The organism is Sinomicrobium weinanense, assembly GCF_018863395.1.
In the GTDB taxonomy this organism is placed as follows: domain Bacteria; phylum Bacteroidota; class Bacteroidia; order Flavobacteriales; family Flavobacteriaceae; genus Sinomicrobium; species Sinomicrobium weinanense.
On the sequence record NZ_JAHKRR010000003.1, the window covers coordinates 346030 to 403700 of the forward strand.

43 protein-coding genes (2 of these 43 only partly in view) are annotated in these 57671 nt (G+C 42.2%); 8 read left to right on the forward strand and 35 right to left on the reverse strand.

Going from position 1 to position 57671, the window contains the following annotated elements; all coding sequences use genetic code 11:
• From mads8 to KN811_RS11095, 9 genes are all read right to left on the reverse strand, one after another.
• Positions 1-1749: the beginning of a methylation-associated defense system ATP-binding protein MAD8 gene (mads8, locus tag KN811_RS11055; protein ID WP_247716469.1), read on the reverse strand. 3537 nt of this gene lie to the left of the window's left edge; 1749 of the gene's 5286 nt are visible here — the first part of the coding sequence; its start codon is at positions 1747-1749; the stop codon falls past the left edge of the window.
• Positions 1750-1852: 103 nt separating this feature from the next.
• Positions 1853-3415 carry a methylation-associated defense system protein MAD7 gene (mads7, locus tag KN811_RS11060; protein WP_187964571.1) on the reverse strand — a complete coding sequence of 521 codons (1563 nt, stop codon included), beginning with the start codon at positions 3413-3415 and terminating at the stop codon, positions 1853-1855.
• 2 nt (positions 3416-3417) lie between these two features.
• Entirely contained in the window at positions 3418-7563 is a 4146-nt protein-coding gene (gene mads6 / locus KN811_RS11065; protein WP_187964572.1) for a methylation-associated defense system protein kinase MAD6, read from the reverse strand.
• A complete protein-coding gene (gene mads5, locus KN811_RS11070; protein ID WP_187964573.1) occupies positions 7551-8903 on the reverse strand; it encodes a methylation-associated defense system restriction endonuclease subunit S MAD5 in 1353 nt (450 codons plus the stop codon). The genes mads6 and mads5 overlap by 13 nt, the downstream gene beginning before the upstream one ends.
• Positions 8900-10942, reverse strand: a complete 2043-nt coding sequence (mads2, locus tag KN811_RS11075; RefSeq protein WP_187964574.1) for a methylation-associated defense system DNA methyltransferase MAD2 — start codon at positions 10940-10942, stop codon at positions 8900-8902. The genes mads5 and mads2 overlap by 4 nt, the downstream gene beginning before the upstream one ends.
• Positions 10943-10946: 4 nt before the next feature.
• Complete coding sequence (locus KN811_RS11080) at positions 10947-11789, reverse strand: nucleotidyl transferase AbiEii/AbiGii toxin family protein (RefSeq protein WP_187964575.1); 843 nt, start codon at positions 11787-11789, stop codon at positions 10947-10949.
• Positions 11767-12786: a type IV toxin-antitoxin system AbiEi family antitoxin gene (locus KN811_RS11085; protein WP_247716470.1), complete on the reverse strand. Its 1020-nt coding sequence runs from the start codon at positions 12784-12786 to the stop codon at positions 11767-11769. The genes KN811_RS11080 and KN811_RS11085 overlap by 23 nt, the downstream gene beginning before the upstream one ends.
• Before the next feature lie 394 nt (positions 12787-13180).
• Complete coding sequence (locus KN811_RS11090) at positions 13181-13558, reverse strand: hypothetical protein (protein WP_187964576.1); 378 nt, start codon at positions 13556-13558, stop codon at positions 13181-13183.
• A 157-nt stretch (positions 13559-13715) separates the two neighbouring features.
• A complete protein-coding gene (locus tag KN811_RS11095; protein ID WP_187964577.1) occupies positions 13716-14030 on the reverse strand; it encodes a hypothetical protein in 315 nt (104 codons plus the stop codon).
• A 477-nt stretch (positions 14031-14507) separates the two neighbouring features.
• Here KN811_RS11095 and KN811_RS11100 point away from each other — a divergent pair, with 477 nt between their 5' ends.
• Positions 14508-14747, forward strand: coding sequence for a helix-turn-helix domain-containing protein (locus tag KN811_RS11100; RefSeq protein WP_187964578.1), 240 nt, complete (start codon positions 14508-14510; stop codon positions 14745-14747).
• 131 nt (positions 14748-14878) lie between these two features.
• Here the strand turns inward: KN811_RS11100 and KN811_RS11105 are convergent, their stop codons facing one another.
• The 8 genes from KN811_RS11105 to KN811_RS11140 all read right to left on the reverse strand — a co-directional run bounded on the left by KN811_RS11105 (position 14879) and on the right by KN811_RS11140 (position 22816).
• On the reverse strand, positions 14879-15313 hold the full coding sequence (locus KN811_RS11105) for a DUF6730 family protein (protein ID WP_187964579.1): 435 nt from the start codon (positions 15311-15313) through the stop codon (positions 14879-14881).
• Between the two features lie 11 nt (positions 15314-15324).
• The gene (locus tag KN811_RS11110; RefSeq protein WP_187964580.1) at positions 15325-16200 is read right to left on the reverse strand and encodes a relaxase/mobilization nuclease domain-containing protein; all 876 of its coding nucleotides are present in this window, start codon (positions 16198-16200) and stop codon (positions 15325-15327) included.
• On the reverse strand, positions 16197-16514 hold the full coding sequence (mbpA, locus tag KN811_RS11115) for a mobilization protein MbpA (protein WP_187964581.1): 318 nt from the start codon (positions 16512-16514) through the stop codon (positions 16197-16199). Before mbpA ends, KN811_RS11110 begins: the two co-directional genes overlap by 4 nt.
• 232 nt (positions 16515-16746) lie before the next feature.
• Entirely contained in the window at positions 16747-17052 is a 306-nt protein-coding gene (locus KN811_RS11120) for a helix-turn-helix domain-containing protein (RefSeq protein ID WP_247716592.1), read from the reverse strand.
• Positions 17053-17194: 142 nt separating this feature from the next.
• Positions 17195-17974 carry a hypothetical protein gene (locus KN811_RS11125; RefSeq protein WP_187964582.1) on the reverse strand — a complete coding sequence of 260 codons (780 nt, stop codon included), beginning with the start codon at positions 17972-17974 and terminating at the stop codon, positions 17195-17197.
• Positions 17975-18000: 26 nt separating this feature from the next.
• Positions 18001-19242: a site-specific integrase gene (locus tag KN811_RS11130; RefSeq protein WP_187964583.1), complete on the reverse strand. Its 1242-nt coding sequence runs from the start codon at positions 19240-19242 to the stop codon at positions 18001-18003.
• Between the two features lie 475 nt (positions 19243-19717).
• Positions 19718-22003, reverse strand: coding sequence for a S41 family peptidase (locus tag KN811_RS11135; RefSeq protein WP_187964584.1), 2286 nt, complete (start codon positions 22001-22003; stop codon positions 19718-19720).
• Between the two features lie 279 nt (positions 22004-22282).
• Positions 22283-22816 carry an RNA polymerase sigma-70 factor gene (locus KN811_RS11140; RefSeq protein WP_187964585.1) on the reverse strand — a complete coding sequence of 178 codons (534 nt, stop codon included), beginning with the start codon at positions 22814-22816 and terminating at the stop codon, positions 22283-22285.
• A gap of 121 nt (positions 22817-22937) precedes the next feature.
• Here KN811_RS11140 and KN811_RS11145 point away from each other — a divergent pair, with 121 nt between their 5' ends.
• The 5 genes from KN811_RS11145 (at position 22938) to KN811_RS11165 (ending at position 31786) form a co-directional block, all read left to right on the forward strand.
• On the forward strand, positions 22938-24041 hold the full coding sequence (locus tag KN811_RS11145) for a FecR family protein (RefSeq protein ID WP_187964586.1): 1104 nt from the start codon (positions 22938-22940) through the stop codon (positions 24039-24041).
• Positions 24042-24143: 102 nt separating this feature from the next.
• Positions 24144-27512 carry a TonB-dependent receptor gene (locus KN811_RS11150; protein WP_187964587.1) on the forward strand — a complete coding sequence of 1123 codons (3369 nt, stop codon included), beginning with the start codon at positions 24144-24146 and terminating at the stop codon, positions 27510-27512.
• 5 nt (positions 27513-27517) lie between these two features.
• Positions 27518-28903 (forward strand): RagB/SusD family nutrient uptake outer membrane protein, encoded by a 1386-nt coding sequence (locus KN811_RS11155; protein WP_187964588.1) that lies wholly within the window; start codon positions 27518-27520, stop codon positions 28901-28903.
• Positions 28904-28913: 10 nt separating this feature from the next.
• Positions 28914-30110 carry a thioredoxin family protein gene (locus tag KN811_RS11160; RefSeq protein ID WP_187964589.1) on the forward strand — a complete coding sequence of 399 codons (1197 nt, stop codon included), beginning with the start codon at positions 28914-28916 and terminating at the stop codon, positions 30108-30110.
• A 299-nt stretch (positions 30111-30409) separates the two neighbouring features.
• The gene (locus tag KN811_RS11165; RefSeq protein ID WP_187964590.1) at positions 30410-31786 is read left to right on the forward strand and encodes a TlpA family protein disulfide reductase; all 1377 of its coding nucleotides are present in this window, start codon (positions 30410-30412) and stop codon (positions 31784-31786) included.
• 155 nt (positions 31787-31941) lie between these two features.
• On the opposite strand, the gene KN811_RS11170 is transcribed toward KN811_RS11165, so the two are convergent.
• From KN811_RS11170 to KN811_RS11250, 17 genes are all read right to left on the reverse strand, one after another.
• Positions 31942-33351: an MBL fold metallo-hydrolase gene (locus tag KN811_RS11170; RefSeq protein WP_187964591.1), complete on the reverse strand. Its 1410-nt coding sequence runs from the start codon at positions 33349-33351 to the stop codon at positions 31942-31944.
• A gap of 119 nt (positions 33352-33470) precedes the next feature.
• Positions 33471-34271, reverse strand: a complete 801-nt coding sequence (locus KN811_RS11175; RefSeq protein ID WP_187964592.1) for a sulfite exporter TauE/SafE family protein — start codon at positions 34269-34271, stop codon at positions 33471-33473.
• A 182-nt stretch (positions 34272-34453) separates the two neighbouring features.
• Positions 34454-35086 carry a Crp/Fnr family transcriptional regulator gene (locus tag KN811_RS11180; protein ID WP_187964593.1) on the reverse strand — a complete coding sequence of 211 codons (633 nt, stop codon included), beginning with the start codon at positions 35084-35086 and terminating at the stop codon, positions 34454-34456.
• A gap of 374 nt (positions 35087-35460) precedes the next feature.
• A complete protein-coding gene (locus KN811_RS11185) occupies positions 35461-36639 on the reverse strand; it encodes an acyl-CoA dehydrogenase family protein (protein WP_187964594.1) in 1179 nt (392 codons plus the stop codon).
• 177 nt (positions 36640-36816) lie between these two features.
• Positions 36817-39210, reverse strand: coding sequence for a GH92 family glycosyl hydrolase (locus tag KN811_RS11190; RefSeq protein WP_187964595.1), 2394 nt, complete (start codon positions 39208-39210; stop codon positions 36817-36819).
• Positions 39211-39316: 106 nt separating this feature from the next.
• Positions 39317-39610 carry a type II toxin-antitoxin system RelE/ParE family toxin gene (locus KN811_RS11195; protein WP_187964596.1) on the reverse strand — a complete coding sequence of 98 codons (294 nt, stop codon included), beginning with the start codon at positions 39608-39610 and terminating at the stop codon, positions 39317-39319.
• Positions 39600-39824, reverse strand: coding sequence for a hypothetical protein (locus tag KN811_RS11200; protein WP_187964597.1), 225 nt, complete (start codon positions 39822-39824; stop codon positions 39600-39602). Before KN811_RS11200 ends, KN811_RS11195 begins: the two co-directional genes overlap by 11 nt.
• 46 nt (positions 39825-39870) lie before the next feature.
• Positions 39871-42174 carry a GH92 family glycosyl hydrolase gene (locus KN811_RS11205; protein WP_187964598.1) on the reverse strand — a complete coding sequence of 768 codons (2304 nt, stop codon included), beginning with the start codon at positions 42172-42174 and terminating at the stop codon, positions 39871-39873.
• 91 nt (positions 42175-42265) lie between these two features.
• Positions 42266-43897 carry a RagB/SusD family nutrient uptake outer membrane protein gene (locus tag KN811_RS11210; RefSeq protein ID WP_187964599.1) on the reverse strand — a complete coding sequence of 544 codons (1632 nt, stop codon included), beginning with the start codon at positions 43895-43897 and terminating at the stop codon, positions 42266-42268.
• A 12-nt stretch (positions 43898-43909) separates the two neighbouring features.
• Positions 43910-46888 (reverse strand): SusC/RagA family TonB-linked outer membrane protein, encoded by a 2979-nt coding sequence (locus KN811_RS11215; RefSeq protein ID WP_187964600.1) that lies wholly within the window; start codon positions 46886-46888, stop codon positions 43910-43912.
• Positions 46889-47611: 723 nt separating this feature from the next.
• On the reverse strand, positions 47612-48319 hold the full coding sequence (locus KN811_RS11220) for a gluconate 2-dehydrogenase subunit 3 family protein (protein ID WP_187964601.1): 708 nt from the start codon (positions 48317-48319) through the stop codon (positions 47612-47614).
• 104 nt (positions 48320-48423) lie between these two features.
• The gene (locus KN811_RS11225; RefSeq protein ID WP_187964602.1) at positions 48424-50166 is read right to left on the reverse strand and encodes a GMC family oxidoreductase; all 1743 of its coding nucleotides are present in this window, start codon (positions 50164-50166) and stop codon (positions 48424-48426) included.
• A 61-nt stretch (positions 50167-50227) separates the two neighbouring features.
• Positions 50228-51241, reverse strand: coding sequence for a family 43 glycosylhydrolase (locus tag KN811_RS11230; protein WP_187964603.1), 1014 nt, complete (start codon positions 51239-51241; stop codon positions 50228-50230).
• Positions 51242-51703: 462 nt separating this feature from the next.
• Positions 51704-52732: a LacI family DNA-binding transcriptional regulator gene (locus KN811_RS11235; protein WP_187964604.1), complete on the reverse strand. Its 1029-nt coding sequence runs from the start codon at positions 52730-52732 to the stop codon at positions 51704-51706.
• Positions 52733-52870: 138 nt separating this feature from the next.
• Positions 52871-53596, reverse strand: a complete 726-nt coding sequence (locus KN811_RS11240) for a tRNA1(Val) (adenine(37)-N6)-methyltransferase (RefSeq protein WP_187964605.1) — start codon at positions 53594-53596, stop codon at positions 52871-52873.
• An 84-nt stretch (positions 53597-53680) separates the two neighbouring features.
• On the reverse strand, positions 53681-54205 hold the full coding sequence (gene rimM, locus KN811_RS11245) for a ribosome maturation factor RimM (RefSeq protein ID WP_187964606.1): 525 nt from the start codon (positions 54203-54205) through the stop codon (positions 53681-53683).
• Positions 54206-54218: 13 nt separating this feature from the next.
• Entirely contained in the window at positions 54219-54851 is a 633-nt protein-coding gene (locus KN811_RS11250) for a 30S ribosomal protein S16 (protein WP_187964607.1), read from the reverse strand.
• 191 nt (positions 54852-55042) lie between these two features.
• Here KN811_RS11250 and KN811_RS11255 point away from each other — a divergent pair, with 191 nt between their 5' ends.
• Together KN811_RS11255 and KN811_RS11260 are read left to right on the forward strand one after the other, a co-directional pair.
• Positions 55043-55993, forward strand: a complete 951-nt coding sequence (locus tag KN811_RS11255) for a 2-hydroxyacid dehydrogenase (protein WP_187964608.1) — start codon at positions 55043-55045, stop codon at positions 55991-55993.
• Between the two features lie 93 nt (positions 55994-56086).
• Positions 56087-56458, forward strand: coding sequence for a TM2 domain-containing protein (locus KN811_RS11260; RefSeq protein ID WP_187964609.1), 372 nt, complete (start codon positions 56087-56089; stop codon positions 56456-56458).
• Positions 56459-56644: 186 nt separating this feature from the next.
• On the opposite strand, the gene KN811_RS11265 is transcribed toward KN811_RS11260, so the two are convergent.
• A protein-coding gene (locus KN811_RS11265) for a cytochrome-c peroxidase (protein WP_187964610.1) crosses the window boundary here: on the reverse strand, positions 56645-57671 show its 3' portion. The gene runs 779 nt beyond the window's last position; only the last 1027 of its 1806 coding nucleotides appear in the window; its start codon lies beyond the right edge, outside the window; the stop codon is at positions 56645-56647.

Consider the following 57671-nt stretch of genomic DNA (forward strand, 5'->3'; position numbering starts at 1 on the left):
ATTTAATTCATCGCTAGACACCTGGTTTTTCAAAGATGTTGTCCATTCTGTCAGTTTCTGAACATAGTCTTTGATTATTTGATAGTGATTAAATAAATCTGCCGTTTCAAAAACACCGTCTCCATTCTCATTGGATTTCTGAATTGCAGTAAAAATTTCCTTACGCAATTTCAAAACAGGGTTAGGAATGATACTTGTTAAATCGCTTTCAACAAACTTTATGGATTCAAAACCAACCGCCGCGGAATTACTTTTCAGAGATCCCTTCACATAACCAAAGGAAGTGCAATTCTCTAAAAACTTGTTTTCTATACTTCTTAACTTTGAAGAAAGATTGATTTGATAATTATGTCGTTCCGAGTAATTGATATAGAAAGTTGATGTATGCTTAGTAATATCATTAAGCCAAACATTTGAGTTTTCCGAAGCTTCCGGGATATCAGCTTCATCTCCCAATTTTATCTTTTCGATTCGGTATTTGAAATACGCTTGAAGAACATTGTTAAGCTTGTCTTTACGTTGGTTTTCATCTCTTTCAGTCATCTCTTCAACCACGAAGTCAAAATCGTCTGAATCACAAGTTAACTTGTATGGAAAAGCACTTTTGGACATATTTTCATCTGCCTTCACAGCTTCTTCCCATGCTTTCTGAATTTTCAGATCTTTAAAGTCGTCATTTGCATTCAAAACGTTCCCATGCTCATCTTCGGCTAATACTTTGAAGAAATAAGAACCTTCCTCAATCATGTTTGAATTCAAATCTACCGTTGCTTCACGGTATGGTCGCTTTGAGGCAGTATTCTTTAATTTTCGTAATACAAAAACTTCTTCTCCAGTTCCTCCATCCACTACCATTAAAATCACCTTAAAATATTTCAGATCGGAAATATCTTTAGGGTTGGGATTAGTACTGAATCGAATACGAACTTTTGTAGTCTTGTTTTCTTCAACATGCAATACTTTTCTGCCTTCTTCTACTTTGAAATTGTTAGACTTAATTTCTTCTATAAGCAACTTAATATGTGAGAAATCAAGATCCGGAATTTTCCAATTGGCAAAATTTAGATGCTGATAACTTTTAAATACCAATCGACATATTTCATCCGCATTTCGAGCTTCATTTTCCTGTTTAATGAAGTTCACAATCTCTTTTTGCAACGTATTTGGCTCCAATGGTAACTCAGCAACCCTATCGTACAAAGGCTTACTAAATGAACTTAATAGTTCGGTACTTTCAAGGTTGAAATTCAATCTTGAACGAACCTTTTCAGGTTCCTCAATTAGTTTTTCATCAGGCAGGAGATTGAGTATGTATATATTATTTCCAACCGCTTCATTAGAATATCCTCCTTCTTCAAGCGCGAGTAAATACTTGATAATACTAACAGTACTTATTGTCGTTGAATTAAGGTATTGAAGTATTTCACTTTCTATTAAGTGAGCATAGTCATCCGGAATTTTAGCAATTAATTCCTCTTTTAGTTTATGTTCTATACCTTCCAAGGAAATCTCCTTAAAGGTGGCATTACCATAAGAATCTTCTGCTGCTGTTCTGCTGTTTGAAGGAATCAACACTAATAAAGGAGCTTCTTGTTTGTTTCTAAGCTCTACAAGCTTTGTAGCAGAAATAAATTTATCACTTCCATTACTTTCTTCCGAAACAATAAACGTATCAATAGCAGGGTATTCATCATGAATAATATCCCACAAAAATTCTAATTCATTTAATCCAAGACCTGTAATTTTCATACAATGTCCTGGTATTGCATTGCCAAAATCTGCCTTGTGTAGTTCAAGGACCAGGTCAATGATTCTTTTGTAATACGTGTTTATAGTCCTTACCATTTCCATTTCACTGAACATTTAATTCGTAACGTGGTCTAATTCTTTGAAGGATATAAGCATCACTCAAATCGTTATAAAAACCTATCTGACGAAGCTTCATTTTAAACGCCTCCATATTTTCCTTAAAAGCTAAATGAGTTTGTAAATCTGCATCTGCAAATCGCTCTTCATTTAGACCATTTATAACCAAACCATATCGTTCTCTAATATTTGACACCAATTCTTCAATAGATAAACTTCTAGTCTGGAATTGGTTATTCCTTGACTCAAGCACCAATATTTGAACAAGGGTTTCAAGCAATCTAGTCCCTAAAACGAATCGCCTTGGATGCTTTCTGCTTCTTCCTTGCGCCATAAAACCTCTCTCATTGTTCTTTTGAGATAAGTTATCAATGAGCTGAATATGAAACCTGTACTGGTAAGTACCTCTTGCTTTTAAAATAAGCTCAATATACCTGTCAAAATAAGTGTCCTCATATTTCACCATGTCCTCAATTAAGAGTTTATCCTCCTCCTCTAATGAGTTGTATAGGTTATCCCATTGCGTTTCAAAATAGATTTCAAAATCCGTAGGCTTCTTCTGTAAAATCTTTAAAGCTTTCGTAAGATTTTCAGAATTGGTCTTATCCAATTTCAACCTACGCAAAGCAGCATTCACTTGAAATGTCGATTTTACATAATCATAAATCTTATTCGTCAAACTTTCAGCATCAGCGGCAGCTAATCGGGAAACTTTACTTGCGTAATTATCAGTTGCATCCAATACTATGTTCCAATCATCAATTATTTCAATATTTCCTGACTCGACCATCTTTGGCAAAAAATGAACCAGTTTTTGGATGTATAGCGATAAGTGGAAAGAAATAATTGTTTTTAAGTAATCAATCAATACGTTTCTAGGGATCAACCTTTTGTACACCAACAACCTTCTTACATCATCGCAAAACAGCTCTGCCTGCTTTTGCAGAATCGGGTGGATTTGATTCAACGTAGAATTGCTTTCCAAAAAGCCAGGTTTCACTTTTTTGATGATATGAAGTAATCCCAAGCTATCTACATCCAATCCGTTACCATTATTGATCTTGCTGGTAGTTTGATCCCATCCTTCCATTAAGAAGTTTTTCAAATCTTCCTTAACCGTAGGATTAGCCCCTAACATTAAATAAACTTGGTCCGCAGTGTTATAGTCCCTGGTATTAGCAGCATTTCTTACACGGTAACTTTCAAGATGGATAGGTCTTAATGAGGATATTTTCTCTTTATCTACATTACCTCTGAATACCATGTTTACCAGATTACTACGCATCCACAATTCCGCAGCATCAGGATTATCCTTAAACCCTTTAAGAGAGCCTTCTTCTTCAAGTTTTGAAAAGACTTTTTTAAGGGTGTCTAATTCGATAAATGTACTGCCACTGGAACGAGCTCTTTGCTTTGGTCTAATACCGTTGTACTTTAATAGCATGAATAAATTCACCAAAGTATTATCTATGTTTACCGCCTTTGCATCTGCGGTAAAAATTAGTTCATTTCTGAACAAACTCTCTTCTTTATTTAATTTTATGGCCATAGTTATATCTCCATTGGTTGAATTTCAAGACGGCTTTGTTCGTTTTTACTGATTTTAAAAAACTCCATGTTATCCTTCGTTACAACCACCTCTTTATAGTTCAAATTCTCCAAAAGATTCTTGAAGATGATGAGTTCTACAAATCTCCCTCTCAGGTCATTTAAAGAAGGACTAAAACCTTGCTGAATGAAGTATAGCATTTCATAGAGGTCTAAGGATATGATAAGCTTTATATGTTTTTGTTCTTTGTGTCTAAAGGTTAAACTGTCCGGTTCGTATTCCAGGTATTTCACCAAATGGTCAGTTCTATTCACAAACAACTCAAAATCATTCAAGTTGAATAATCTGAACGACTTACTGAATGGATCTCTTATTTCAGTTGAGGATAACACCAAATAGCTCTGGTCGATTCCCGGATTGTCACAACCTTCATTTAAAGAAATTGCTCTTGAAATACTTGCTTTGGTATGATTGTCGGTATCTCCTTCTTCCAACACTTTTACAAATTTAAAAACCGAGTGATACGGCAATCGTAGCAGATAAGAAGGAAGCTTTAAAGTTTCTTCTTCTCCGTTATCTTTCACATGACCATTCTGAATACTTAAAAGTCCTGCTTTGCCTTCAAAATACTGATGACGAACAAAGTTCTTTTGAATGATTTTTATGCGAGCAATCTCATTATCATCTTGCTCATAAGTCGGCTTTATTCTTTCAATTGAGTTGAACGTATCTAAAAGTGTAACGTTACGTTCGGCAAATTCTAAGTAATGTTTGGATTGAAGTTTTCCGAAGAACAAATCTCTATCCAAATCCGGAATAGCCACTTCACCAATATCAGTTTCTCTTAACAGTTTTATTAGCCTATCTTGATTACCCGAATCGCCTACTAAAGGATTGGTAATGTTAAAATAATAATACTGCCAGTAATGCTCCGGAGTATTTTGATTTTGTTGGAATAATCCCTCAATATCTTTACAATCATGATCACGAGTAAGGGTATAAGCTATAAATGAGCGTAAATCTCTCATAGTGATATGCAATTCTCTTTTAAGACTTGCAGTTCTCATAAGCCACTCCATTCTTGTAATTACTTCCTCACCAGTTGCTGTGTCATTGAACGAATCCACATTGTATTTTATGAAACACTGATTTACCAAGGAACAGCCTTCACATTTGCTCCAAAATTTCTTCTGGGTAAGTGCTTTTACTTGTTGTCTGAATAAACTAGGCTCGTTATCTGTTTGTGCTGTAACAGAACGTAAGTTTAGGTTGATAATCATTAACCCTCCCGGTAATTCATGATGTCCTTCGTTGTAAAAGTAATTTTCAATATGGTCGTGCAGCGTTTTGTGTTTTTCTGTGATTTTTAGAAACTCTACCAAACGACCTTCATTTATTGCTATAATTCTACCTTCCTTAGCATTGTTATAGTTCTCAATATCTTCAAAAGGTTGAAAGAAACTCTCCAAGACTTCATTATTTGCTCTTTCATTTTCATCCTGTGAACCATCATAATTACTCTCGAAGGCAACTCCATTTATCTTGAAACGAGCTCCGTTTTTATGTCCAAAACGCTCTAATTGGCTAATGTTTTTATCTTCCTCAATTTTTCGGATAAAGGCGGTTTTACCATCACCGGCATTTCCGGTAATTATTAATAATTTGAACTGCCCATCCAGGATTGCAGGGATCAAATGGTTGTCCAATTTAGTCGGAGTATAGGTTAATTCATTGTAAACATTGGTATCGAAGTTTGCTCTCGTTCCTGAATTACCATGTTTAGACTGACTGTAAAGCGAATTGATGTATTTAACAAAATCGTCTTGTTTTTCAATTTCAACAGTTGGTTCTGCCTTTTCTTTCTTACTCTCTAAAATTCCTTCTTCTCCAATTTTCAGAAGAGCATCCAACATTTCTAGAGCATTTTTAAAACGGTTAACTCCTCTCGGATCGATGGCTTTTAACAAAAATGCTTCAAATGAAGCAGAAAGTCGGTCTTCTATGCTTTTAGGAGCAACTGGGGCTTTGCTAATTAATGGCAATTTACCAGGAGCCCAAGGATATTGCTTACAAATAAGCTCATAAAGGGTAATGCCCAAAGCAAAGGTGTCTGCTGATTTATCCCAATTTACTTTATAATTACCTGTGATTAAATCAGGAGCTAAATAAGGATTGGTTCCTACAAAATCCTTATTGTCCTCGGCAAATGAAGCCACATTAAAGTCAATCAAAACAAAGCGTTCTTGGTTGTCCCAAATAATATTTTGAGGTTTAATATCTCTATGCAAAATTGGTTTTGGCATGTTTTGCATAGAAACCAATGCTTCCAAAATATCTTTCGCTACTTGATATATGCGGTAAATAGGAAGACGAGCATCAGTACGAGTATACATACTTAAGTTTTCACCATCTAGGTATTCCATTACCGTAAAAAATTGACCGGTAGAGGCAATATCATTCCAGACAAATTTTACAATATTTTGATGATTGAGGTCTTTTAAAGCACTGTACTCATCAATAACAGATTGTGCGTTTACGCTTTCATGGAAAAGTTTCATGGTAAAGTATCTATCTTGCAAGCTGTGTTTTACCTTAAATACTTTAGAATAACCTCCTTTACCAAGAATTTCATGTATTACATATGCTCCAACACGGTCGCCTTCATCTAAATCATGTGCTTCCTTTTGTTGTGGAGCTTTTGAAGTGGTTGTTTTTGTCGGTTGTGGTTCGGTTTGTGACTCCTTTATTGCTTCATTGATGAAATTTTCCAGCTCCTCAATGTTGTCGATTCGCTTTAATTCATCTGTTAATACTGTTTTTAGACAAAGTTGATCTAACCATTTTGGTAATGCTTTATTGATATGACTCGGGAGTATATCCTCCGGAATTTGTCCTCCCAGTTTGTCTAATTCGAAAGGTGTTTTAAACGGTTCTTCCCCGGTAAAAAGCCAATATATCAATACCCCAAGCGAATATATATCAGACGAACGAGAAGCATCACCTACGGTTAATTCTAAGGGATGGTAGGCAGAGGCATTCATCTCGTTAATAGTTGCCATTACCGTATAGCCCTGCTCATTGTGGTCGGTAAAATAAGATTTCCCGAAATTCCCTAAATACGCATATCCGCTGCTCATGTAGATATTGTCGGGATTGATGTCTCTATGATATATATTCTCTTTATGAGCCTCTTTTAGGGCAGCCATTACATTTCGAAGGATACCTATCTTCTCCTGAAAAGTGTAGGTTTTGGAGCGAGCTTCCGCACGTAGCGAGTTTTCATCTAAAAAATCTGAAATCTCATAAAACAGATGGTTTTCTTCATCTATTTTAAACTCTACATTTAGAATGAATGGTTTGGCCTTGATTTTATGCAGCGCCTTGTATTGGTTTTTGATGGCCTCTTCTCGTTTGCGAAGTTCTTCAGGTGATAAACCTGATACCTGTAATGAAAATTCTTTTACCCTTTTACGAATGGAAGAGGTAACGCCTTTTGGTTTTACCAGGTATTCTGTGAAATTAGGTTCTTGTAATAATACTTCGATAATTTCAAAGCCTTCTATTTCGCGTTTTTCATCCGGAGCCTTTTTACCTTGATTCCCGATCAAAAATTCCACAATATCATGTTGAATGTCGGCAATGTCATTATTTAGTTTTCCTATCTGGTTCGGATCTGTAAGATACTCAATAAGTTTTTTGTTGAGTTGAAAAGTGAGTTTACCTGCTTCCTGCCAAAACAGAGGTTCAAAGGAATTTGCATAGGAGAGAGTAACCATATTTTGAATCCATGCTTTGCCCCATGAATATTCTTTTTCTTTGAGTTTGGAAGCAAGAATGGCTGTTTTTTGGCGACCTGTTTTTAAAGGGTTGGGTTTTTGGCGATCATTTAAGTACCAGTAATTATCATCTCCTTCAATACGTCCTTTCCAATCTTTGTTTTCTATATTGTAAATGGCATGCGGAGCCACCACAATAAGGTCGTATTCCCAGTATTGGGTACGGTTGTTACGTGGGTTGGTAGAAGCAATTTCTACATTGGGCACTAAGTAATAACTATCCGGAAGGTTTACCTCTAAATAATCTAGCAAACGCTTTTCTCCGACATTCACGACCGATTCAAAATAGGGTGGTTTAATTATTTTTGCCATGATTCAATCTCTTTTTCTACCAGGTCGATTGCTTTGAGTTCTTTTCGATGACTTTCAGAGGATTTTTCGATATAACCTTCTATTTTTTCAAATACCCAGTCTAATTTATCATTTGGTTTAGGAAACTTAACTTGTAAAAGTCTGTCAGGAGTAATAAAGGGTATCATAGAACCAGTTGCCATTTTTTGTAACAATTTTATACCTGATGAACTTTTTAGAAATGCAAACAGCCAGTATGAGATTCTTAAATCATCAGTTGAAATTCTAATCACATGGTCAGATAAACATGCTCCATGTAAAATGTCATCAGCAATGAATACATTACCCAAAATACCTCCATCTGTCGTTCCTGATTTATATAGAAGTAATGTTCCTTTTTCCACCTTATAATCATTGATATTCTTAACTCCTCTAGGAGAAAGCCAACGATAATATTTCTTAATAAACTTAGTGAGTTCAGCTCCAGTTAAAAATGGATGCCCATTGTTTTTTGAAAGATATATGTGCTTAAATAATGGAGGAGCAAAACATTTTGTTGCTACACTACCAATAGTCATTTGTTCTTGGAAACTACTTTCAATTTTATCACATTCCAAGTTATTATTGTATGATGCCCAGCTAAAACTTAAATCAGATACTTTTTTGGAGAATACTTTAGTAAAACCTTCAACCTTATATTCTTTCTCAAAATAACTTGTAGCCTCCCTCAACAACTTATTCGCTTCCACACGAAGATTTGAAGCCTCTACAATAAGGTTGTGTATTTCTTGTTGTTTAGATTCGGGGAGAATGGGGATTGGTAAGTTTTCAATGTGATGTGGTTCGATGTGTTGAATTACGGCCCCATAAGTACCTTGTGTTAGTAATGCATATCCATACTTTGAGGACAAGTAAGAATAAATATAGCCAGAAGGTAATTGTCCGTTTGGCACAACTCTTAAAATATGTTGTGAAGCTGTTTTGTTTACAAAGTCTGCGTTAGCATAAACAGTATTTCCAATTGTTCCAGAACATGAAATTAATGTCCATCCTTCCTTAATCCATAACGATTCAACATTTTTGGATAGTTTCTTGGAAATATACTTAAGACCATCGAAACTAGACTTTAGCATATCAGAACTCCCCATAAAAGGTATCCCCAATTCTTCATTGCTTACATAGTATCTTTTAAACCTAATCCCATTAAACAATTCAGATGTTACTTGATTTAAACTTTTATATCCTAAAGGAGCGTTTTTAATCAATTTATTGTATACTCGCCCCTCACTCATGTGGAACGAGGAGTCTAACCTACATCCACCTTCGATAAGCCAGCTATATTTTGCATTTCCTACTTTCATAGCTTTTCACCCTTTACAAACTGAAAATAAGCTTTTGTGATTTTTGGAAGGTCATCATCCAATTGCTTTAACTTTTCTCTTCTTGTTTTCACCTCTTTTGAACCATCCTTTTTGTAGTTGATATATTTTGTTTCAACATCAAAAAGTAATTCCGCACCGTCTTCATCACGCAAGTAAATCGGGTTTCCTCTTCGGTCTTTACCAAGTTTTTCAGCAATAGCCATAAATACATCGTAATCTTCGGTACTGTCTTGGGCTAGTTGGTGTTCTTCTTCGGTTTTCTTCTGTAAAAACAACAGAGAGGCTTGTACACCTACTTGTGGCAAGAAGGCTTCCACGGCTAAGTCTACCGAAGCAAGTATTTTAAACTTGTCTAAAATCCATTCTCTTACAGGGAGGGTATTGGGATTGCCAAGTATTCCATCGGGCAATACTATCGCCATTTTACCTCCGGGCTTTAAAAAATTGTAACATGCTTCAATAAACAGTACCTCGGGTGCATCGCTATATTCTCCCAGTTTGTAGCGCAAAGTTCCATCTGAGTGATAAATAATTTCTTTGTCTACTTTTACTTTAGCTCCGAAAGGGGGATTGGTAAATACTATGTCAAACTTCCCAATGACGTTACTGGTATAAGTATTTTCTAAGTCTTTCATCTCTCGCAGACTTTTATTAATGGAAGCATTGATTTTTTCAATTTCTTCCAGATGCTCCCATTTAGGATAGGCCAAAGAATTTACATGAAATATGTTGGCATGTCCATCTCCTGCCATTACCATGTTCATACGGGCAGCTTTTTTAAGATCGGGATCAAAGTCAAAACCAAAGATACTTCGTTCAGCATAGTGCCTTACTCGTTCATTAACTTCAAAAGAGTTGAACTTTTCTGCCAAAAGCGGTCCGTCTAAATCAGGATAAAGTTTCTGTGCTATTTGCTTACGCACATGGTCTAACACCATTACCAAGAAACCTCCCGAACCGCAAGCCGGGTCCAGCACCCGGTAATTTTCGTTTGGGTTAAGCATTTCTACCATAGCTTTTATGATATTTCTTGGTGTGAAAAACTGTCCGGCTTCTTGCTTGAGGGTATTACTTACAATGGTTTCATAGGCCATTCCCTTCACGTCCACGGAGGCATCAAGGAATGAGTATTTGGCTAATTCACCTGCAATAAAGGCTAATCCTTTATCAGTAAGGCCAATGGCTTCATTACCGTCAAAAACCTCAGAAAAAACTGAATCTGATTTTAGCTCTTCAAACAAACCTTTAATTCTGTCTGCAACAGCTTTTCTTCCATCTTCGGTGTTTTGCTCTTTTACACCCACCCAAAACTTTCTACGATAGCTTTCTCCTTTTTCAGCACATATAAATCTTCGCTTTTCATCGTAGAGCTTACAGAAGATAAGATTGAGCAACTGCCAAAAGGCATCTTTTTTTCGACCTTCATTCCCATAGATATAATCATGCGAACGCTTAAATACTTTGATTAATGAATCATTGGCAGGTTTTCTACTGCTAGAACGGTCCGCACGATCAAGATCGTCCAAAGTTTCACCTTCGCCGGGAAAATCGGATAAGTCCACAAATTCGTAATCATAACCCAGTGCGTCTTCTTCTTTTTGAAGAAAATGATAGCTAGAGCCGTTTGCCCATAATCCAAACTCACAACTCTCTACAGCTCCCATGGCATTTTCAAGGGTGGCCGCCAGTCCTTTCTTCTTGTCGGTTTCTTTTATTTTATCGTCCTGAACAATACAGATACGGATGATGTGTTTCTGTTCGTGAGGTTTACCTTTCTCGAAAACAGCTAACTCTATTTTTTGTTTTTTAGTTCTACTGGTATCAGGATCCGTATATTCAATTTTGAAATCCCTTTCCATATCGTCCAAGTCAAAACCATATTCTTCATTGAGCATAATGATTACGGACTGAAGGTTGGATTCCTGGGCTTTTATCTTTTTTACTTCACCTGTAAGGGTACATATTAGTTGGTTGTCTTCTAAAACTATTTCGTTCAGGTTTTTTGTTTGAGTTAGCATTTTGTTACGTGGTTAGTTGAACGGTTATATTTTTTAAGCTTTTTAAAACCTCATCGTAGTTCATAAGCTTATGAGTTTCTAATATTTGGTTTACAAGGATGCTTTCCTCCTTTTTATCTATTTGATCTATTAGGATTTGATTAATACATGTTTTGGTCTCCGTATGATTTTTCAATATCTGATTCAAATCAATCCCCAGTAATGTGGCTCCTCCCTTTAGTATGGTATGATCTTCGGTATATATTTCTTCAAAATATTCTAAGGATCTGTCTCTGTATATTTCCAGATAGTTATTAAGTATAAAACCAATATCGTCTGCGTCTTTGTTAGTTTTATGGTACCGGTCTTTCCAGGCAACAATTTTTAACAGAAAAACACCCGACAAGGATGCTACTTGTATATCTATTTCATTATCTATCCCCACTTTTAAAGATGTTTCATCTACGGCAGAAAATCCTAAAACAGACATAGCAAATTCCTCATCAGGCGGCCAAAATATTTTACTGTCTTCTTTCATTATCTCTCCAAATGGAACAATATCTACCTGAAAAGAATCGAGATAGAAAAAACGTTGCTTTTGATTAGGATCTTTAGAAAAATTTGGAAGTTTTTCTATTTCTTTTTCTACAAAGTCATACCGACTCCATTCGTTTATGGTTATAGCAATATCCAGATCATGAGTTAAACGACCAGAACTTTCATTATGAATTTCCATAACTATGTCTCTTGCAGTTGCACCAATTACAAAGAAGCGTATTCCTTTATCACTAAAAAATCTTGTTAATTCTTTGAGAATAGGTTTAAGTAATGGATGATTAAAATTGTCACTTGATATTTTGTAGCTCATTATCAAATATCTGATTAGCTATTTCTATGTTTCTGCCATATCCACTATTAATCAAATCTGTATAAATTAATAATACTGGCACAATATTTTCCTCACTATTACTGTTCTTCCAGAATTTATTCAACACTTCTACATTTCCATTTTTATCAGGCACTAGTTTTAGTGATTTTGCTATCTCCGGAAGTTCATTATTACTATAAATTGTATAATTTTCAGGTCTTAGGTTTTTACTAAGTATGGCTCCTCCTGGTTCGCCACCCCATAAAATTTCTCCATTAAATTGGGTTAAGTCTATGTTTTTCCAATTTTTTGAAGATTCATTATCAATAAATTTCATTTTATTTCTCAAAATACGTGGTCTTAATACAGTAGAATACTCAACTAACCACCTTTCAAGAAGATCTTTTTTATTTTTTAGAACTCTTTTTTCTTTTGTTCTAAGCAAATAGTTAAGCTCCTCAAGCTCAGACATCACATTGCTAACAGAACCAATAGAAACATCAACACAATATGCTATTTCTCTATAAGAATGTTGTAAGTTAATCGGGTTACTCAACAGATGAAATATGATCTTTATTCCTGCTTCCTGAAATGCTCGTGATTGGTTGGTTTTATGTCTTACTCTTCTTTTTTGCCCCTCAATATAAATTATCAAATCATTATTTTTAATAAATGTGTTCCCTGCCACATCTATATAATTAAATGCTCTATTTTTCAATTCATTAGCAGCATTTTTAGATATATAATCTGAAATTAAAACTATTGGCCTATTACTGCTTTTTTTTAATTCTTCCAATTGAGACAACACCAACCCTTGATTCGAAGTTCGCATAGAAGCCTTTGCTTCAACAATAAATTGTATATCTCCAATACTTAATATTGCGTCATATCTACCTCTGGAACTTTCAATATCAATAGGAATATTGATTAATTTTTCCAGGTTAGACACTGCTTCATATATAAAATCATTATTTCGATACATTATTTTTTTGTTCATTTTTTTTATTTGTTCAGTGACAATGAACATTCAAATTTATTGAACAAAAATTTGATAAACAAATTTACCGAGTTAAATTTCTCAACTTTATGAACATATTCATTATTTCCTGTAACAGTTCATTATTTTGTATCTCAAACTTTGCTCCACCAATGTAAATTCATTCTCAAAATAAATTTTACGGCTTTCCGTAATGCCAAAAAAAACCCGGCCTCCGTAAAAAACAGAAGCCGGGAAGCGGTCCACAGAAAACCTAAAAAGAGAAGATCAACAAATAAAGATGATAACCAGGACGGTCACCACTAAAGCACCTGCTATCATACCAAACAAGAAGCAGGTAAAAGGCAATCGAAGCCAATCCGTTGCCTTTAGGTTTTTGAGATTGTCGTTATGGTCAGGAGAGATCGGCATCACTATTTTTATCTCCGTTTTTTCTTTTTTGCTCCGCTTTTTCTTTCATATAGATAAAAGCGCAGTGAGTTTCATTTAAAAACATACTTTCGGAAACGGGCAACATCCGAAGTGTTAACCGGAGTATATTGTTGATACTGTTATTCATATCGTCCTCCATAAGTTCTCCGGAAGTAGCTTCTTTCTCTGTGGCAATAATGCAAAGGTTAAGCAGGTCGGCAATTGTACACGTCAGATCGACATACCCGGACAAATAAATTTTCATTTCGAAATCATCTGTTTCAGCATTATACTTTAACGTGTTAAAATGTTTATAAGCTCTCTCTTGCAGCTTGTCGAATACTTTGGTTTTCCATTCCATAATATTTATCTATGTTTAGTGATTATTCCTTTTCTGATTGACCAGGTGTATTTTTGAATTCGGGGCAAACCACGAGTTGTTTTTCTTCCAAACTCGTGGCTTACACTTTAATATTACCGAATCCCCGGGCGTGAGCTTTTGGGGTTATAGTTAAGGATCATTTATTTATCAGTCGGGCTACCTTCGATTCCGGGACAAACGCTTTTACCTTTTCCCGGAATGCCATACGCTCCCATACCGTACAACCATCTTGGGAGCATACTTTTTCAAAATCGTCGAGACGAGATATTATAAATGAAGTTATATCATCGGGGACATTTACTGCTTTGATCTTATTACGCCTTCTATTCATCCTTAGTAGCAAATACTTAGCATTAGCATAGTCTTTGGAGAAAATAGCCCATTCGAAGTATCTTATAATGGCGATAGGTTCCTGGCTATCTATTAGTTTTTTGATCTCTATACTCTTCATTGGCAAGTATTTTAGGTTAATGAAAAGGTGTAGAGGTAGTAGATGAATAAGGGAAGTATTTAAAAGAAAGGAAAAGGCGTCCCTCTTCCTTTCCATACTACCCCACATAACAGGACACATGGCCCCGTTATTCTGTAATTGGCGAAAACTCCAAAAGATTTTTTATAGATAGCTTTACTTTAGAGAAGAAGAGTTACAAAAAATAGGCGTGGAACTCAACTTACCACATCAGGGGTACTGGCATACCCGTACACGAATAAGTGAGCCCACGCCCGGGTCGTAGGCCATTTCACTTATGATCTCGTGTACTTGAAAAGTGCCAGTTTTCTGATATGAGACTCTAAGCGAATAGCTTCTAATATTTTTCTATAAGAAGTGTCGCAAATATATGTTAATCTGAAACGAATATATAAAAATATTTTAAAATAACACATATATGTGTTGAAGTTTTTTTGAAATAATGACAACTTTTATGGAATGAAAAACGATGACTTAGACAGCTTACTTGTAAATATTGGCAAAATAGTTAAGCATCTCCGGACAGAAGAAGGCATTTCCCAGCTTGCTTTAGGCAATCATGTGGGACTATCTGCTAATCAGGTTGGTCGTATAGAGAGAGCAGAAGGAAACCCTACTGTTAAAACCCTTTTTGGTATTGCCAAACATTATAATATAGATATAAAGGAATTTTTCAATGAGCCGATTACTAAAAAGTAGCTTATAATGTATGGATATTATAACGGTAATAGGTAAAAGTGCTTTGTTGATGGCTGTTTAGCCCATGCCATAGGGGAAGGCTATACCCTCAAAGCCCCATATTCTTACCGAACTAATACTATTTTGCGCGGTTATTTTTCTTCGTTGAGCCAGTTTTCATACAAGGCTTTAGCCTCCGGATTTTCTTCCATGAATACCTTGTAATACCTAATGACACGTTCATATTTTTCTTCCCAGGATTTCCGTTTCTCACGAAGGTGTACCGTATAAATTAATGAAACTAAAGTGAGTGCATATACCACAATAAAAGAAATCACCAACCAACGGGGAAGCCAGTAAGTACCCTTTACCTCTTTATATACCTCCGTTAAATTCTCGTTGTGACGGGATTGTATTTCCCGGTACTCATTAAGGTGTTGTTTTAATAGATGTTCTACTTCCGTAGCATCTGCCTTAATTTTTATATCCCCCAAGTGTTCCGACAGCTTTTGCAGTCTTTCAATGGAGATATTAAACCCGTGGATTTCCTCGGTTAACAGTTCTGCAATTTCTTCTACCTTAGCCATGATGTTTGTGTTTAATATCCTATTTCAAAACCTGTATCTATAACCCTTTTAGCCGCTTGTTTGGCTAACTCTGTGGTGATTTTTGCGGCCATATTTCCGCTAAGTTCTACGGCTTTACCCATTAGATTGACCTGGTTATCTTGTATCAGCTTTTGGCCAAACCGTTGGTTACGGGATAATACTGCTCCTAACTTCGCCCCGGACATCTCCCGGTGAACTTCACTACCTTTCAGGTTATGATTCTTGTATTGAAACCGAAAACCTTGCAACTGGTTCTGTTTGTTTATAGTGGGGATTACCGAAACTCGTTGCCGCTTCATCAGGGAAATGTACTCATCAAAACTTTTCGGTTTGTATTCCTGTATGATCCTGTCATGTATCTGTTTGATCTCGTTTCGGACGTGTTTCAGGGATTGATCTCTGTGTTGCTGTACTTCTCTGACTGTGGTAAGCTGTAATCGTTGCGCCGTTCTTTCGGCAGCCTTCTGGCTACGTTTGCCAATATAGCTATCCTTATAAGCCTTACCCTGAAAATCAATTCTATTGACGTATAAATGAATATGGGTATGGGCTTTATCCCGATGCACAAAAGCAATGGCCTGCCGTTCTCCCAATTCCATTTCTTTCATAAAGGTATCGGTAAGTTCTTCCAGGTCTTCCCGGCTTAGGGTTCGGCCATCCTCGATAGTCGGGCTAAGTACAAAACTCAACGTATTCTTTTCGCAACGGACATTCATCTGCTGTATCATCTGAAATTCTTTGGTCACTTCTTTGGGGTTGTCTCCGCAAAGGTTTTGGGTATAGACGATCTCGGCATTTTTTTCCTGATTCCATCCGTATTGCATGGAAGCCCGGGTATGCGCTATGGATTTACCTTTACCGATCATTTTTTAAAATTATACAGGTGTGTTTTTATTTCCTGAACTAACTGGGCTACTTCATCGGCAAGTTTTGGATTTCGTTTGTGGAACATATTCCTGATCCGTTGAAAGTTGTTGTGGTACTGTACCAACATTTTATAAGCGTCCAGTTGTTCTTCGGTGATCCGCTCCACAATCCGGTCTTCCATAACGGCCCTCCGGCAATAAGCGCTCATACTCAAACTGGCCCTTTTGGCTTTGATGCGCAGCAGCTTCTTTTCGTACTGTGTGCAGCGAAATTTGATATACGTACTTTTGTTATGTTTGCTTTTTCGTACCAACGGAGCGTATGAAATAAATAGATTCGGCTTGTCTTCTTGTACTATCTAAAATTTTTCTTTTGCGACCTCCGGGAGCAAAAGCGAGATTGTTTTTGTGGTAACAAAAACACATCTCGAAATTCTTACTCAGCCGGATAGTTGCTGCTGAGTTTCCTTCTATTGGTTGACATTCCAATATACCCGACCAATGCGAAGAATGGAATAATATGACAACTCTTCTCTTGGCATGGTATTATTTCCTGCTGGGTTTGATCAAACCGGGATTTTTACGGGCCGCTTCTAAAAATTCTGTTTTCGAAAAGAAAACAGGCCGGCCTACTTGAAAATAAGATATTAATCCCTTCTTCTTCCAGCTAATCAAAGTCGTTACCGATATACCCAAAAATTTGGCAGCTTCTTTTTGGGTTAGCCGGTCCTCTTCCGGACTGATAGGAGTATTAGAAATCATTTCTGTCTTTCGGATCTCTTCCACAACCATCCGTATCACCCTCTTCAGATCTTCCTTATTGTGGGTATAAAACAATACATTGCTCATCATCGAACTGTTTTAAGGTTAAACTTCCGTTTCAACAGTTCAAAGTTGGCTTAAAAAGGAGAAGGCTCGTTAAATATTCGCCTAATCGGAAATACAAGGAATTGAAAATAAGACAAGTGTACTCAACAATAAAGCGTTTTTATCTTTATCGCTTTCTTTTAATCCGGTTAAGGAAGGTCCGGATATTGGGAGTATTTTTATAGTGCTCTGAAAATTTATTCTCACTGGGAATTTTTTCTATGGAATTTCCCAACCAGGGATAAATGGTATTGAGAAAGGCGGAAACATCCGAAAATGAATTGGTGATAATTTCCTCTTTACACAAAACCCAAAACAATTCAATAAAGTTGGTTTTATCATCTATGGGAGGGGCTTCAAAAGGACCTTTTATTTTCCGAAGGCGTTGATGCTTTTTTTCGGTTTCAAAGTGCATGTAAACGAAATACCGGATTTCGTTCTCGTATTGATGATTATAATAGTCATTTAAATAGTTGACCATGTCTTTCTGCCCTACTCCTTCCTTTCCGTGGTGCCCCTGTGGCCTTAGTTTTAATTTTATGGACGTGTGCAGTGGAGCTGTGATAAAAATAGAAGGTTCCGGTGTGTTTTTGGTTTCCGGGGTCATTTCTTTATCGGTTATTTCCTCAAAATTTATCACCTCCCAATTACCATTAACATTTTTTATCCGTTTTCGTTTGAAGAAAAAGTATAATGCCGTAGTAGCCACCACTAAAAAAATAAAATACAAAACAGTTGCAATAATCCGGTCAGTGGTATCGTAGGCATCATCTAACAGGTATGTTACTTCTACAAAAGTAAATGCACAGAATAAAACGATAAAAAACATGGCAAATAGATTGGTTCTGAAAAAATGGCGTATTGTCCGGACCAAACCATTAAAGGCATTATCCGCCTTTATCATCAATACCCCTATATTTTTAAAAATCCGGTTCATACTTTGTTCCAGGTACTGTCCATTTCCCTCTGCTTAAAATCATCCGCTATTTTCACATAACGTTTAAAAGAACTTTCTTTTTTATGCCCTGTTATATCCCGGACAATCATTTCTTTCATTCCCAAAATAAGGCTATTGGTAACAAAAGTCTTTCGTGCAGTATGGCTTGTAATCAACTCGTGCTTCGGAAAGGTTTTATCAATACGTTTTTGGCCGATATACCGGGTAATGGTTGTGGGAGTGTTTATTTCTACTTCTTCACAACATTCTTTTATGTATTTATTGAACTTTTGTCCGGAAATTACCGGAAGAGGTTCATAAACGGTGTCCCTGTATTTATCTAATATGGCTTTGGAGTACACATTTAGCGGTATTTTATGATCTATGGTTCTCGTCTTTTGCACATTAATACGGATGTGATTGTCAAATATATTGGATGTCCTTAGTTGTTTTATATCGCTGTATCGCAATCCGGTAAAACAACCAAAGCAATATACATCCCTTACATGCTCCAAACGTTTGGATTCAAAGTCATGGTTATACAATGTCATTAATTCATCCATTGTTAAATAAATGACTTCCGTTTCATCTTCCTGCCGTTTAAATCTCTGATAAGCCAGGTTCTCGTGATAACCCCTTTCATAGGCCCAGTTCATAAAAGTTTTGAGCACCGATATAATCTTGAAAAAATAGTTATTCCTCGCTTCTCTTTCTTCAAAGGCATAATCCCTTAGTTTCTCATAAAACTCCCTGTCGATACTTTCAAAATGCAGCTTATCACCTGTAAACGCTTCAAAAGCGGTTAAAAAGTTCTTGTTTGTCACATAGCCTTTTATGGTTCTTTCGGATTTTGTAGTCTTATTAATGTCAATGAACTCCTGAAAAGAAGTAAAAAAATCATGAGAAAAATTTACGTTGGCCCATCCATCATTTTCGATCTTCTCCATGATAAATTCTTTGGAAGGGCTTAAACCATTCAAATGAATATACCGGTATAAGTCGGCAAATTTCGTTTTGATCTCTTCTATTTTCTTGTTGTATTCCAAATGGAAATTATACGCTTCAGATTTATAAGGTGCTTTGATCTTTTCCTCTTTATCTTTCCAGTGAGAAGGAAGACATTTTACCCCTTTAACCTGCTTTCTTATTCTTTGTCCATTCAAGGTTATGGTGTAATAAACGGGAACAAATCCCTTTTTATCTATCTTGTTCTTAACGATATGAAATGAAACTTGCATAATAATTCCAATTGATTTAACTGCACAAAAGAGGTGGCAAAAAAGGTGGCAAAATTTGGAAAAAACTTAAAAAAAGTAGATTCAAGTAAATTTCACCCATCTCAAATATAATGATTTACAGCAAGTTATGAGAGTTTGAAAACAGAAAAAATTTACGGTATTCCCACCCGAGGTACAAAAAAACCTGTAAAATGTTGATTTTACAGGTTTTTTGTTTTTAGAAAATTCTATCTGACGCCTGATCATAGTTATTCATATTGAATACGTGCCATCAAACATCTTTCTTAAGGAGTAATTAGCTTGAAAAATCTGATATGCGTTTTCAACTAATTCCTGTTTCATAGTACCATCCCCAACAATTAAGAGTACAGCTGTTTGATTGACTATAAATTCTTTTCATAACAAAAATTAAAATCCATCGGGCATTACTATCAAAGTGAAAGTCAAACCTTTGCTCGGTTTACGGCAGATATTATTAATTATTTTTTTTCTGTAAATATTGAATAGCAAAATCCAGGAATTCATCTTTATTTTCTTTTAAACCATGAATCGTTTCTTCCCGTTCAATATCCGGGAGTATGCCTCTTGCAAAGACTTTTTCGCCATTTGGTTGTACCAGATATAAACCCGTCCATACAAATTTCAATCCCCCCAATAGAGAGCTCACATTAAAATTTCCATTGGCTCCGGCAGTAGGCTGGCCGATAATTGTACCCAATTTATAACTTTTGACATAACCCAATAAACTTTCGGAATAGCTAATGGCTTTACCATTAGTTAAAAAAACAATATTTTTTTGACCCAAATAAGGCTTTTTGGGTTCAAGGCGCCGACCTGCTTTTATATAACCGGCAACATTATCCTGATCTGGATAGATATATTTGGGCAGCCTCATCCACGAAGATGCAGTATCTTTTTCCTTGATTAAATACGAAATAACATCCCAGGTGAGATCCGGATATGGATATCCTCTCAGGTCAAATATCAGATTTTTGGCCTTAATAAATTTCGGAATTAAATTATTAAAAGTCTTGATATCGTTCATTGTAAGGTTTATATATTTTGTGTCATTTGAAATATTCCTATATGCAGGCCTGTACCAATTTTTTCGCTTCCCATCATTATGAATTGTATCGGTATATGAAAGAGGAACCGCTTTATCATTTACCTTGACAGTGATCTCTTCACCCGGCTTTCCAATAACCGATTCTTTCCTTAGCCTAACATTGAGCCAGCCTTTTGTTCCCGCAGATATTTTTGACCGGAACTTGTCTAAAAAAACATCGGGATCTTCTCCATTGATCCTAACCACAACATCACCTACATTCACAGGCAATTTTTTATCCAAAACATTTGTAATCACCAGTTTGCCCTCCAAAATATCCCAGGCAACAGGGAGTCTTCCTTTTTCCTTATCATACCCTTCAATTCTGGCATGTCCGTCCTGCAGCCTGGATATCATCTTTTCAAGAGTTTCCACATGCTCGGCAAAAGTCTGGTCTTTATAGGATTTTGAAATAGCTTTTCTAAGCTCTTTTTCCCAATCTATATTTAATTCTTTTAAATAAGGGTGAAAATGCTCAACAATATTGTACACCTTTATGACATTGGCTATTCTGAAATCCAATCCGCTTGTATCAATTTTAGTTTTGTTAAGTTTTTCCTTGAATTGAGCAATGCCACTATTCGGAACTAACGGAAGGGTTTTTCCATGCTCCAGACAAAGGGTTACGGGAAGCCTGCAATAAGTTGCATCGCCAATTTTTTTGGTAAGTACCTCATTTGGTTTCGGAGTTTCTTCAAATAATTTACCTTCAACTTTTTCAGTAACAGAATCTGTAAATTTTAAGGCTATGGCTGTATTTTCTTTGCCGGTTTGCTTCTTTTCAGGCAAGAATGCATATCCGCTTCCCTCGCGTTCCCAATCCGTAGTTAAGTCCATTGGGCTACCTTTACTGAGGATAGGTTTTTCAGAATTTGTATTTGGTTTTCCCTGTGAAATAGAATAGCTATCTATAAACAGTGTTCCTTTATCCTTAAGGGAAAAACCAAAAGCAATTTTATTTGCCGAAGAATCTACCTTTGCCCTGATCGTATATTCCGCCCATTCATTATTTTTTATAGGCTTCCTGGACATGGCATTGTAAAATGAGGTCCCTCCGTCTTTATCCGTAATCTTCAATATCAAATGCCCGGTTCCCCTCGAATAGTCTTTTAGCCGGACTCTCCCCCTAAACACTATTTCACGGCCAAGGTAGTCTTTAGCATCAAAATTTTTCAGAATTTTACCCAGATGAGAGGCTTCACTTTTTTTGGTAACAGCATTGACCCTGACGCTATAGTATATTTCACTGAGATCGTTCGCATCCATTCCAAGCCCCTGATGCTGCCAATACGCCCATTTGCCACAAGAATCGGTAGTACTGATATTCTCAATCGGTTGTTTTTTATTACCAAACAAGACCGTTGGGGCAATGGCACTATACATATTTTTTAATACGGAATTGATAGCGTATTTGCCGGTATTCTCGCGTACTTGTTTTGTGCCGTATACCGAAAACAGGCCCCAATCGATATTTGCAGCGTTGTCACTGGGATGAAAATATTTTACCAGTCCATATGATTTTGCAAATATCACCAGGTTATTAATTTCCTTTTCGTGTTCAGAATTATTGGAATCAGTGCCATTCGCGCAGCTTATAATAAATACTGAGACAATAACCGAAGTAATAAAAATCCCAAATGTTTTATTTATTACCATTATACTTTTTTCTCATCAATCCAAAACGCTACTTACGGTATAGTTTTTAGAGACTGTTTAAATTTAGACATAAAATTGAGCAAAAAAGACAGCAAATCACTGACATCCCATAAAATAAACTGAAAAATAAAAGCAATCAGATGACTTTAGTCATAACCAATGCCCGACAAATTAAACATTTTATAAGAAAATAAAACATTTGATAAATGAAATTTTTGACTGAATGCACGCTTTTCGAAAAGATCAAATTAAGTACAAAAACCGGTTTGAAGCCCCGGGTCATTTTTTAAATCCTTCTCTCAGCTTTTTCATGGCGATACACATTTGTGCCTCAACGGTCTTTACAGAAATGTTCAAGCGTTCTGCTATTTCTCTGTATTTCAACCTCTCCTGTTTGCTCAACAATAATATTTCCCTGCATCTGGGCGGTAATTCCCCGATCAGGGATTGCATTTTTTCTATGTTGTCGTCAATATTTTCAAAAGCACCCTGATCATCTTCCTCATCTTCTGACCGGACATACCAGTACTCCCGGTATGAGTTTTGCTCCTTTACTTTTTTATGATAATCGTCAACAAAAGAATTATAAGCCATACTGAACAAATATTTTTTGATCGACGTATGGATCTTAAGCGTTTTCCGTTTGGACCATAAATCAACAAAACAACTCTGGGCTATATCTTCGGACAGGGTTAAATTATTGCTTAGCTTTACCAAATAGGCCAGTACTATTTTGTAGTATATACGAAATATCTCGCAGAGCGCTTTCTTATTTCCTCTTTTAAGCTCCGATAAAAGGTAATCATCTTCCATTTATCCCTGATCTGTCTTAATTCTTTGCGATTATAATACAAATTTTAAAAAAAAGTAAAATAATGCTTAGGGGATTTTAAATATTTTACCGTCCCGGAATTAAACCGATCAGACAATCGCATTGGAAAATTTAATTGTAAAATATCTCAACAACGAAATTTCACCGGAAGAACTGGCCGAGCTGAAAGAAAAACTAAAGGACCCCGGTTTTAAGCAATTATTCGAAGAATACAGGAAGGTCAACAGTCTTGCTGAACTCAGTATCGGAAATATCAAAACGGATGAAAAGTTAAAAGCACTGGAAAAAGCTATCGGGGACCGCCCGAACAGGGTAGTTCGGTTTTCCCGTCAATACTTCAGATACGCTGCTGTTTTTATATTGGCCATTGCCGTGGTTTCGGTATTATCGCTGATCTTTAAGAAAGGAGGTTTACCCGATGGAGACCGCAATCCAGCCATTACCCTAAAGCTGGAAGATGGTACGGTAAAAAAAATAACAGATGACAAACCCGTAATTACGGTCGATACCTATACCCGGACAAAGGATATCAATCCGGAAACAACAAAGACCAATAAGACCACTACGCCCCTTAATGAGCTTTCCGTACCCTATGGAAAAAGGGTGCGGGTGAAATTACCGGACGGTTCTGAAGTATCCCTGAATGCAGGCAGTAAGCTGAAATACCCTTCTACTTTTAAAGAAAAAGGCCAGCGAAATGTATACCTCGAAGGGGAAGGATATTTTTCGGTAATCAGAAACGAAAAGGTTCCCTTTGTAGTCCATACTCCGAAAATGGACATAGAGGTTCTGGGGACTAAATTCAATGTTTCGTCCTTTTCAAATGATGACCGGACAACCGCGGTGCTGGTAGAAGGAAGTGTTGCCGTTCGCGAAACAGTTACCCGAAAATCGGTGGTCATAAAGCCCGGTCAGGCTGCAATCGCAGAAGATAACGGTATCTCAGTGAAAAAAGTGGAAGTCAGCAAATATGTTGCCTGGACCAGGGGTGAATTACTGTTTATCGATGACACCTTTGAAGACATCCTGAAAAAACTGGAACGTCATTATAACGTATCCATTACCAATAAAGCCCCTTCCTTAAACCAGGTACGTTACAGTGGCAGGTTTGATACCGAAAGTATTGATCAGGTACTGGAAGCCTTTAAGATCAATACCGATTTTGAATACTATATCGAAAAAAATCGCATAATCATAAAAAACTAAAGGTCCTATGATGTAAAACCATTCCATAAAAAAGGGAAACGCGCCAACGTTTCCCCCGCTATCTTAAACAGATTTAAAATAGACTTAAACCATTCCAAAATTATGAAAAAAACACCAATCCCGGGATTCGTGCGCCCGGGAATTACCAAAACCGGCCTGAAGATGAAACTTTCTTTACTGCTGTGTACCATATGCCTGCTCCAGGTCCAGGCCCGCTCCTATTCACAAAAATCAAAAATTTCACTACGTGTGGAGCAGGTAGAGATCAGGGAAGTTTTCCGGGAAATTGAAAAGCAGTCAGACTTCAAAATACTCTACAAAACCAAAGATGTACAAGGCCTGGACGCTGTAACACTGAAGGTGAGCAATGCATCGGCAGAGACCATATTGCAACTCGTACTGGAAAAAACATCACTGGCTTACCGGTTGGTCGACAAACAAATTGTCATTTACCGGAAGACGCAAAGCTCCTCCGAAAAACCAGCGCCGAAGCCGGTTGTCCAGGATAAAACAGACATTTCCGGAGTGGTGACCGATCCCAACGGAATGCCGCTTCCCGGGGCAACGGTCATCGTCAGGGAAACCGGGGAGGGTACCACTACAAACACCGACGGCCTCTATTCTATCAAGGTCCGGGACGACCACACCCTGGTTTTCAGCTTTGTCGGAATGGAGACCCGGGAGGTCAGTATAAACGGCAGGCATGAAATAGATATTACACTGAAAGAAGACACACAATCCCTTGAAGAAATCGTATTGGTGGGATACGGCACCCAAAAAAGAAAAGACATCACCGGTTCTGTTTCCAAAATTAATGCCTCGGATATTCAGAAACTGGCACCGGCCAATTTTGACAACGCCCTGGTAGGGCGTGCCCCGGGAGTGTATGTCGTGCCCTCATCGGGAGCACCGGGAGCCGCGGCCTCCATCCGGATCAGGGGGATCACTTCTGTACTTGGAAATAACGAACCGCTGTATGTTATAGACGGGGTCCCCATTGAAATAAGCCAGGGACAGGGCAATGCCTTTTATTCGGAGAGCTTCTCCAATTCCATATCTCCCCTGGCCTCCATAAACCCGCAGGACATCGAGAGTATCGATATTCTTAAAGATGCCTCGGCAACAGCGATCTACGGGTCCAGAGGGGCCAACGGGGTCGTTATTGTCAACACCAAACAGGGGAGTTATTCCTCGGTACCCAGTATCAGCTTTAACACCATTACCAGCATTTCGGAGTTTACCAACAAATACTCCATGCTCGACAGCCGGGGGTTTCACCGTGTCATAGAAACAGCCTATAAAAATGCGGAGCAGGAACTGCCCGATGAAAACGAGCTTTTTCCCTACGGCCGCGACATTAATACAGACTGGCAAAACGAGACGGACCAGGCTGCCGTCAACACCAATTATTACCTCAATATCAACGGGGGCTCCATGAATGGAGGGACCCTTTATTCGGTTTCCGCAGGGATCACAGACCAGAAAGGGGCCATTTACAACACCTCGTTCAGGCGTAATAACATCAGGGGCAAATTAGAGACCAAGGCTTCCGAGAAACTGAGGGTGGGGGTTAATTTTAATTACAGCGACTCCAAAAACAAGGGGAGTAACTCCACTTTTTATTACCAGACCATACGTTACAGGCCGGACATCCCCATATTTGACGGAAATGGAAATTATGCCGTAGCCACCGATAGCGTGCAGTCCAATCCCTATGCCAAAGTGCGCTATCCTTCCTATGTAGACACCAAAAACCTGTTGGTCTCCCTGTTCGGGGAATACCAGCTTGCCAATGGCCTGGTCTTTAAATCCATGTATTCCTACACCAAGGGAGACAACAAGAGTTTCAGGTACACGCCCAGCTACGATATTTTTGAGATCAGGAACAATCGCAAAGGGACCTTAAACCAGACAGATTCTGATTTTTCCTCCAGGATCTTCGACAATACCTTAACGTACAACAGGCGCCTGGACCAACACAGTATAAATGCCGTTGTCGGGGCTTCTTACACACAAAACAAGAGTAATTCCCAAACGATCAGAGCTACTGATTTCCCGGACGATTTTGTCATGGTAACACCAGGATCTGCTTCCAGTCAGACCCTTGAAAGCGGGGGGACCATAAGCGGGCTTTCTTCCTATTTTGTCAGGGCCAATTATAATTTCGACGATATTTATTACCTGACCTTTACCGGCCGGGCCGATAAATCGACCAAGTTCGGCCCGGAGAACAGATGGGGCTATTTTCCTTCGGGAGCCATAGCCTGGCGAATATCGAGGATGCCCTTTATAGAAAACGCCGGTTCCGTAGACGATATTAAACTGAGGGCTTCCTACGGAAAGACCGGTTCGGCCAACTTCTCCGATTTTCAGTACGACACTTTCTTCAAGTCCGGAAGTTTTTACGATAATCACAATGGGGTGGTATCCAATACCATTCCCAACCCGGACATCAAATGGGAAACCACCAACCAGTTAGACATAGCGGTAGACTATTCCCTGTTTGACAGAAGGGTCAACGGCAGCTTAGGTTATTTTAACAAAAAGACATCAGACCAGATCCTGTCCAGGGATGTTACCCTCGAAACTGGCGGAAGCAGCCAGTTTGCCAACATAGGTGACTTTCAGAATAAGGGCTTCGAGTTTCAGCTCAGTGTGGATATATTCCGGGAAAGCAGGTTTCAGTGGACCTCGGAAATTAACCTGTCCAGCATAAGCAGTAAAGTGTTAAAACTGAACGGAGGCTACTACCGCAACCTAACGGAAGGAGAATCCGTAAGCTACTTTTCGGGATACCGGGTAGAAGGTATTTTCCGGACACAGGATGAAATAGACCGCCTGAACACGGCCTCTCCCACAGACGTATATCAATCCGGGCAGACCGCGCCGGGCGATTTTAAATACAGCGACGTTAACGGGGACGGATTTATAGGTACGGATGATATTGATGTTATCGGCAATGCAGAACCCGATTTCTTCGGTGGATGGAATAACATTATAAGGTTCGGTAACCTGGAATTATCCACGCTGTTCAATTTTAGTGTGGGGAATTACCTGTTCAACGCCAATAAAAGGGATTTGTTGATCTTCAATAACTACGGATACAATTATTCCGACGACATCGTAAATGCCTGGAACGCAGACAATGCAAACAGCAGTGTTCCGAGATTAGTGGCCGGAGACCCCAATAACAACAGGCGGGACTCGGATTTCTTTATCGAGAACGCCTCTTTCTTTAAGTTAAAGAACATTCACCTGACCTATAAATTCGATCCGGGAGTACTGAAAAAGCTCTTTATACAAAAAGCCAGTATTTCCCTGTCTGCCAGTAATGTTTTTGTGATCACTTCTTACAGCGGCCTGGACCCCGAGGTAAATTACAATGCTGCGAATAATTTCAGCCAGGGATATGACAGTGCTGCCTACCCGATAGTAAGGACATTTACATTAGGGCTCAACTTAAACTTATAATTACTATGAGAACAATTAAAAACACCATATACCGCCTATCCGCAGCCGCTACCCTATCACTGCTCTTTGCTTCATGTGAAATCACCGATGTTACGGATGTAGAACCGGTATACCAGGTTTCCGAAGACAAGGTGATCACCAATATAGAACAGGCACAAACGGCCCTGTACGGAGTTTATGGCACCCTGGTTTCAGGCGCGGAATACATCAGTTATATGCCTGCCCTGACCTCCATGATGGGAACCACGATGCAGCCCGGGAGCTTTGGTGGCGGCGCGGAAAATGCATTTTTTATAAATGAGGTCACCCCGGACAATTATTATCTGGAATTTATATATACCAAAATGTATTTTCTCATCAACAATGCAAACCATGTGATCTCCAAGACAGAAATGCTGAATACGAACGATCCGCGAAAAAAGGAGATCATTGCAGAAGCCAGGTTTTTAAGGGCGCAGTCTCATTTTTATCTCTTGCGCTTATGGGGCGAATTTTTTGATGAAAGTTCAGCATACGGTATTGTTATCAAAAAAGAACCCATAAGCAATGCGGCCCCCCAGGCCCGTGCCACCGTAGCAGAATCGTATGCGTCTATCATAGAAGACCTCGACTATACCATAGCCAATGCACCGGCCTTTACAAATACTTTTTACGCCTCGAACCTGGCGGCCAGGGCGCTAAAGAGTAAAGTACTGTTATATAAAAAGGATTATGCAGCAGCAGCCGCACTTGCCTCCGAGGTCATTCAGTCCGGTGAAAGGCAACTGGAAGAACATTTCGGGGATATTTTTACCAAAAAGATCGAGGACCCCTATGAAGTGATCTTTCAAACACCTTTTGACGACCTGAACAACAGGAACAACAAGGCTTTTATGTTCAGGAGCTATTTCGGCCTGTCTGACGATTATGTTTCCCTGATGGAAACGGATGCCCGTTACGAAGCAGCTGTCGCTTTTACGGAATCGGGAAGTGCACGCAACAACAAATTCAACAATTCGGTCTATAACGGGACCCCACTTACGGCAGACACCGAATATTTTATAAGGCTCGATGAAATTTACCTGATCTATGCCGAGGCCGTTCTCCGGGGCAATGATAATCTCAATGAAGCAAAAGAAGCCCTGAACGTTATCCGGGAACGCAGCAAAAACCCATTGAACACCATTACGGAAAAAAACGAACTCCTGGAAGCCATCCGGGCCGAAAAGGTCCTGGAACTGGGAGCGGAAAGCGGTGAAGAATGGTTTGACCTGGTTCGGTATCACAAGGAGGGCGACATCGATATCAACAGTTTCAAAGAACTCTCTTCCGAAACCAGGTTAATCCTTCCCTTCCCTGTACAGACCGTAGAATTATCGGAAGGGATCATAAAACAAAACCAAGGATATTAATACCATGAACATGAAAAAAATATATGTATATCTCTGCCTGAGCCTCTTTATACTATCCTGTAAGGAAGAAAAAAAGAAAGACCATACCGAAATCCACTTTACCGAAGGCTCATTTGAAGATATTCTCGCCCGGGGAAAACAGGAAGAAAAGCTCATATTCATAGATTGTTATACCTCCTGGTGCGCTCCCTGTAAATGGATGGAGAAGAATGTCTTTGTCAAAAAGTCCGTATATGATTTTTACAACGAATCCTTTATCAATTACAAGATCGATATGGAAAAAGGCGAAGGTCCGGAACTGGCCAGGCGGTATCAGGTAAATTCATTCCCTACCTACCTGTTCCTGAACGGCGATGGCGAACTTGTGCACCTCGCAAAATCCAAAATGGAAGCCGATAAGTTTATAAACGAAGGAAAAAAGGCTATGGACCCGGAACAGGCCTTCGGAACCCTTACCCGGAAATACCTCGACAATGAAATGAACAATGAACAAATGGCCCGTTATGCCATTCAGCTCAACAAATTAAGGGATCCCAGGGCCGGGGATGTACGTGATAAGCTGCTGAAAAAAGTGGACAGCGCATGGCTGAAGTCTGAATACGGCTGGAAACTGACCGAAAGTTTTGTTTACGACGACCAATCCGAATTGTTCCATTTTATGGATTCGCACAAAGAATACTTTATGGACCGTTTCGGAAAAGATGCCGTATATGAGGTCTACCAACGTGCCCTGCAAAGAAAACTGTACCAATCCTCAAAAGAGAACAATGCAGAACAATTCTTTGAACAACTCGATTCGTTAAAAACACTCACCTCCAACCCCAGGGACATTGCAATCCTCCATTGCCAGTTCTACCTGAACAATGTTGATGAAGAGAAATTTATAAGCACTTCTGACGATTACCTGAAAAACCATTTACAGGACGACGAGGAAACCATTGCCTTCATAGCCCGGTCGGCTTATAACTACCGGAAGGAAAACCCGAAAATACTGAACCAGGCTGCGCATCTTATAGAAATAGCCTATGAAATGGCACCTGACAATTACGGTATTGTAAGCACCTATGCCCAGATCCTGGGACATGCCGGACAAAAGGAAAAGGCCCTGGCCGCCGCCCGGAAGGCCGTTAAAATAGCTGATACCATCAGCAGCAAGATCAAAAAACTGGCCGAAAAAAACTTAAAGGAAATCCAGGAATCAAACTGACCTTTAACCGCATCCCCGGAAACTTTTAATTGGTAAGCCACCTCCCTTAACCCCAATGTCATTTAGTTAAGGACACGGATAATAAATGTATCAACCCTTCGGGGTTTAGAATCTCTTTAATGCCTTTGGTTCTATAAAAATGCAGCCTTTCAGGCTTTTTTAATCCTGAAGGGATGACAGAATTATAGAATCAGGAACGGTAAGACAATATATAAACCCCGAAGGGGTGGTATAATTTGCTAAACCAAATAACATTGCCCTTAACCCGGAGGTAGTATACCTCAAAACACTTTATCATCATGAAAAAAAGCATATTCATATATGCCGCCGTAATCCTTCTGGCAGGCGCTTGCAAACAAAACGAAACGAGAAACTATACTGTGCTTTCGGGTAAAATCGAAAATCCCGTATCGAATCAACTTTTAATTTCGGGGCAGGATTTCTTCAGGGATACTATTGCTGTCCGTGATGACGGAACGTTCAGGGATACCCTGTACCTTTCGCCCGGTTCCTTCTTATTGTCGCACGGTAAAATATTCTGGAGGTCGTACCTCGAAAGCGGTTACGATTTAGCAATGGCATTCAACACTTCCGATCTTAACGGCACCCTTTCCTATACCGGGACCGGAAGCGGAGAAAACGCCTATATTTTTTCAAAATTTAAAATGCTACGTTCCATTATGGACAAAAAGCAACAGGCATTTAAAGCAGATGAAAGCACTTTTAAAACCATAACGAACAGGCAAAAGGAAGCCCTGGAACACCATCTCAACACTTTTGGGGGGATCTCTGAGGGATTCAAGTCTAAAGAGACCCGGAACATCGCCTACGGGTACCTGGCCGACCTGACCCGGTATGAGACCATGCACCGACGGTTAACGGACAATGAAGGATTCAGCATTTCGGCTGACTTTCTGGACGAGCTGGACCAGGTTATCTACAACAGTGGTATAGATTTTCTGTTTTCCGGAAATTACAGGAGGTTGACAGAGCGGCATTTCGAAAAAACGGCGCGTGAGATTGCGCAGAATGAAGGTGTGGAAGAGGACATTGCCTATTTAAAAAGCATATCCGGGATAGAAAACGATACGATAAGGAACAGCCTGGCCTACGAACATGCCAGGTTCGGGATTACCTATACCAACGACCTGGATACGTATTACGAACTGTTTTCAACGATCTCCAATGATACGGAACACAGGAAAGAGGTAAACCGTAGTTATGAAGTATTGGCTAAAGTAGCCAAAGGCCGGCCGTCGCCACGATTTGAAGAATATCTGAATTTTGACGGCTCCAACACCTCATTAGAGGACCTGAAAGGCGCCTATCTCTATATCGATGTATGGGCCACCTGGTGCGGACCGTGCAGGAAGGAGATCCCCTATTTAAAACAACTGGAAAAGAAATATCACGGCAGGAATGTCAAATTTGTCAGCATATCCATCGATAAACAATCAGACAAGGATAAGTGGAAAGAAATGATCCTGGAAAAAGAACTGGGAGGAACACAGTTACTGGCCGACAAGGACTGGGAATCCGATTTTGTAAAAAACTACATGATAAAAGGGATCCCCAGGTTTATTTTACTGGATCCGGAGGGAAATATTTTAGATCCCAATGCGCCTGTTCCTTCTTCTGGAAAGCTGGAAGCTATCTTTAATAACCTGGATATATAGGTAAAACGGAAGACCTCCTTATAAGGCCTTTATTCTGATGTTGAAAAACGTGAAAAAAATATGATCCTTGTTTAAGATTTTAAAAAGGCTCCCCTCTTGAGATGAAGGCCTGTACCGAGCTTGTCGAAGTAGGAGGAGCCCTTTTTTCTTATCCGCTATTCACGTTCATTGGGAAGGGATGTTGATACATCGATTCCCGCCTTCCGGATAGCCCCGAACCCTCCGGAAACATCCGCAAAGTTATGGATGCCCCGGCTCTTTAATATGGAGGCTGCAATCATTGACCTGTAACCTCCTGCACAATGGAGGTAGAATTTTTCGGTTTCCGGGAACTCATCCAGATGATCGTTTATAAAATCGAGCGGAGTCAGGTGTGCTCCGTGTACGTGCCCTGTTTCGAACTCTGTTTCTTTTCGTACATCAAAAACAGGGGCAGTTGTTGTTTTGAGCTGTTCTTTCAATGCTTCGGCAGAAACGGAATTTACCGTATCGTATTCCCAGCCTTCTTCTTTCCACGATTCGAAACCGCCTTTCAGGTATCCCAGGGTGTTATCAAAACCGACCCGGGAAAGCCTTGTCACCGTTTCTTCTTCCCTTCCCTCGGGGGTGACCAGCAGGATTGACTGGGCCGTATCCATGATAAGCGCACCTACCCAGGGGGCAAAGCTGCCCTCAATACCGATAAATATGGAACGGGGAATGTGTCCTTTTTCAAACTCGGACTGATGGCGTACGTCCAGCACCACAGCTCCCGTTTTATTGGCCAGCGTTTCAAATTCTGACGGGGACAGTGGCCTGGCCCCGCGTTCCAGCACCTCATCGATATCGTCATAGCCTTCCCTGTTCATTTTTACATTATGCGGAAAATACTGTGGCGGCGGCAGAAGGCCTTCGGTAACTTCTTTGATAAATTCTTCCCGGGTCATGTCGGTTCGGAGTGCATAGTTCATCTTTTTCTGGTTTCCCAGGGTATCCACGGTCTCTTTCATCATGTTCTTGCCACATGCCGAACCTGCCCCGTGACCGGGATATACGATGACATTGTCTTCCAGCGGCATTATTTTTTTACGGAGACTGTCAAATAGCTTTCCGGCAAGCTCTTCCTGAGTGAGATGTGTTGCTTTCTGTGCCAGATCGGGCCGGCCTACATCACCGAGGAACAGGGTGTCACCGCTGAATATGGCATGGTCTTTCCCATCTTTGTCCCGAAGGAGGTAGGTGGTGCTTTCCATGGTATGCCCTGGTGTATGCAATGCCACAATAGAGGCCTCTCCGAGTGGAAATTCCTGTCCGTCTTCGGCAATCACAACATCAAAACCCGGATTGGCCGTCGGCCCGTAAATGATCGGGGCTCCTGTTTCTTTGGAAAGGGTGAGATGCCCACTCACAAAATCGGCATGGAAATGGGTTTCAAAGATATATTTGATCTCAGCGCCGTCCTTTTTTGCCTTTTCCACATAGGGTAGCACCTCCCTCAGCGGATCTATGATCGCTACCTCGCCATTGCTCTCTATGTAGTAAGCACCCTGGGCAAGGCATCCGGTATATATCTGTTCTACTTTCATCACTATAAAATTTAATGCTTATTAAAATAATACACGAACCGGGCCAAAATACGGCCTTAGCATGTTGAATCGGGTTAAATTTTCCGATTTCGGTTTACCGCTGTCACCTTGTCACTTGCCTACATATTCATAAATTCCCTGACCAGGATATAGACTCCCATCAGCAGTACAAACCATCCAAAACCTCTTTTTAGTTTTTTACCATCGGCCTTGTTGGAAAGGTAGCTGCCTGCAAAGATCCCGAGAACAGCTATTCCTGAGAACGACAGCAATAACTTCCAGTCTATGTCCAGCACCTCTACGTCTCCGGCAAATCCGATAAGGGAATTGATCGATATGATAAGCAGGGAGGTAGCCACTGCTTTTTTCATAGGAAGCCGGGCAAAAAGCACCAGGGCGGGAATGATGAGAAAACCGCCACCCGCTCCTACAAAACCGGCCACGACCCCAACCAGTATTCCTTCCAGAAACAGGATGTGATAGTGATACTCGGAAACATTGGTTATAACATTTTTTTTCTTGTTCCGCAGCATGGATATCGAGGTAACGAGCATGACCACGGCAAAAAAGACCATGATAACGTGATCTTTGGTGATATTGATATTCCCTGCCGAAAACAGATCTTCCGGAATAGCGGGCACAATAAACCTCCGCATTACATAAACCACTACAAAAGCAGGAAAAGCAAACACAAAAGCTGTTTTTACCTGTACCAGCTTTTTACGCATATTGACAAAAGCCCCTACCAGTGAGGATATCCCCACGACAAACAGGGAATACCCGGTAGCCGTAACGGGGTTAATTCCCAGCAGGTATACCAGTACAGGAACTGTAAGGATAGAGCCCCCTCCTCCTATAAGCCCCAGTACTATACCTATAACAAACGCTCCGATAAAACCCGATACCTGGAGTATATCCATATACTGCACTTACAATTCGGTACAAAAGTAGGGGATTCCGGGTAAGTAATAGGTAACAAAGGTTACATGCTTCGGCTCCCTTCGACCCAGCTCAGGGACCGCCGCTCAGCAACCCGGCAATTGATAAAATGGCATATCGATTACTGGTTATCGATTGCTACATGTACTGTATTGGCCAGGGTTTAAAGCACTATGACTTTTATACTGTTCCTGTGAAGTTGTATTTTCCCCTGGTTTTCGAGTTTTTTTAACAGCCTGGAGACTACGACCCTTGAAGTATTCAGGTCTTGTGCAATCTCCTGATGTGTGGTTTGGATCACATCGTCATGGGTTATCATGGCCTTGTCCCGGAGGTGCCTGAGCAGGCGTTCGTCCATTTTCAGGAAGGCAATGGAATCGATAGTGTCCAGCATTTCCATCAATCTGTCGTGATAGCTTTGCAGGATGAATTGTCGCCAGCTTTTATAGGCAGCCATCCAGCTTTCCATTTTTTCAACGGGGATCATCACCAGTGTGGTATCGGTCTCGGCTACGGCCCGTATTTCGCTTTTGGCACGACCTACGCAACAGGAGAGCGTCATGGCACAGGTATCTCCCCTCTCTATAAAATAGAGGAGCAATTCGTTCCCTTTTTCATCTTCACGGAGAATTTTAATGGCTCCATCCAGGATAAGTGGCATTCCTTTTATCGGCTCACCAATGTCCATAAGCTGGAAGCCTTCGGGTACTTTTTTCAGCGTACCTATCCTACTTATTTCTTCCAACAAGCTGTCTTCGAAGAGGTATCCGTAATTTTGCTTTAACGCATCTGTCATGCCCCTAAGATAATAAGAGCATGTTTAAACTGGATTGATTGAAGCAAAAAATGATGGTTTTTGTTCCATATGAAGACTTTTTTGAGCCGCATAGCCGTAGTTATGGGGCGAGAAAAAGACGAGTATGGGGCAAAAAGGACATTTTTTTAGCCAATTAAATTCAGTTTAAACAAGCTCTAAAGTTAATTGTCGGAAGACTAGGTTTAAAGCGTAAAATTGAGGGCTTATTTGGTTGCCGGTTGCGGGTTGCCGGTTTTCCAGTTAGTAATCAGTAATCGGTGGTCAGTGACTGAAACCAAAAACACCCAACTGGTCAACTCGCGCATCAGCTCAGTTCGATTAAGCCAGTCAAACCGGTAACTGGTAACGGGCAACTATTTAAAAGCACTGAACCCGGTGACGTCCATTCCGGTAATAAGCAGATGTATATCGTGTGTACCTTCATAGGTGATCACGCTTTCCAGGTTCATCATATGGCGCATAATGCTGTATTCTCCCGTAATTCCCATACCGCCGAGCACCTGCCGGGCTTCGCGGGCTATTTTTATGGCCATCTCCACATTGTTCCGCTTGGCCATGGATATCTGGGCTGTGGTAGCTTTACCTTCGTTTCGCAACACTCCGAGCCTCCAGGCCAGTAATTGTGCCTTGGTGATCTCGGTGATCATCTCTGCCAGTTTCTTTTGCTGTAATTGTGTGGCCGCTATGGGTTTGTCGAACTGGATACGTTCCTTGGCATAGCGCAGGGCCGTATCATAGCAGTCCATCGCCGCCCCGATAGCTCCCCAGGCAATCCCGTAACGCGCGGAATCGAGGCAACCGAGTGGTGCACCGAGCCCGCTTTTTCCGGTCAACAGGTTTTCTTTGGGCACTTTTACATTGTCAAATATGAGCTCTCCTGTTGCAGACGCCCGCAAGGACCATTTGTTATGGGTTTCCGGAGTGGAAAAACCTTCCATGCCGCGCTCCACGATAAGCCCGTGTATCCTCCCCTCCTCGTTCTTTGCCCATACGATGGCTATATCGGCAAAAGGGGCATTGGAGATCCACAGTTTGGCCCCGTTCAACAGCAAATGGTCGCCTTTGTCCTTAAAATTAGTGACCATCCCCCCGGGATTGGAGCCAAAATCCGGTTCGGTAAGCCCGAAGCAGCCCATAAATTCGCCGGAAGCCAGTTTGGGCAGGTATTTTTTGCGTTGTTCCTCTGTTCCGTATTTCCATATGGGATACATTACCAGCGAGGACTGAACGGAGGCGGTAGAACGTATACCACTGTCTCCCCTTTCTATCTCCTGCATAATAAGCCCGTAGCTGATCTGGTCCAGTCCGGCCCCTCCATATTCTTCAGGGATATACGGCCCGAAGGCTCCGACTTCGGCAAGACCACCAATGATCTGTTTCGGAAATTCCGCACGCTGGGCGTATTCTTCTATAATGGGGGATACTTCCCGCTTTACCCAATCCCTGGAGGCGGAACGCACGAGTTTGTGCTCTTCCGACAAAAGATCATCTAACTGGTAATAGTCCGGGGCTTCAAAGAGGTCTGGTTTCATGTAAATACTATTAAATTATCCTTCAAATATATCTAATGAAATATAACAGTACAAAGTTTATTTGTTATATTTTTTCGTTATTATAAAAATTCATCCTACTATACAGACAGAAACGAAAAAGACACTCCTTGCCCAATGCAAATAAGAGTGTCTTTTTATTTTTCACAAAGCAACCGTTTAGTTATACAGTTCTTTATTCGGTTTATCTGTCATATAAAAGGTAAGATTGCCTCCTTTCAGAATATCACTGTGTTTGATAAAGGGGCTCGCCAGAAGTTCTCCGTTGAGTTCCACTTTTTCCACAAATACATTTTTATCGGACTGATTTTCCGCACTAACTTCAAAAACATTACCGTTTTCGAGCCGTATGGATGCATGTTTTACCGAAGGGCTTCCTAGGGCGTAGTCCTCAGAACCCGGGGCAACGGGATAAAACCCGAGCGTACTGAAGATATACCAGGCGCTCATCTGCCCGAAATCGTCATTACCGCCAAGGCCATCTGCTCCTGTCTGGTACATCCTCTTTAATATCATCCGTATTTTATCCTGGGATTTCCACGGGGTATCCGTCCAGTTGTACAAATACACTACGTGATGTGAGGGTTCATTGCCATGTACATAGTTACCGATGATCCCTTCCCTGGATATATCCTCGGTCTTTGCAAAATATTTGTCCGGGAGCTCCATGGTGAAAAGCGAATCGAGCCGTTCTGTAAAACGTTGCTTTCCACCCATCATTCCGATCATTGTTGAAGGATCATGGGGGACATACAGGCTGTAATTCCACGAATTTCCTTCGATAAAGCCCTGCCCGTGGGTATCGAGGGGGTCAAATTCCCTTTTAAAGCTGCCATCACTTAGTTTGGGGCGCATAAAGCCGCTTGCTTTATCAAAGACATTCTTATAGTTTTCGGACCTCTTTGTAAATTCGCGATAGACCTCTTCTTTTCCCAACTTTTTTGCCGCCTGTGCAATAGCCCAGTCATCATAGGCATATTCGAGGGTTTTGGACACGGAAGCACCGTTTTTATCCTCAGGCACATAGCCCATGTCCATATAATATTTCAGTCCATCATAATACCCTATTTTTGCGGTTTGAACGCTGGCTTGCAGGGCGTGTTCTGCATCAAAACCCGTGTTGTCTTTTACAATGGCATCGGCAATGACCGAAGCACTGTGGTACCCGATCATACACCAGTTCTCATTGGCGTAGTGCGACCACACGGGAAGCATGGGATGCACACTCTGATCGTAATGGGCCAGCATGGATTGCACCATATCTGAATTACGTGAAGGCTGAAGAAGATTGAACAGCGGGTGCAGCGCCCTGTATGTATCCCAGAGGGAAAAACTGGTATAATTGGTAAAACCGTCTGCCTGGTGGATGTTCATGTCCAGTCCCCGGTATTTCCCGTCCACATCCATATATTCCGTAGGCCCCAGGAAAGCGTGGTACATGGCGGTATAAAAATTCACCTTGTCTTCTTCCGAGACTGTTTCCACAACGGCCTTGTTCAGTTCTTTGTTCCAGAGCTCCCGCCCTTTTTGTTTTACCTGGTCAAAGTCCCAGTGCGGGATCTCAGCTTTCATATTGGCCAGGGCCCCTTCGGTGCTTACAGGGGAAATGGCAAATTTTATCTTGACCTTTTCGCCTTCCCCGGTCTTGAAACCGAAATATGTCCTCAGTTTTTCACCGGCCATTTCGGGGAAGTTCTCCGACTGGTCGAACTTCCGCCAAAAGCCTTTGTATACATGGTTATCTTCATTGACCTGCCCGTATTTTACAAAGGGCTTACTGAACGACATGGCAAAATATACTTTCCTGGTTCGCGCCCAGCCGTTGGTCTGCCGGAAACCGGTGACCAGGGTGTCGTTCTCCACCCGTACAAAAATCCACACATTCTTTTCATCGTAATTGTAAATACCCGACATCAGGTCGAGTATAATATGCGCCTTATCCGACTTAGGGAAGGTATATTGATGCATTCCCACCCTGGTGGTAGCAGTGAGTTCTGCTTTGATATCGTAGTCGTCCAGAAGTACACTGTAATAGGCCGGTTCGGCCTTTTCGTTATCGTGCGAAAAAGTAGAGCGGTAACCTGTATCCGGTTTGTCTGCCGTGCCGGGGTTGAGCTTCAATTCCCCAACGGTAGGCATGATGAGAAAATCCCCGAGATCGGAATGCCCGGTGCCGCTGAAATGGGTATGGCTGAAGCCAACAATAGTCTTATCGCTGTACTGATACCCGGCGCAGTATTTGTATACATCGGGGTTGTACTGCCCGTCTACGGCATAGGGAATGGTATCGGTATCGGGGCTTAACTGCACGCTCCCGAAAGGCACTGTGGCCCCGGGATAGGTATGCCCCATTTTGGCGGTGCCTATCATGGGGTCTACATAGCGGGCGAGGTCTTGGTAAGCAGAGGTTTTCTCTCTTTCGTCAGGAATAACAATATCTCTTTTATCTATATTGTTACACCCAGTAAAAAAAATCAAGGGTACCGCCACAAATCCCATAACCATTTGTAGCCTGGTATACTGTTTTATGATTTGTATACTTTTTTTTATCATCTTCTGAATTTTATGGATGGTTTACCTGCTTCTATACTTGATCGAACAGGGAAAAACAAAGAAAACCAACTCCGAATAATGGAGTTGGTTTATCTGTAAATGAATATTATTTACCAGGCTTCCTTTGTGGGTTCCGATATGTATTAAAAACGGAATAAACTACAACAGTATCTGCTAACACTTCATAAATTATTACGAACGGAAAACTCCTGATATATGCTTCGCGATAAGGTTTTCTCCTGATTTGATAATGCTCCGGATTTTGTTGTATTTCCTTTACATATTTTTCTACCTGGTCTATAAATTTTTGTCCCAGGCCAGGACTTTTGGATTCATACCACGAAATAGCTTCTGCCATATCGTACTCCGCCCTGGGTTTTATCAATAGTTTACAGGCCATACTTTTGTTGCAGCCTTGCCTTTACTTCTTCCCATTCATAAGAAGGGGTTTCTTCATTCAAATGTCGGATCCTGTCTTTGTCCAATTCATCGTACAGGGTATCCGGAATTTCCTGATTTTCCTGAAAAATATCCTTTATCTTTTTTAAAACAGATTTATTTTTTGTGTGCAACAAAAGATCTATGAGTTCTAATTTTAACAGTTGTACATCCATTTTCTGTCTGTTTTACACAAAGTTACTCAATTTTCAATTACCTGACTTATTGATTAGACAGGGAATAAGGGAAATCTGCTTTTTCCACTCCTCTGGCCTTGTTCGGCGCATCGGACATTTCCACATCGATGACCGCTCCTTTCATCAGGGCTTTATGGCTCAGCCAGTTTTTGGTGTATTCTTTGCCATCGACCGTCATTTTCCGGATATACCTGTTGGTATCGCTATTGGCCGGAGCTTTTATCTCTACTTTGTTCCCGTTTTGCAGTTCAAGAGTCACTTTTTTAAACAGGGGTGCACCGAGTATGTATTCGTCCGTTGCCGGGCATACGGGGTAGAATCCCATGGCGGAGAACACATACCAGGCCGAGGTCTGGCCGTTGTCTTCATCTCCGCAATAACCGTCGGGAGTGGGCCTGTACATCCGGTTCATGGTTTCGCGTGCCCAGTATTGGGCCTTCCAGGGTTCGCCGGCATAGTTATACAGGTAGATCATATGCTGGATAGGTTGGTTACCGTGTGCGTACTGCCCCATGTTGGCGATCTGCATTTCCCGTATTTCATGGATCACTCCGCCATAATAGCTTTCGTCAAATACAGGTGGGAGATTGAACACCTTGTCGAGCTGTCCCGTAAACCCTTTCTTTCCTCCCATCAGATCTATGAGCCCCTGTACATCGTGGAATACGGACCAGGTATAGTGCCAGCTGTTCCCTTCGGTAAAGGCGTCTCCCCATTTAAAGGGGCTGAAGGGCGCCATGAACTTGCCGTCCTTGTTCTTTCCGCGCATCAGTCTGGTTTCGGGGTCGAAGAGGTTTTTATAATTGAGACTTCGTTTTTTGTAGACTTCAATCTCTTTCTTCGGTTTACCCAAAGCCTTACCCAATTGATATATGGTAAAGTCGTTGTAGGCATATTCCAGGGTCCTGGCGGCATTTTCATTAATTCCCACATCATAGGGGACATAGCCGAGCTTATTGTAATAATCCACTCCGGCACGGCCTACGGCAGTAAGGGGGCCTGCATTATTGGCACCGTGTACGAGGGCTTCCCAGAGGGTTTCTATGTTGTATTTATGTTTCCCGTCGATCTTCAGGTAGGCATCGGCCACTACGGAGGCGGAGTTGTTCCCGATCATGACATTACGAAGTCCGGGGCTTGCCCATTCGGGCAGCCATCCGCTTTCTTTATAGGCATTGGCCAGTCCTTCCTGCATTTGTGCGTTCAGTTCGGGATACATCAGGTTAAGGAAAGGGAAGAGAGAACGGAAGGTATCCCAGAAACCGGTGTCGGTAAACATATATCCCGGCAATACTTTTCCGTTGTATGGGCTGTAGTGTATAACATCCCCGTTCTCGTCATATTCAAAGAATTTCCTGGGGAACAGCAGTGAACGGTAAAGGCAGGAATAGAACGTCTGCATCTGCTCTACGGTACCGCCTTCTGCTTTTATACGGCCGAGTTCTTTGTTCCAGATATTCCTTCCTTTTTTCTTTACGGTATCGAAATTGTCATTACCTATTTCATTCAGGTTGCGTTCGGCCTGTTCAAAGCTGATAAAGGAAGAAGCCACCCTTGCATTGACCTTTTCGCCTTTTCCGGTCTTAAACCCGATAACCGCCCCGGCGTGGTCTGCCTCCATTTCGAGGGCATCGTTGAGCTTGTTCCCGTTAAAGGTAGAGGTTGTTTCAAAGGCTTTGTCAAATATGATGACAAAGTAGTTTTTAAAATTGTCGGGCACACCACCACTATTTTTGGTGGTATAGCCAATGATCTTGTTTTCTCCGGGGATTATTTTTACATAAGACCCTTTGTCCAGGGCATCAATGACCATGTGAGCGCTGTCTGTTTCGGGGAAGGTAAAGCGAAAACGGGCTGCTCTTTCGGTAGGTGCGATCTCTGTCGTAACATCGTGGTCTGCCAGGTAAACACTGTAATAGTAGGGAGTGACGATTTCTGCCTTATGGGAGAACCAGCTGGCACGGTCGTCTTCGTTGAAGCGCAATTTACCCGTTACTGGCATGATGGCAAACTGACCGTAATCGTTCATCCAGGGGGAAGGCTGGTGCGTTTGTTTAAAACCCCTTATTTTATCGGCTGTGTACATATAGGCCCATCCGTCTCCCATTTTCCCGGTCTGCGGGGTCCAGAAGTTCATGCCCCAGGGAAGGGCAATGGCGGGATATACGTTGCCGTTGGAAAGGCTGTGTTTGGAATCGGTTCCCATAAGCGGGTTTACCCAATCTATGGGGTCATCTACCCGGTCTACCATCACGGTTTGGGCTTGTACCCAGGATAGTTGCAACAGGGCTATAATAGCCATGAGGATCGTTAAAGATTTCTTTTTCATAGGTGGTTATCATTATAGTGTTAATGCATGACCAAAGTAGTAAAAATATGGAGAGGGACGAACCATCCCTCTCCACAAGTCACTTTATATTTTAATATCCCGGATTCTGTTCCAAATTGGGGTTATTGGCAAGTTGATTCGACGGAATAGGGTATATCTCTTTATTGGGATCGTTTGTCGGTTGATGATCCCACCATGTTCCGGAAACATACTTATCGAACCGGATAAGGTCTGTACGGCGTTTTCCTTCAAAGATAAACTCTCTTCCCCGTTCAGCCAACAGTTCGTCCATGGTCAATGTAGCCGCAGTATATTGTTCATCGGCCCAGTCTTCTGCTGAAAAGGCCCGCTGTCTGCTGGCATTGACAAGGTCTACGGCTTCCTGGGTGGCGGTTCCCCCGTTTTTACGCATCAGGGCTTCTGCCTTGTTAAAGTATATTTCGGTAAGGCGATAGAGGATATAGTGATTTTCACGGTAATTCTCATCACCAACCATTCCCGATTTATATTTGTTAAAGCGTGCACCGCTGTTTTCTTCGCCTTCGGCCATACTTCCTTCACTGGTCATATCTCCTTCACTCTCTCTTCGAATACTGTTTACGTAGACCAATGGCTGGCCATTCCATTCTTCCGTACCTAATACCGGTTCTTCCGTACCGTATTTATACTGGGGGCCGAATAAAAACCAGTCTTTTTTCCTCAGATCATTTTCGTCATAAGCATCGTAAGCAGTCGGAACAACCACAAAAGCGTTCCATCCGCTATAATCTATATTCAATACTTCTTGCATATTGGTATATCCGAGGAAAAATCCGGCCCAGTCAAAAGTGAAACCGGCTTTATGGCTATATGCTATTTGATAAAGGCTTTCGGGCGCAGACTTATTGGTATTGGCAAAGGTTTCCTCCAGGTCATCCGCCAGTTTTGGCGTTCCGTTGATCCCCCCTGCTTCTCCGCTGATAATTTTATCACAGGCTGCAATACATTCGTCCCACATGGGGGTTCCCACCCATTTCTCTGCATTTAAATAAAGTTCCGAAAGCATGGCATATCCTGCAGTCTGGGTGGTCCGTCCTACCAGGTCTGCCGAATACTTGGGCAATTGAGGTACATAGGTTTCCAGTTCCGTTTTTACATATTCAAAAACTTCTTCACGGGATTGTGTAGACGGGTTGGTGGGTGCTCCCTGCGCTATTTCCGTTACAACAGGCACATTGCCCCACAGTTCCATGATCTTCATGTAATGAAATGCCCTGAGGACGTAAAGCTCTGCCAAAATGGATTCGATCTCTTCCTGTGTCATTTCCAGAGCAGCCGGGTCTTCTATGGCCGAAATATCCTCGATCGCCGCATTTACATATCCTACCCCGCCCCACATCGTTGTCCAGGCCGACCTCATCCTTCCTTCATTACTGGTCCAGGTATGATAGTGCTGCCTGAAATGGTCGCCTCCGTCATATCCGTGACGTCCTTTTTGCGGCCATGCCAGCTGGTCGGAAGACAACTCGGAATGATAATAATAACCGTTCCCCCCGGTGGGAGCAAGCCAGGCCTGCATATGGGTCATGGGACGTAATGCCGCCTGTAATACTTCCAGCTTACTGCTGTAGAAACTGTCCTTGGTGATCTCACTATACAGATCCTCATCGAGGTCTGTACAACCATGGATGCCGAAAAGACCTATGGTCAATATGAATATTGTTCTTTTAATATATTTTTTCATTGCGCTGTTTTTTTAGAATCCAACATTTAAACCTATGGTCCAGGATTTAGTCCTGGGATAAAAGCCCCTGCTGTCGATCCCGGGTTCAAAACCGGTATCTTCCAACTCGGGATCTATACCGCTATATCCCGTAAATGTAGCTATGTTCCTACCGGTAATATAAACACGCATATTACGGATATACTTTGTTTTAAGGTCAAAATTGTATCCCAGGGTAATATTGTCCAGTTTCACAAAATCTCCTTTCTCTATATAGTAATCCGAATATTGTGGATCATCATCCAGCTGATCGTGTGTGGTAACAGCACTTTTCAACAGGTTGTTGGGAAGCCATTTCTTGTTACCGAAATACATGTCTTTTGTATTGAGGATATCAAAATCGAATTTTCCCCTGAAAAAGATGGTCAGGTCAAAATTCTTGTAGGTCAGAGTGTTATTCAGGGATGCCTGATACTTGGGAACCCCATTTCCTATAACGGTAAGGTCGTTTTCATTCATTTCCGAAGCTAAACCGGTAGACCCGTCCGCTTTATAGAACAGCCATTTTCCGTCATCAGTGAACCCGGCAAACCGTTTTCCATAGAAATTACCGACTGCTCCTCCTTCTTCAAGACGGATAGCGGGCCCGAGATTTCCGGGGGAGGGGAGGCCTGCAAATTCCAGCCAGTTGGCATTGAAAACGTCATTAGACAGTTGTTCCAGTTCATTGATCTGGGAATTCGCGGCAAAATCCACATTCCAGCTAAAATCATCTTTTTGAATCGGAGTCGCGGAAATAACGATCTCCACCCCTTTGTTGCGCAACGACCCCACATTGGTGTAGATCCTGTCGTGTACAAATGATGGTTGTTGTGCAAAATAGTCGTATAACAGGTCTGTCGTTAAACGGTTATATACATCCAGGGATCCGCTTATACGGTTGTCCAGCACTCCGAAATCCAGACCAAAGTTCCATTCTTTTTTCTCCTCCCATCGAAGGTCCGGGTTGGGGTTACGCCTGGCACCATAAGTCTGATAGAATGTTCCGTACTGCGGGTATACCCCTCCTGTACTGAGGCTTACCAGCGACTGATAGTTCGGGATCCCCTGGTTACCGGTTACCCCATATCCTATCCTTAACTTTAAATTGCTTATTTCCGGGATATTGCTCATAAAGTCCTCTTCGCTTATGGCCCATCCGACGGAAGCAGCCGGGAAATTACCCCATTTGTGATTCGCCCCGAAACGGGAAGAACCTTCCCGGCGCAGGATGACCTGGGCAAAGTATTTATCCATGAATGAATAATTGACCCGGCCAAAGAATGCAATAAGCCTATTGTCTTCCTTAAAACTTCCCATTCCCGGATTGGGCCGCTGATCGTTATAAAGTGCATCCCCGGATCCCAGGTCCCAGTCCATGAAACCATCGTTGGTGAACCCATTGTTATAAGCATTGAAGGTTTCCGTTGTTGAATACTGGTAACTGTAACCGGCAAGGGCCGCAATGGTGTGGTCCCCGAAGGTCTTATTGTAGTTAATTGTGGTCTCAAATGTTTTTGACCAGTTCAAATAGTTGAATTTCGAGGCATAGCCCGTGCCCTGGTAATTCCGTATCTGGTCCCAGTCTTTTGTAGACCGGTAATGACGGGTGTTATAAGTGTTACGTACATACGAACCGAATGCGGAAGCTGACAGTCCGTCGATAATGTCCAGAGTCAGCCGGGCATCGCCGGAAAAGGTTTGCTGATCGCGTTCCAGTTTACGATGTGCCAATCGTGACAGGGGGTTATAATTGTTATAGCCCTCTGTTTCATAAAAACTCCCGTCTTCGTTATAAACAGGAGCCGTAGGATTTCGCTGTATGGCCTGCTCAAAATCGCTTCCGGTGGTTTTATCCCAATCTCCTCTATCTGTTAATTCATATCCTCCTCCGAGCAAATTGGCTTTGTTGAAATTGGCTGCCATATTAACCTGTAAATGCAAACGGTCCTGCAATCCCCTTTGATTAAAGTTCACACGGCCTCCGAACTGTTCCCGTCCGTTTTCTTTGGCTATACCATTGGCATCATTGTAATAAAGCGAAGCCCGGTAATTACTTTTTTCACTTCCCCCTGAAGCTGAGAAGTTATGGTACTGGCTAAGGTTTTGCTTGTCGATCAGTTCGTCATACAGATCCACATTATAGCCGAAGTCCTGATCTTCCGAGATCACTCCCTGGGAAATAAGGTCCCGGAATTCGGAAGCGCTCAGGTAATCCGGTTTTTCATCTACAAATTCCCTCTGGAAATAGGTGTTATATTCAAAACGGGGGTCTCCTGCTTTGCCTTTTTTGGTAGTGATCAAAATAACCCCGGCATTTCCCCGGGTACCATAGATCGCCGCGGCAGATCCGTCTTTCAGCACATCGATGGACTCTATATCGTCCTGTTGCAGCAGGTCCAGGTTGCCTCCGGGTATTCCGTCAATCACCACAAGAGGAGACCGGGTCCCTTTGAGGGAGGTAACCCCCCGTAACTGGATCGATGCTCCCGAGTTGGGGTTGTTCCCCTGAGTACGGGTTATATTCAATCCGGCCACTTTACCCTGGACAAGGTCCATGGGAGACCGCGCCCCGCCCTGGTTAAAATCCTTGGCCTTTACCGAAGCTACAGCCGAAGTGATCTCTTTCTTTTTCAGGGTCCCATACCCTACTACTACGACCTCATCGAGTGCCTGGGTATCTTCCTGGAGAGTTACATCGATCGTGCTTTGTCCGTTTACCGGGATCTCCTGGTTTTTAAACCCGATATAGCTAAAGACCAGAACAGCATCTTCAGCCACGCCCGATAGGGTATAGTTCCCGTCAAAATCGGTCTGGGCACCATTGTTCGTACCCTTTACTACGATATTTGCTCCGGGTAAAGGTCCGGCTGCATCAGACACGGTTCCGGAAACCGTGATCTGGGCCTGTGCTATCCCTATACAAAACAGGGCCGTAAAGAACACAAGCTCTTTCCTCAGAATAGTTTTCATGAATGATAGTTTAGATTTAAAGTTAATTTTAAGGTTTGGATGGCTAAAAAATAAGCCAGGTCATTACTAAAACGTTTCAGCAAATAATCCAAAAAAATCAGGGAGTTATACCTGTCAGGCAGGGGGCCAGAAAATACTTCTGATTATCCCAGCTTCCTGAATGTTTTACATATTATTTTTACTAAAACGTTTTAGCATTAAAATAAAACATTTAGCGTCTATTTAAGTCCGCCATTCGGGTATAAACGCCAGCACAAAAATTAACACTTTATTAGCACGGTGCTAGTTTACGAAAAAAAATCTATCTCGCAAAAAAAGAGTTATTTATTTAAGACTTTCGTAAAATTAGGTGACTGACCTCATAACTTTTCATACTGTTCTGCCTCTTATAGGTTATTTTATCTTTTCGAAGGAGGAAGCATGACCTTAACGTCAGTTTAATATAAGTCTCAAAAGAGCCTACTTTGCGGGTTCCGATACTCTTTTAGTTTATCCTGAGTTTGCCTGCACCAAGCACTTCGATAAAACCCAGTATACTTGTCGAAGTACCGGGGGGCTCAGGACAACGCATTGCTCCTTCGTCGAGGTACCCGGTCTGACGGGAAAGGATTATTTTCTGAAAAAGCATTGTAAACCGGCCGCAGATGAAATACCTGCGGCAGAGCTTAACAAAACAATCTAAAACATGAAAAAGTTCTTTTTTTGAAGTTTCGGAAAAGGGGCTTATACTTCATAATTATCCCAGTTTGCGATCTCTCCCCGCTCTTCCGGTTTTATGCATTGCTGCAGGGTCTTTTCGTCATAGGCCAGTCCGTGTTTATCCAGTACATCCTGGGGAACGCCGTTCCATTCATTGGGGGTGTTCCCTACATAACCCAGGTCCTTAATGCCCATTTTACTGGTATAGAAACCTGTGGCCACAAGATTCCTGAGCCTGGAAAAGAATATGGCTCCCGGCTTAAGTTCCGGTTTTACCTCTTCCGGGTAGGCGATATCTTCGACTATCGTTTTTCGTTCTTCTTCAGAACAGGAAAGGAACTGCTTGTTATACCTCAAACCGCTCTCACGATCGATCCACATCAATCCTCCCCTCAGAGGGATCTGGTGCTCCGGGATGTCTTTGACAATAAATTCTATAAATTCCGGAACTTCGGCATCTGTGGCCGAACCGGAAGTTTCATCGGCCGGGATGATCATATCTGCCAGAACAGCTATCGTTCCCATCTCGTGTTCGGTAAAGAAGGTTTTGCTATTGAGTTCTGCATCCCGGGCAGCTTCCTCGGGTGTACGCCCGTAATCCTCTCCACTGTCAGTGTTTTCCGGAGCGGCCGCCTGTTCCTTTTTTTCTTCACCCGGCACACAGCCATGGAGCATGAGTCCGGAGGCCACACCACCTATGACCAGGGTCTTTATGGTTTCTCTTCTGTCCATTTGTTAGTTTTTATAGTTTTTTAGTTGAAGAGTCCCGGAGTTTGGGGGTCCTGGAGTTTTTTTGTATTTTGTTGTTTAATATTACTATCAACTCATCAACTCTTTTAAATATTCATTTTTTTCATTTCTTCCTTCAGGTAATCCGATGCCCTCCATGCCAGTGCCAATATGGTCCAGGTAGGGTTTTTGTCGGCCTGGGACACGAAGGGGCCTCCGTCTACGACGAACAGGTTGGGAACATCGTGTGCCTGGTTGAATTTGTTCAGCACTGAGGTCTTCGGATCGTTCCCCATACGGGTGGTTCCTACCTCATGTATGATCCTTCCGGGGTTTTCCAGGCCATGATCGCTCTCCTCGCCGGGCTTTTCTCCAAGGGCAATACCGCCCATGGCATGGATGACCTCTTCAAAGGTATCGTTCATATGCCTGGCCTGTTTGCGTTCTTCATCTGACCATTTGTAGTGGAATTTCAGTACGGGAATACCGTATTTGTCCACTACATTCGGATCAATTTCACAGCGATTCTCTTTTCTCGGGATACTTTCACCCCGGCCGGCCATACCGAATGTGGCTCCGTAAAATCTGCGCAGGTCGTTCTTGAAGTCCAGGCCATAACCTCCTGCTTTTTTCATCTTGCCGTCCTTACCGGGAACCTGGCCGTTCATGGCCTCCATATTAAAACCGAAGCCGTAGGCGGGCATGCCCATTCCTCCCCAATATTCTATGTGATATCCTCTTGTAAATCCGAGGTTTTTGCTGTCGTTGAGCCACCAGGGCGTATAGAGATGCATTCCTCCCACGCCGTCTTCGTTATATCGCTTGCGGTCCAGCAGGCTGGGGATAAGCCCCATTCGCGAAGACCCGGTAGAATCGTGAAGATATTTCCCCATGACATCGCTGGAATTAGCCAGCCCGTTAGGGTGTGCGGAAGATTTGGAATTGAGCAATATCCTGGCGGAGCTACAAGCGCTGGCAGCCATGATCACCACTTTTGCTTTTACGGTATATTCCTGCAGGTCTTCTTTATTGACATAGGAAACACCAGTGGCTTTTCCTTCCTGGTCGGTGAGCACTTCGCGTACCATGGCGTTTACATAAAGGTCTACATTCCCGGTTTCCATCGCAGGATTGACCAGTACGGAAGAGGACGAGAAATCGCCATACACGCTGCACGCTCTGGAACACTGGCTGCAAAAGAAGCACGCCCCCCTCTTGTTGTTCACTCTTTTGGTAAGGATCGAAAGCCTGGAAGGAATCATGGGTACTCCTGCTTTTTGAGCACCGTTTTTGATGTAAAGTTCGTGCAGCCTTGGTTTGGGAGGTGGCAGGAAGTAACCGTCGGGCTCGTTGGGGATATTTTCCCTTGTTCCGAACACTCCGATAAGTTTGTCTACCTTGTCGTAATACGGTTTTACATCCTCGTAGCCGATCGGCCAGTTATCTCCTTTGCCGTCATAGTCTTTTCGCTTAAAATCGAGCGGACCGAAACGGAGGGATATCCTGCCCCAGTGATTGGTACGCCCACCGAGCATCCGGGAACGGAACCAATCGAACTCAGTACCTTCTTCCTTGGTATAGGGTTCCCCGTTGATTTCCCATCCGCCATAGGCCATGTCAAAATCACCGAAAGGCCTCACAGTACTGGCACCACGCCTGGGGGATTCCCAGGGCCAGCGCAACTGGGTGCGCTGTTCTGGATTTTTGGGATCGAAATGAGGGCCCGCTTCCATCAGCGCTATTTTGAATCCGGCTTCGGCAAGGACATGTGCGGCCATCCCGCCTCCGGCACCGGAGCCTACGATACAGATATCATAGGTCTTGGATTGTTCTTTGATCTGAAACGACATTATTTAATTTTTACGGATATTGAATAAGTTGATTACCTAGTTTCTCAGAAACTGTCTAAATTTAATTGTTTTTCCCGGATTCTTCCGTACCGGATCCCAAAGGCGCGCTTTTTACGCCTTCATTGGTGATCTTCACGGGCAGGATATGGCCTTCTTCGTCAAAATGCATTTCATCAATACAGGTTATCCTGGAATTCTTGTCGGTCTCATCGAGCGGCCTCCTGTGATACACAATATACCATTTGTCTTTTCCGGGTACCCTGATCACGGAATGGTGTCCGGCCCCGGTAGCGATCTCCAGGTCCTGCTGCAATATCTTCCCGATACGTTTAAAAGGGCCCAGCGGGGAGTCGGCAATAGCATAGGCCACACTATAGTCCGGACCTGTCCAGCCGCCTTCAGACCACATAAAATAATATTTGCCATTCCGGATAAACATAAAAGGGCCTTCTACATAATTTTCCGGTGTGACCTCCCTGAAGGTTTCCCCGTTCTCAAAAGGGATAAATCCGGTAAAATCGTCATTGAGCCGGGCTATGTTGCAATGCTGCCACCCTCCATAAATAAGATAATGCTTACCATCTGTATCCCTGAACACAAACTGGTCTATGGGTTGTGCCCCGTTGTGAAATTTATCGATCAGGGGTTTGCCCAGATGGTCCCGGAAAGGGCCTTCCGGACGGGAGGCCACTGCCACTCCTATCCCGCCGTATTCTTTATCACTCTGTATGTCATTGGCCCCGAAGAACAGGAAATAACGATTGTCTTTTTCAATAATGGACGGGGCCCACACGGCCCGTTTTGCCCATTTTATTGCTGAGGTGTCCAGTATACGGCTGTGTTTTGTCCACTCCACCAGGTCAGGGGAAGAAAAGGCATCGAAAAACACCTGCTTGTCATACGGAGCTGAATAGGTAGGATAGATCCAGTATTTTCCTTCGAAGATCACACCTTCGGGATCGGCGTACCAGCCTTCAAATACCGGATTGTTGTTCCCGGGGGTATTCGCAGTGTTCTGAGCATACAGCAGCACCCCCGAAACCAGGAAAAAGAAAAACGGAATTATAGATTTCACAGCATATTTTTTTTCGGTTCATTATCAAAGACCCGGAATATTTCCGGGATTAAAGCCGGTATTATTCGGAAGCATTTCGCATTAGTCCATTTTTTAGCTAAAACGTTTTAGCAATGTTTTGAAAAGTTTAGGAGCTTTCCCGGTCTTTCCAGTTTTCTTCCGAAAAACACATCGAACTCTTCCAACAGCATTCTGAACAATTTTTGTGCTATTTTACGAAAAAAAATCTATCCGGCAAAGCACGGGTCTTTTTTTTGCACAAACCTTAATTATTCCTTCGTAAAACTAAAGATTTGACAAGTGTGGTTTTTTAGAAGAAAACAGAGACTCCGGAAGGAAATACGAAGTTGGAGGTACGAAGTTAGAAGTGTAACCTTGGTTTTGCCCATAGTTTACCCTCTGTACAGAAGATCGTTTTACCGGGAAGGTTGCCAAATTGTGGTAACAAGACTGCCTTTCGTTTTATTTTTTTCTTGCAGTAGATTCGCGTACCACCAGCTTTGCGGGGAGTTTTATTTTGTCTTTGCGAATGTCATCCGAGCTTTCTTCATGCCTGAGCTGATTAAGGACACTTTCTACCAGTTTATGGGAAATTTCCTCGACAGGTTGTGTAACTGTTGTGATCGTTGGTGTGTGCATACGGAACACCTCGCTGTCGTCGAAGGCAATAACCCCAATATCGTCGGGGATGGATAAGTTTTTCTTCTTCAGGGCCTTTAGACCACTAATACCCAGATAATTGGAAGAAAAGAACAGGCTGTCTATCTCCCGGTTTTCAGCAAGAAAATTGATGATGGCATCAATAATGGAGGTTTCTGTACTACCATAGGGTATGCGAAGGACAAACCTGGGCAGCCCGGAAGCCTCCAGGGCCCGTATGTAGCCTTTATACCTGCCCGACATCTGGGTCTGGTCGGAATCGAGCGTTACAAAACCTATCTGCCTGTACCCCTGCTCTATGAAGTGCTGAATGGCCGTGCAGGTACTTTGCTCGTTGTCTATGACCACATATCCCGTGGAAAGGTCTGTGAAATAACGATCAAACAGCATTAACGGTATGCGGTTGGTCACCAGTGTTTCTATGTCTTTTTCTATGCCTTCGGTAGGGGTAATAATATAGGCATCCACCCTCCTGTCCTTAAAGGTCCTGATGAGCTCCCTGGTTTTCTCGGTGTTGTTCTCCGTACTGCAATAGACGATCTTATAACCACTGTTATTGGCGCTGTCTTCTATAAGCCTTGCCACACTGGAAAAAAAGGGGTTGGAGATATCCTCGGCCATAAAAGCTATAATCTTGGACTTGCCGTTCCTGAGGCTTCGGGCAAAATGGTTGGGACGGTAATCTACTTCCTTGACAAACTTCAGGACGCGGTCTATGACCTCCTGGCTGATCCTGTTTTGTCTGGCTTTGCCGTTTAGCACGAGAGAAACGGTGGTGATGGACAACTGCAATTCATTTGCTATATCCCGGATGGTACGTTTGGCTTTCATTCTTTTTGTTTATGGCTTGTAAAAAATACCTCACTCCCTGCGTATGAGCAACATTACTTTATCATTAATGTCACAAATATATAAAAAGGAAAAGAGCTAAAATAAGAACCGGAGTTATGGCGGGCGGAAACAGACCGGTTACATTTTAAGGTAAAAATCACGGGTGAGGTTTACATACTTTTCAGTGTATTGATGCCTGCCTTTTTCGATGGTCAACTCATCGACAAATGTTTCTTTTTGTTTGAAAGAGAATGCAAGCAGTGATCTTTTGATCTCAGCTCCATCCCCTTCTTCAGCCCCCCTTACCCTGGTGATCCTGTACGGGAACAGGCGATATTGCTCCGCCAGTTTCCCGAAACCTTCTTCCTCGCGATACGGGATAATGACATTGAAACTGCCTTCTTCCGAAAGCAGGGAAGACACACACTCCAGCAATTCCCTGAAAGGAAGCGATGCGGCAGACCGGGCCATATCGCGTTGTTTGTCGCCGGTAGATATATTTTCGGTATAAAAAGGAGGATTGGAGACAATAAGATCGTAGGTATCATCGATCTCACCAGCAAACTCAACAATGGAAGCATGATAACAAAACAAACGGTCGTTCCAGGGAGAGTCTTCAAAATTACCGACACATTGTTCATAGGCTGCGTCCTCTATTTCCACGGCATCCACAACACCGGCATCGCTGCGTTGTGCCAGCATAAGTGCTATAAGCCCTGTTCCTGCCCCTATGTCCAGCACTGAAAAGGGATTACCGGACACATCTGCCCAAGCACCGAGCAATACACCGTCCGTCCCTACTTTCATGGCACACCGGTCCTGGTTTACGGTAAATTTCTTGAAGTGAAAAGGCTTATCTGACATAGGATAAAATTTATATTCCGGGATTACCGGGGCATGGCAAACATAAGTATCGGGAAGATCGCCGGAAAGGGCCAGGCCGGAAATTTACAGATACAGGTCAATGAGCCCTTCGGGGGTGCTCATCAGAATGGTTTTGTTATTACGGTCGACCTTTTTGATAAATTCATCATTCATAGGGATGAGTATTTCCCTGCCGTCACGGTCAATCCGAAACAGGGGCTGGGCCGTAGTATCGTTCACTCCCGCAATGAGCCCGACCTGCCCGAAACGCTCGTCCTCTACGGTAAACCCTATGACCTCGTGAAAGTAGAATTTATTGCCCGAAAGTTCGGGAAGGGCAGATAACGGGAGGTAGAGTTCACATCTCAGCAGTGCATCCGCATCTTCATCGGTGCTGACATCTTCCAACCGGAGGCGAAGCAGGTTGGATTTGTGGAGCGAAGACGCTTCAATAAAAAAAGGAACCAGGTCATTGCCTAAAGCAATGAACACTGATTCCAGTTTTTCGTACAATTCGGGTTCATCGGTATCCAGTTTTACCAGCACCTCCCCCTTAAAGCTGTATTTTTTGACAATTTTTCCGAGATAGAAGCAATCTTCTTTCTTCATCCCTTCCAAATTATTACTCTGCAGCTTCTTTCTTTTCGTCAGATGCTTCTTCACCTGCTTCAGCTTCAGGAGCAGCTTGTTCTGCCTCTGCTTCAGGAGCGGCTTGTTTTACCTCTTCTTCTGCTTCGGGGGCGGCTTCTTCGCTTACTTCAGCTTCAGGAGCAGCTTCTGCTTCTGGTGCAGCTTCTTCAACTTCGGCCGGAGCGGCTTCTGCTTTTCGCTTCTCGCTAATTTCCCTTTCTGCTTCCAGCGCCTTGGCCTTAGCTTCTTCTTTGGCTTTTGTCAGCCCTTCTTCTTTGGCCGTTACCTTACCGGTTTTTTCTTCCAGCCAGGCTTCGAATTTGGCATTGGCTTCTTCTTCGGTCAACGCGCCTTTAGCCACACCTCCAAGCAGGTGCTTTTTCAGCAGCACACCCTTGTAAGAGAGTATCCTTTTGGCTGTGTCTGAAGGCTGAGCACCGTTTTGCAACCACTTTACAGAGTTATCCACATTGAGGTCGATCTGTGCAGGATTGGTGTTCGGGTTGTATGTTCCCAGTTTTTCCAGGAATTTACCATCCCTTTTTGAGCGTGAATCCGCGGCTACGATCCAGTAAAAAGGCTTACCTTTTCTACCGTGTCTTTGCAATCTTATTCTTACAGGCATAATACATTAATTAAATGGGGTTCCCGACCCCGATTATTAATTTAAAAACTCCTTGCGAAAAGGAGGGTGCAAATATAAGGATTTTTTACGTTATTACATTCCTATAATTTATTTTCTTTTAGGACTTTACTTTTTCATCCAAAAACTTCTAATTTTGGTCTGTCTTATTTAAAAACCATAAGCACACTACATTGAAAAAAGTAAAGATACTCCATCTGGACAGCAACCATCCCCTGTTATGGGAACAATTGGAACAATCGGGTTTTGAAAACCACGAAGACCATACTTCATCCAAGGAAGAAGTGGAAGATAAAATACACCTCTATCAGGGCATTGTTATACGCAGTCGTTTTAAGATAGACCGGCAATTCCTTGACAGGGCCACGGCTTTGCAGTTTATCGCAAGAGTAGGTGCCGGCCTGGAAAATATAAACTGTGAATACGCAGCAGAAAAGGGGATTCATCTCATCGCAGCTCCGGAAGGGAACCGCAATGCCGTAGGGGAACATGCCCTGGGCATGCTGCTTTCTCTTTTTAACAATTTCAACAAGTCCCATCGGGAGATCGGTACGGGCCAATGGCTCCGGGAAGCCAACCGCGGGCACGAACTGGACGGAAAAACAGTGGGCATCATCGGGTATGGCAATATGGGAAAAGCCTTTGCTAAAAAACTCAGGGGCTTTGATACACGAATCATTTGCCACGACATCCTTCCTGGCATGAGCGATGAAAATGCCACCCAGGTTTCCCTGGGAGAATTGCAGGAACAAGCCGATGTGGTAAGCCTTCATACACCTCAGACCCCGCTCACGGAAAAAATGGTGGACCGCGACTTTATCAACGCTTTTGCCAAACCTTTCTGGCTGGTCAATACCGCCCGCGGAAAGAGCGTGGTAACACAAGATCTCGTGGATGCCCTGAAGGCCAAAAAAGTCCTGGGCGCTGCACTGGATGTGCTGGAATACGAAAAAACCTCCTTTGAGTCCCTTTTTTCAGAAGGCCGGGTACCCGGGGCTTTTCAATACCTTATGCAGGCAGATAACGTATTACTGACCCCCCATGTGGCGGGATGGACCTTTGAAAGCCATATAAAACTGGCACAGACGATCGTAGATAAAATAAGGGCATTCTACAACCTCTGATCAGGCAAAAGATAAAAAAATAAGGTGCAACGCAGGGGAATAACAAAATTTTCATATTTTTAACATTATAATCAATTCGAAATCAATCCAGTTATGAGTGAAGAAAACAAAAACGAAGAAAACAAAGAAGAAAAAGACTTCTCTGAAAAGGCCAAGGATACTGCAAAGGAAATAGGCGATGAGGCCAAAGAAACGGCCAAAGAATTCAGCAATGCTGTAAAAGAAACCGTGAGCAGCCAGGACAATAAAAAAATCCTTGCCGGGGTACTGGCCATTGTAGTAGGAGGTTTGGGTATCCATAAATTTATCCTCGGATACAATAAAGAAGGGATTATCCAGATCCTGCTGTCTTTTCTCTGTGGTATTGGTGGAATTATAGGTATAATAGAAGGCATCATCTACCTTACCAAATCAGACGAGGAGTTTTACAACACCTACCAGGCAGGTAAAAAGCCATGGTTCTAGGGAGCTCTATACTTCTTCCATGTAACCGTTTATTCCCGGGACCGGGGGAAAGCAAAAATTAATGGCCTGCCATATTTCAAACAACGACCTGGTCTCCAGCCTGATGTGCATTTCGGATCATTAAGAGCCCCGGTAATAAGAATACAAAAAAGGGATATTTCCAATACGGATATCCCTTTTTTAATTTTAGTATGTATCCGTCAATGTATTAATAAATGCAATAACATCTTCCTTTTCCTTATCGGTAAGGCCCAGGGAATCCGGGGGCAAAGTCTGGTTTTCCAGCGTTATACCTATCCCGGCCCCTCCTCCTTTGTCGTAAAACTCCATGACCTCCTCTAAAGTGGTATATACCCCGTTGTGCATATAAGGTGCAGTTTTGGCTGCATTTCTTACCGTGGGGGTCTTAAAAGCATATTTCTTTAACGCGGCTCCATACACCTGATACCTTCCCGTATCCTCGTCTATTTTTGCATTTTTCCATTTTACGGCAGCGGGCACTCCCAATACTTCCAGTTCGCTCTTGGCAAAATAGGGAGGCACCGTTCCGTTAAAAACGGGGGCGAAATGGCAGGTAGCACATTTTGCCTTTCCCATAAAAAGGTTAAACCCGTTGACCTCATTTGCTGTAAGGTTGTTTTCCACACCCGAAATATTCCTGTCGAACCTGGAATTAAAAGGTGAAAGGCTGCGTACGTAAGATGCCAGGGCATTCCGTACTGTCTTGTGGTTTATACCTCCTTTGTACACTGCTTTAAACTGCTGTTTGTATGTTTCATTGGTTTCTACATAGTCCAGGAGGTTTTTCAAGTCGGAATGAAATTCATCTTCGTTGGTCACCACATCGGTGATCTGCCCTTCGAGATTGGCCACCCTGGCGTCGTAAAACTGGGCAGCCTGCAAGCCTGAGTACAGCAGGGTGGGAGCATTACGTTGTACCGGTTTGCCTTTATTTCCCATGGATCTCATCAGCCCGTCGGTAAACGCTTTTTCCGGCTGATGGCAGGTGGCACAGTTCATCCTGTTGTCTTTAGAAAGACTTTTATCGTAAAACAAAGCCTCCCCCAGCCGGATCATATCTTCGGTGATCTCTTTTCCGTATACCGGGCCGAATTGCACCACGTTGAATGTTTCTGCCGAAAAAAGGGTGTTGGCGTTATTATTCAGTTTGGTAGACATCGGGAACGTCACACCCCAGTCCCGGACCGTCTCT

What these genes read in the sequence shown, in the direction of transcription:
- KN811_RS11200 (WP_187964597.1), bottom strand. Translation starts at nt 39,824, where the DNA reads ATGGATGTACAACTGTTAAAATTAGAACTCATAGATCTTTTGTTGCAC.
- KN811_RS11185 (WP_187964594.1), bottom strand. Translation starts at nt 36,639, where the DNA reads ATGAAACCAGACCTCTTTGAAGCCCCGGACTATTACCAGTTAGATGAT.
- KN811_RS11090 (WP_187964576.1), bottom strand. Translation starts at nt 13,558, where the DNA reads ATGGAATGGAAAACCAAAGTATTCGACAAGCTGCAAGAGAGAGCTTAT.
- KN811_RS11120 (WP_247716592.1), bottom strand. Translation starts at nt 17,052, where the DNA reads ATGATGAGCAATGTATTGTTTTATACCCACAATAAGGAAGATCTGAAG.
- KN811_RS11180 (WP_187964593.1), bottom strand. Translation starts at nt 35,086, where the DNA reads ATGACAGATGCGTTAAAGCAAAATTACGGATACCTCTTCGAAGACAGC.
- KN811_RS11140 (WP_187964585.1), bottom strand. Translation starts at nt 22,816, where the DNA reads ATGGAAGATGATTACCTTTTATCGGAGCTTAAAAGAGGAAATAAGAAA.
- KN811_RS11260 (WP_187964609.1), top strand. Translation starts at nt 56,087, where the DNA reads ATGAGTGAAGAAAACAAAAACGAAGAAAACAAAGAAGAAAAAGACTTC.
- KN811_RS11160 (WP_187964589.1), top strand. Translation starts at nt 28,914, where the DNA reads ATGAAAAAAATATATGTATATCTCTGCCTGAGCCTCTTTATACTATCC.
- mads6 (WP_187964572.1), bottom strand. Translation starts at nt 7,563, where the DNA reads ATGGCAAAAATAATTAAACCACCCTATTTTGAATCGGTCGTGAATGTC.
- KN811_RS11220 (WP_187964601.1), bottom strand. Translation starts at nt 48,319, where the DNA reads ATGGACAGAAGAGAAACCATAAAGACCCTGGTCATAGGTGGTGTGGCC.
- KN811_RS11210 (WP_187964599.1), bottom strand. Translation starts at nt 43,897, where the DNA reads ATGAAAAAATATATTAAAAGAACAATATTCATATTGACCATAGGTCTT.
- KN811_RS11150 (WP_187964587.1), top strand. Translation starts at nt 24,144, where the DNA reads ATGAAAAAAACACCAATCCCGGGATTCGTGCGCCCGGGAATTACCAAA.
- KN811_RS11155 (WP_187964588.1), top strand. Translation starts at nt 27,518, where the DNA reads ATGAGAACAATTAAAAACACCATATACCGCCTATCCGCAGCCGCTACC.
- mads2 (WP_187964574.1), bottom strand. Translation starts at nt 10,942, where the DNA reads ATGCTAACTCAAACAAAAAACCTGAACGAAATAGTTTTAGAAGACAAC.
- rimM (WP_187964606.1), bottom strand. Translation starts at nt 54,205, where the DNA reads ATGAAGAAAGAAGATTGCTTCTATCTCGGAAAAATTGTCAAAAAATAC.
- KN811_RS11110 (WP_187964580.1), bottom strand. Translation starts at nt 16,200, where the DNA reads ATGATCGGTAAAGGTAAATCCATAGCGCATACCCGGGCTTCCATGCAA.
- KN811_RS11105 (WP_187964579.1), bottom strand. Translation starts at nt 15,313, where the DNA reads ATGGCTAAGGTAGAAGAAATTGCAGAACTGTTAACCGAGGAAATCCAC.
- KN811_RS11235 (WP_187964604.1), bottom strand. Translation starts at nt 52,732, where the DNA reads ATGAAAGCCAAACGTACCATCCGGGATATAGCAAATGAATTGCAGTTG.
- KN811_RS11135 (WP_187964584.1), bottom strand. Translation starts at nt 22,003, where the DNA reads ATGGTAATAAATAAAACATTTGGGATTTTTATTACTTCGGTTATTGTC.
- KN811_RS11080 (WP_187964575.1), bottom strand. Translation starts at nt 11,789, where the DNA reads ATGAGCTACAAAATATCAAGTGACAATTTTAATCATCCATTACTTAAA.
- mads5 (WP_187964573.1), bottom strand. Translation starts at nt 8,903, where the DNA reads ATGAAAGTAGGAAATGCAAAATATAGCTGGCTTATCGAAGGTGGATGT.
- mads7 (WP_187964571.1), bottom strand. Translation starts at nt 3,415, where the DNA reads ATGGCCATAAAATTAAATAAAGAAGAGAGTTTGTTCAGAAATGAACTA.
- KN811_RS11095 (WP_187964577.1), bottom strand. Translation starts at nt 14,030, where the DNA reads ATGAAGAGTATAGAGATCAAAAAACTAATAGATAGCCAGGAACCTATC.
- KN811_RS11170 (WP_187964591.1), bottom strand. Translation starts at nt 33,351, where the DNA reads ATGAAAGTAGAACAGATATATACCGGATGCCTTGCCCAGGGTGCTTAC.
- KN811_RS11130 (WP_187964583.1), bottom strand. Translation starts at nt 19,242, where the DNA reads ATGCAAGTTTCATTTCATATCGTTAAGAACAAGATAGATAAAAAGGGA.
- KN811_RS11215 (WP_187964600.1), bottom strand. Translation starts at nt 46,888, where the DNA reads ATGAAAACTATTCTGAGGAAAGAGCTTGTGTTCTTTACGGCCCTGTTT.
- KN811_RS11175 (WP_187964592.1), bottom strand. Translation starts at nt 34,271, where the DNA reads ATGGATATACTCCAGGTATCGGGTTTTATCGGAGCGTTTGTTATAGGT.
- KN811_RS11190 (WP_187964595.1), bottom strand. Translation starts at nt 39,210, where the DNA reads ATGATAAAAAAAAGTATACAAATCATAAAACAGTATACCAGGCTACAA.
- KN811_RS11225 (WP_187964602.1), bottom strand. Translation starts at nt 50,166, where the DNA reads ATGTCGTTTCAGATCAAAGAACAATCCAAGACCTATGATATCTGTATC.
- KN811_RS11240 (WP_187964605.1), bottom strand. Translation starts at nt 53,596, where the DNA reads ATGTCAGATAAGCCTTTTCACTTCAAGAAATTTACCGTAAACCAGGAC.
- KN811_RS11205 (WP_187964598.1), bottom strand. Translation starts at nt 42,174, where the DNA reads ATGAAAAAGAAATCTTTAACGATCCTCATGGCTATTATAGCCCTGTTG.
- KN811_RS11165 (WP_187964590.1), top strand. Translation starts at nt 30,410, where the DNA reads ATGAAAAAAAGCATATTCATATATGCCGCCGTAATCCTTCTGGCAGGC.
- KN811_RS11085 (WP_247716470.1), bottom strand. Translation starts at nt 12,786, where the DNA reads ATGAACAAAAAAATAATGTATCGAAATAATGATTTTATATATGAAGCA.
- KN811_RS11100 (WP_187964578.1), top strand. Translation starts at nt 14,508, where the DNA reads ATGAAAAACGATGACTTAGACAGCTTACTTGTAAATATTGGCAAAATA.
- KN811_RS11250 (WP_187964607.1), bottom strand. Translation starts at nt 54,851, where the DNA reads ATGCCTGTAAGAATAAGATTGCAAAGACACGGTAGAAAAGGTAAGCCT.
- KN811_RS11195 (WP_187964596.1), bottom strand. Translation starts at nt 39,610, where the DNA reads ATGGCCTGTAAACTATTGATAAAACCCAGGGCGGAGTACGATATGGCA.